Below are 56261 nucleotides of genomic sequence, written 5' to 3'. Positions count from 1 at the left end.
GCAGCAGCTCCGTCGAGGAGAGCGTGCCGAGCGGGTTGAGCGCGGCCGAGAGCACGAACAGGATCGGGAAGAGGCTGAACGCGACGGCCAGCACGCCCACCAGGTGGCGCCAGCCGACCTGGGCGAACCACCGGTTGCGCCGCCGGCCCGCGTTGCGGTTGACGGCCGGGGCGCCGGTCGCGCCGCCCGTGGCCGGGGTGCCGTGCAGCGAGGTCACGAGTACACCTCCTCCTGCTTACGGGTGCGCCGGAAGCTCACCGCCGACACCACCGCGACGATGGTGAAGATGAAGATCGACACCGCGGCCGCCAGGCCGAACTGAGCGCCCTGCGCGCCGAAGGCCAGCCGGTACGTGTACGTGATCAGCAGGTCCGTCGCCCCCGCGGTCGGGTTGTCCGCCGGGAAGGGACCGCCCTCGGTGGTCAGGTAGATCGCGTTGAAGTTGTTGAAGTTGTACGCGAACGACGCGATCAGCAGCGGGGAGAGCGCGACCAGCAGCAGCGGCAGGGTGACCGACCGGAACGACTGCCACGGCGACGCGCCGTCGACCGACGACGCCTCGGTCAGCTCCTTCGGGATGGCCTGGAGCGCGCCCGTGGCGACCAGGAACATGTACGGGTAGCCGAGCCAGAGCTGCACCAGGATCACCGCGATCCGGGCCGACCACTCCTGGCCGAACCAGTCCACCCCGAGCCCGAACAGGTTGTTGATCAGGCCGAAGTCGGTGTTGAACATGTCCCGCCAGACCAGCAGCATCGCGAAGGACGGCATGGCGTACGGCAGGATCAGCAGGATTCGGTAGAAGTTGGTGCCCCGCATCCGGGGCGAGTGCAGGGCCAGGGCGATGAACATGCCCAGGATGAACGTGCCGCCGGTGGAGCCGATGGCGAAGGCGAAGTTCCACAGCAGCGTGCCGAAGAACGGCCCGGAGATGGCCGGGTCGGTGAGCACCCGGGAGAAGTTCTCCAGCCCGACGGTGACCTTCCAGCCCTGGGCCAGTCGCTCGCCGTCGGCGGCCACGAAGGCGCCGGTCTCCTCGTCCGCCGTCCAGGTCTTGCCGCTCTCGATGTCCTTGATGCAGTCGCAGCCGGCGTCGTACGCCCGGATGGCCTTGCCCTCGTAGGCGCGGGACAGGCCGGCGGAGCGCAGCGCGCCCCCGGACGTCGGCACGACCAGGTCGGTGATCTCCTGGCTGCGGGCGCTGGCCTGACCGAAGTTGAGCACCGTGTAGCCGTCGGCGGCGGTGACCTTGCCGCCCGGGGCCACGGTGACGTCGGCCGGGTCGAGCTGACGCAGCCCGCCGGCGTCGCCGGCCGAGACGGTGCCGGTGCCCGGGTCGCTGACCAGGAAGACGAGCGGGCCGGTCGCGGGGTCGCCCTCGGTGGCGACGGAGAGGGCGTACTCGGTGGAGCCGGGCACCTGCTTGACCGACGCGGTCTGGATGGCGACGACGGCGTCGTCCTTGGTGCCGCGGTGGCCGTCGCCGAAGTTCGTGAAGGCGGTGCTCGCCGTGTACAGCACCGGGACGATCTGGAACGCGATCAGGAAGAGCGTGCCGGGGACCAGGTACTTCGCCGGGATGTGCCGGCGGGTCAGGTAGAGGTAGAAGAGTCCGACGGTGGTGGCGGCCAGCACGGCCAGCCCGATCCACTTCTCCGCCTCGACGAGCGGGAAGGCCGCCCAGACCGCGATCCCGGCGGTCAGGCCGAGCAGGACCACCTTGACGAGCAGACCGGTCGCGGTGATCGGCGCGTGGTGCCGCGCGGTGCGGGACTTGCCCGGGAGCCCGGGGCCGACGGGCTCCCGGCCCGGGGGCTGCGTGGCAGCCCCCGGGCCGGACAGCGACGTGCTCATTACTTGATCTGGCCGGAGATGGTCTTGCCGGCTGCGGTGATCGTCTTGGCCGGGTCGGCGCCGCCGATGATGGCGGCCTCGGCCTTGCCGAACGGGTCCCAGATGGTGGCCATGGCCGGGATCGCCGGGAGCACCTGGCCGTTCTTGCCGGCCTCCTGGAACTTGGCCAGGTCCGGGTCGGTGCCCTTGACCTGGTCGAGGGCGGCGGTCAGCGCCGGCGGGCGGGGCTCGGCGTTGTAGAGCGCCACGGCCAGCTCGGGGGTGGTGACGTGGTTGGCGACGAACTCCTGGGCCAGGGCCTTGTTCTTGCCCTTGGCGGCGACGTAGAACGCCTGGACGCCCACGAACGGCTGGGCCTCCTTGCCACCGGCGAAGCCGGGGACCGGGGAGATGTCGTACTTGATGTTGGCCTTCTTGGCGTCCGCGATGGCCCACGGGCCGGAGACCAGGTAGGCGCACTTCTTGCCGGTGAACGTGGCGATCGAGTTCTCGCCGGTGATCGAGCGCTTGAGCGCGCCGTCGCCCTTCTCACCGAGCTTGGCGATCTTCTTGAACGCCTCGATCGACTCCGGCTTGCCCACGCCCAGGTCCTTCGGGTCGTAGTCGCCGTTGGCGCCCGTGCCGAAGAGGTACCCGCCACCGGAGGTGTAGAGCGGGTAGATGTGGTAGGCGTCGCCGTTCTGGCCGGACTGGAGGCAGAGGATCTCGCTGGCCTTCTTCTCGGCCTTGAGCTTCTTGCCGGCGGCGACGAGGTCCTCGATGGTCTTCGGCGCCTCGGGGGCCAGCTCGGTATTGCGGATCAGCGCCAGGTTCTCCATGGCGTAGGGCACGCCGTAGAGCTGGCCGTTGAACGTGACGGCCTTGACGGCGGTCTCGTTGAAGCCGCTCTTATGCTCGGCGGCGAGCTGCACCGGGTCGATGGCGCCGTTCTGGACGAGGTTGCCGATCCAGTCGTGCGCGCCGACCACGACGTCCGGGCCGCTGCCCTGCTGCGAGGCGGTGACGAAGTTGGTCTGGAGGTCCTTGGAGACGGCCTGGACCTCGACCGTGACGCCGTTCTCCTGACCGAACTTCTCGGCGAACGGCTTGAGGGCGGCGGTGCGCTTGTCGTCGGCCCAGATCACCAGCTTGCCGCCGGCGGCGGCCTTGGTGGATTCCTTCGCGGCCGGCTCGTCGCTGCTGTCGCTGCCGCAGCCCGACGCGGCGAGCGCCAGGCCGAGGACGGCGACCACACCCGCGGTACGGATGCGCATCGGTACTCCTGTCGTCATGGCGGCACGCCGGGGGAAGGGCGGTCCCGCCAGTGGAAGCTCTGTAAGTTTCTTGCCAACCGGCGCTCGGCGTGCTGCGCCGCTGCTCTCGCGTGTTGCGGGGACGTTAGCAAGAGGTTGCAGAGAATGGAAGGGCTTGCAGAAGTGTACGCAAGAACTTGCCAGTGAGCTAAAGTGCGCCCATGCGCGCTCGACTGTCCGACATCGCCCAACAGGCCGAAGTCAGCGAGGCCACGGTGTCGCGGGTGCTCAACGACCGCCCGGGAGTGGCCCCCGAAACCCGGCAAGCCGTACTGACCGCCCTCGATGTGCTCGGTTACGAGCGCCCGGCCCGGCTCCGCAAGCGCAGCGCCGGCCTCGTGGGTCTGGTGGTCCCCGAGCTCGACAACCCGATCTTCCCGGCCTTCGCCCAGGTGATCGAGTCGACCCTGGCGCAGAGCGGCTTCACCCCCGTGCTGTGCACCCAGACCGCCGGCGGGGTCACCGAGGACGAGTACGTCGAGATGCTGCTGGACCGGCAGGTCTCCGGAATAGTCTTCGTCTCCGGCCTGCACGCCGACACCGCCGCCAACCACGACCGCTACCGGGCCCTGATCGCCCGCCCGCTGCCCGTCGTGATGATCAACGGCTACGCGCCCGGCATCCCCGCGCCCTTCGTCTCCTGTGACGACGGCGAGGCCACCGAGCTGGCCGTGGCCCACCTGGTGGCGCTCGGGCACCGCCGCATCGGCCTGATCACCGGCCCGGACCGGTTCGTGCCGGTGCAGCGCCGGGTGGCCGGCTTCCGGGCCGCGATGGGCCGGCTGGTCGGCGTCGACGAGGCCGGCCTCGACGAACTGGCCGAGCTCTCCCTGTTCGGTGTGGAGGGTGGCGAGGCCGCCGCCGCCCGGCTGCTGGACCGCGGCGTCACCGGCATCGTCTGCGGCTCCGACCTGATGGCGCTCGGCGCGATCCGGGCCGCCCGGCAGCGCGGCATGTCGGTCCCCGGCGAGCTGTCGGTGGTCGGCTACGACGACTCCCCGCTGATGGCCTTCACCGACCCGCCGCTGACCACCATGCGGCAGCCGGTGGCCGCGATGGCCGTCGCCGCCGTCCGGGCCCTGGTCGACGAGATCAACGGGCACGCCGCCCCGCACTCGGAGTACGTGTTCCGCCCGGAACTGGTGGTGCGGGGCTCCACCGCGGTCGCCCCCACCGACGCCGCGCGGCGGGCCCCGGGCGGCGCGACCCGGCAGCGCCCGGCCCCGCCCGCCCTCGCCGTACCGGCCTGACCGCCACGGCTCCCGCCTGACCGCCCTCTCCGACCCGGCCGCAGGCCCCGGAAGGGCTCACCGGGCGTGAGCCGGCGGAGTCGTGGCGTGATCATTGCCATTTCTTGCGCAAGGAATGCTTGACTCTTGCAGTCGCGGGCGGCATTCTGCTCAGACACCGCCCCCGCACCCGCACCGCGCCGGGTGCCGCCGTCCCGCGCCACAGAACGGGGAACGCCACCGATGACCGTCAGCAACCCCACGCCGCTGACCTCCGACGACGACTGGTGGCGCTCCGCGGTCGTCTACCAGGTCTACGTACGCAGCTTCGCCGACTCCAACGGCGACGGCGTCGGCGACCTCCAGGGCATCCGTGAGCGCCTGCCGTACCTGCGCGACCTCGGGGTGGACGCGCTCTGGCTGACCCCGTTCTACACCTCGCCGATGATCGACGGCGGGTACGACGTCGCCGACTACCGCGACGTCGACCCGATGTTCGGCACCCTCACCGACTTCGACGCGATGATCACCGACGCACACGCCCTCGGCCTGCGGATCATCGTCGACCTGGTGCCCAACCACACCTCCAGCGCGCACCCGTGGTTCCAGGCGGCGCTGGCCGCCGGCCCCGGCTCCCCCGAGCGCGCGCGCTACCTCTTCGCCGAGGGCACCGGCGAGCACGGCGAGCTGCCCCCCAACGACTGGGAGAGCATCTTCGGCGGCCCCGCCTGGACGCGGATCGACGACGGCCAGTGGTACCTGCACCTGTTCGACCCGGCCCAGCCGGACCTGAACTGGCGCCACCGGGAGGTACGCACCGAGTTCGAGGGCGTCCTGCGCTTCTGGCTCGACCGGGGCGTGGACGGCTTCCGGATCGACGTGGCGCACGGCATGATCAAGGCCGAGGGGCTGCCGGACGTCGGGTTCAGCTCGATGACCACCGGTCAGCGCCAGGCGGAGCTGCTCGGCAAGGGCCGGCTCCCCTACTTCGACCAGGACGAGGTGCACGACATCTACCGCGCCTGGCGGCCGATCCTGGACAGCTACCCGGGCGGCCGGATGGCGGTCGCCGAGGCGTGGGCCGAGACCCCGCAGCGCCTCGCCCGCTACATCGGCCCGGACGAGCTGCACCAGGCGTTCAGCTTCGACTTCCTCGACGCGACCTGGTCGGCCGACTCGTTCCGCAAGGTCATCGACACCGCGCTCGCCGAGTCGACGATCGTCGGCGCGCCCACCACCTGGGTGCTGTCCAACCACGACAAGCAGCGGCACGTCACCCGCTACGGCGACGGCGCCGAGGGGCTGCGCCGGGCGCGGGCCGCCACCCTGCTGATGCTCGCCCTGCCCGGCTGCGCCTACATCTACCAGGGCGAGGAACTGGGCCTGCCGGAGGTGCTCGACCTGCCGGACGAGCTGCGCCAGGACCCGGCGTTCCTGCGCACCGGCCAGAGCCGGGACGGTTGCCGCGTACCGATCCCGTGGAGCGGCGAGCTGGCCCCGTACGGCTTCGGGCCGCAGGGCAGCGAGCTGAGCTGGCTGCCGGCCCCCGCGACCTGGCGTGGCCTCTCGGTCGCCGCCCAGGCCGGCGTGCCCGGCTCGACGCTGGAGCTCTACCGCACCGCGCTGCGGATCCGCCGGGAACACCCGGCGCTGGCCGCCGACGCGGGCGGGGTCACCTGGTTGGAGGCCGGGCCGGGCATGCTCGCCTTCAGCCGCACCGCCGGCGACACCGTGCTGACCTGCGTGGTCAACATCAGCGGTGCGCCGGCCCTGATCGACGGGTACGGCGCGCCGATCGCCGCCAGCGAGCCGCTCACCGGGCAGGGCTCCGGCCATCTGCTCGGAGTCGACGCGGCGGCCTGGTTCGAACGGCGCTGAGCGGGTAACCCGTCATCGACCTGGTCGTCCGTTGTGCCCCGCGCCGACGGGCGACTGGGCTACCGACCCCTTGTGGTGGGGGGTGAGGTGGCGCCGGCGCCACCGGAGTCCGCTCCGGCGGCGCCGGCGTCCATCGGGGCACGTGTCGCCCCCGGCCCCTGCGGGTACGACGGGCCCATGGTGGTTCGCGTCGCGCAGTACACCCTCGACGTCGTCGATCTCGACCTGATGGCCGGCTTCTGGGCGGCGGCGCTCGGCTACGCCGTCGACGCCGGCGGCGACGGCAGCGCGAAGCTCCATCCCCCGGACGACCGGGTCGGGGCTCCCACCGTCTGGTTGCAGGGCTCCGGCACGCCCAAGCACGGGAAGAACCGGCTGCACCTGGACGTGGTCGCCGACGGCGATCCGGCGGACGAGGTGAGCCGGTTGATCGGGCTCGGCGCCCGGCCCACGGACGTGGGGCAGCGCGGCGACGAGGGGTTCACGGTGCTGGCCGACCCCGAGGGCAACGAGTTCTGCGTGCTGCACCGCTCGCCCCACCGCCGCTGACCCGCGCCGCCCGGGCGGCCCCGGCTCCGCCCGGACCGGCTCAGGCGCCGCCGGTGAGCTTGGCGGCGATGCGCCCGAAGCCCGCCCGCAGCTCGGCCTCGGTGGGCGGGGCGAGGGGCTCCGCCCGGTCGGCCTCCTCGGCCGCCGCCTCCAGTTCCTCGTCGATGGTGTCCTCGAAGTCGCCGTAGAGGTCGGCCTGGTCGAGCTGCGCCGCCTCGTCCTCGGCGGCGACCTGGGCCGCGGCGATCTCGCCCCGGATCTCCTCGGCCGAGACCGCGGGCAGCAGCGGCTCGACCACCGCCATCAGCTGCTCCTCGGCGACGATCGCCTCGGCCAGCGCGAGGGCGTGCGGCCGCTCGTAGGGGCCGCAGACCACCGGCTCCCACTCGTCGGCGTCGCCGAGCGGCCCGAAGGTGATGATCCACGGCAGGCCGAGCATCGGCGAGTCGTCCGGCAGGTCCAGTGTCACGAGTGCGCCCACGCGCCCATCATGGTCCGTCGCGCCGCGGCACCGGGAGGCATTCGCCCCTATTCACCGCCCCCGTGGCTGTCGGGATTCCGCCGCGCCGTCGGCGGTCAGGCGGCGGGAACGCCGACGGCGGCCTGCCAGCGGGCCGACCAGTCCCGTGTCGTCGGCGGCGGCCGGAGCGCGGACGCGCGTCAGCCCGGTCGCGTCGCGTCCAACGCCGCGCGGACCAGGGCCAGCGCCGCCGCGGGCGGCACGCCCAACCGGGCGGCCTCGGCGGCGTAGTCGGCCGCTACCTGCTGCAACCGGTCCGTCGCATCATCGCGCCCGGGTGCGACGAAAGTGCCGTGCCGGCCGCGGGTCTCCAGCAGGCCGGCCGCCTCCAGCTCCCGGTAGGCCCGGGCCACGGTGTTGACCGCCAGCCCGAGGTCGGCCGCGAACCGTCGGACGGTGGGCAGCCGGGTGCCCACCGCCAACCGGCCCGTCCCGATCAGCTCCGCGAGCTGCCCGCGCACCTGCTCGTACGGCGGCACCGCCGAGGCCTGGTCGACCGAGATCCGCACGCCCGCTCCGCCGCTCATCCGGCCCCGCCCGGGGTGCCGGGATCCGTGTCCACGTCCAGGTCGACCGGCGCCGGGCCCTCCGCCAGGTCCACCACCCGACCGCGCGGGCTGGTCGCGGCCAGCGCCGCGCCGAAGAGCACCAGCTGGTTGAGCAGGTAGAGGTAGAGCAGCAGGCCCACGGCGCCCGCCACCACCGTGTACGCCGGGTTCCGCTCGGTGCGCACCACGTAGAAGCGCCCGACGGTGTTCAGCAGCGTGATGCCGACCGCGACCAGCAGCACCACCGGGCGCAGCCGGGACCGGGTCATCCGCAGCCTCGGCACCGCCACCAGCAGCAGGGTGGCCAGCACCGCGTTGACCAGCACGCTGAGCACCGCGCTGACCGTGGTCAGGCCGACCGAGCCGGTGCTGCGCAGCAGGAAGCGCAGCAGCGACTCCAGGGCGTCCACCGCCGCCACCGAGACGCCGAGCAGCACGAAGATGACCAACAGCACGCCCAGGTCGACCAGGCGGCGGACCACCAGGTTGCCCGGTTGCTGGTTGAGCCCGTACATGAGCCGCTGGGAGGAGCGGATCGCCTCCACCCAGCCGATCCCGGTGAACGCCAGGATGATCAGGCCGACCACCCCGACCGTGCCGCTGCTGTCGGCGATCTGCACGGGGTCGAGGAACGGCAGGTTCTCCCGGAGGAAGTCCGCGGCGGCGGCGCTGACCTCGTCGTTGTCCTCCAGGATGGCCCCGAAGATCGAGTACCCGACCAGCGCCAGCGCGAAGACCGCGAAGAAGCCGTAGTAGGCGATCGCGGCGGCCAGCCGCCCGCCCAGCACGTCGTTGTAGAGCACGCCGGCCCGCCACAGGTGGTCGGCGGCGCCCCACCGGCGGCGCGCGGCACTGATCCGGCGGTCGATGCCCGCCTCGATGCGGCCCAGCACGTTCACGCCGTCATCCTCGCCGATCTCCCGCCCCCGCGCCGGCAACCGGCCGCCGGCCCGCACCGGGCGGCGACCACGCGGCGCGGGTCGGCGTCGGTCGTACGGCGTGGGTCGGCGTCGGCGCGGTGGACGCCGTGGTGCTCGTGGCGCACCCGGGCGACCGCTCAGCCGCCCAGCCGGAAGTCCCGGCGCGGCTGCCACCGGGTCTGCCCGCTGTGCGAGAAGAGGGTGAACGCCTCCACCTCGAACATGGCCGAGAAGTCGGCCAGGTCCTCGTACGCCCGGTCCAGCGCCTCCGGTGCGACGTCCTGCGCCACGGTGACGTGCGGGTGGTACGGGAAGCGCGTCTCGCGGTGCAGCTCGGGGGCGGCCCTGATCGCGGCGGCGAGCAGCTCGCACTCGCTGATCCCGGCGGCCACGGCCACGAAGACGACCTGGGTCACCGGCCGGAACGTGCCGGTGCCCCGCAGGTGCAGGGTGAACGGCAGGTGGGCGGCGGCGACCGCGCCGAGGTGCCGTTCCACCGCCGGCAGCGTCGCCACCGGGATCTCGGTCGGCCCGAGCAGGGTCACGTGGGCGGGCACGACCCGCGGGTCGCCGGCCTCGACGCGCCGCCGGGTGAGCATGCCGCCCCACGGCTCCGGGATGTCGACCGCGATGCCGATCTCGATGGTGTCACCGGCGTCCGGCGCCCCGTCCCTGCGATCCACGCTGTCCGTCATCCCTCCGGCCACCGGCTTGTCCGCCCTCACCCGTCGCGCCGGGGCGCTACTCGCCGCGCACCGGCGGGAAGAAGCCCACCCGCTCGTACACGGTGCGCAGCGTCGCGTCGGCGGTCGCGCGGGCCTTCTCCGCGCCGGCGACGAGCAGCTTGTCCAGCTGCGCCGGGTCGTCGAGGTAGGTCCGGGTGCGCTCCTGGATCGGGCCGACGAACTCCCGCACCACCTCGCCGAGGTCCTTCTTCAGGTCGCCGTAGCCCTTGCCGGCGTACGCGGCGACCAGGTCGTCGACGCTGCGCCCGCTCAGGGCCGAGTAGATGGTCAGCAGGTTGGAGATGCCGGGCTTGGTCTCGGTGTCGAAGACGATCTCCCGCCCCGTGTCCGTGACCGCGGAACGGATCTTCTTGGCCGAGCGGGCCGGATCCTCCAGGAGGTTGACGATGCCGGCCGGCGACGAGGACGACTTCGACATCTTCGCCGTCGGGTCCTGGAGGTCGGTGATCTTCGCGGTGTCCTTGACGATGTGCGGCGCGGGCACCGTGAGGGTCGGCCCGAACAGCGAGTTGAACCGCTGGGCAAGGTCGCGGGAGAGCTCCAGGTGCTGACGCTGGTCCTCGCCCACCGGCACGGCGTTGGCCTGGTAGAGCAGGATGTCGGCGGCCTGCAGGATCGGGTAGGTGAACAGGCCGACGCTCGCCCGCTCGCCGCCCTGCTTCTGCGACTTGTCCTTGAACTGCGTCATCCGGCTCGCCTCGCCGAACCCGGTGATGCAGCCCAGCACCCAGGCGAGCTGCGAGTGCTCGGGCACCTGCGACTGCACGAAGACCGTGCTGCGCTCGGCGTCGAGGCCGACGGCGAAGAGCTGGGCGGCCGCCATCCGGGAGCGCTGCACGAGCGTCTTCGGGTCGTGCCCCGCGGTGATCGCGTGCAGGTCGACCACGCAGTAGTAGGCGTCGTGCGTGTCCTGCAACGCCACCCAGTGCCGCACGGCGCCCAGGTAGTTGCCGAGGTGGAACGAGTCGGCCGTCGGCTGGATGCCGGAGAAGACGCGGGGGCGGGCGGGTACGTCGGACATGGCGGCAATTCTGTCAGCAAGACCCGGTGCGCGTCATGACGGGCCGGCGGGTCGGCTCCGCCCCGTCGGTGTCGGGGCGGCGACCTCGCGCCGTGGCTCCGGCAGGCGCCCGGCGGTGACCGTGAGCCGGGCCACCCGTCGCCCCTCCAGCGTGAGCACCCGCAGCAGCCATCCGCCGGACGGGTCGTCGGGTTCCGCGCGGCCGTCGCCGGCCGGGCCGGCGGTCACCGGCACCTCGTCGCCGGCGACCGGGAGCCGGCCCAGCGCGGCCATCACGAAGCCGCCGACGGTCTCGTACGGGCCGGGTGGCAGGCTCACGCCGGTGTGCTCGGCGAAGTCGGCGAGGTTGAGCCGGCCGTCCACCACGGCGGGCAGGCCCGCGTGCACCGGGTCGGGGGCGGTGTCGTACTCGTCGTGGATCTCCCCGATCAGCTCCTCGATCAGGTCCTCCAGGGTGACGATGCCGGCGGTGCCGCCGTACTCGTCGACCACCACGGCGAGGTGGTGGCGTTCCCGGCGCATCTCGCTGAGCGCGGCGAGCACCCGTTTGCTGCCGGGCAGCCGCTTCACCTCCCGGGTCAGCTCGCCGACGGTGGTCCGGGGGTCGAGGTCGGGGTGGAGCAGCACGTCGCGCAGGTGCACGAAGCCGACCACGTCGTCGTGGGTGCCGTCGATGACCGGGTAGCGGGTGTGCGTCTCGGCGCGGACCAGCCGCTCCGCCTCGGCGATGGTGAGCCGGGCGGAGAGGAAGACGACCTCGGTGCGCGGCATCATCACCTCGCGGACCAGGCTCGCGCCCGCGACCAGCACCTCGTCGATGATGCGGCGCTCGACCGGGTCGAGCAGGGTGTTGGCGGCGACCAGGTCGCGCAGCTCCGCCTCGCTGATCCGCTCCCGGCCGGCCGCCGGGCTGGCGCCGAGCAGGGCCGTCACCGCCCGGGTGGCGGCGTCCGCGGCGCGCACCACCATCCGGGCGACGGCCCGGGGCAGCGGCCCCGGCTCGCGGCGTGACCGGCTCCGGGCGCGTCGCCGCGGCCCGGGAGCACCCGCTTCCCGCATGACAGTGATGGTAGACAGCACCGGCCCGACAGGCTGTCCGTGTTCGGGTCTGTTCGAAGTTGGGGAATCATGATGGAATGGCAAGGTCGCCGACGGTGGGCGGTCCCCGCGCGACCGGCCGTAGGGTGATCACGACACGGGCCGCGACCGGGCGGCCAGGCAGGAGGAGACCGACGTGAAACTGCTCGTCACCGGCGGCGCCGGCTTCATCGGCAGCGTGGTGACCCGGATGCTGCTCGACGCCGGCCACGAGGTGGTGGTGCTCGACGACCTGCGCACCGGCCACCGGGAGGCGCTCGCCCCCGACGCGACGTACGTCGACGCGTCCGTCCACGACGCCGCGCGGGTGCTCACCCCCGGTGCGGGCTTCGACGGGGTGCTGCACTTCGCCGCGCTGATCGCCGCCGGCGAGTCGATGACCAGGCCCGAGCTCTACTGGCACGCCAACACGGTCAGCTCCATCGCCCTGATCGACGCCGTCCGGGCCGCCGGCGTGCCCCGCCTGGTCTTCTCCTCCACCGCCGCCGTCTACGGCAACCCCACCGAGCTGCCGATCCCGGAGACCGCGGTCAAGGCCCCCACCAACACGTACGGCGCCACCAAGCTCGCCGTCGACATGGCCCTCACCTCCGAGGCGATCGGGCACGGCCTGGCCGCCGTCTCGCTGCGCTACTTCAACGTCGCCGGCGCGTACCTCGACGGCGACGTCGCGCTCGGCGAGCGGCACGACCCCGAGACCCACCTGATCCCGATCGCGCTGGAGGTGGCCGCCGGCCGGCGGGAGAAGCTCCAGCTCTTCGGCGACGACTACCCGACCGTCGACGGCACCTGCGTGCGCGACTACATCCACGTCGCCGACCTGGCCCGCGCCCACCTGCTGGCGCTCGACGCCGCGACCGCCGGCCAGCACAGGATCTACAACCTGGGCAACGGCAACGGCTTCACCAACCGGCAGGTGGTCGACGTGGTCCGCGAGGTCACCGGGCACCCCGTGCCGGTCGAGGTGGCGCCGCGCCGCGAGGGCGATCCCGCCGAGCTGGTCGCGTCGTCCGCGCTCGCCCGCGAGGAGCTGGGCTGGGTGCCGCAGAAGCCGACCCTGCCCGACATCGTCACCGACGCCTGGGCCTTCTACCGCACGCACGTCGTGGGGCCGCGATGACCGACGACGTCGCGACCCGCGCCACCGCCGGCTTCCGTTCGGCGTACGGCGAGCCGCCCGCCGGCCACTGGGCGGCTCCCGGGCGGGCGAACCTCATCGGCGAGCACACCGACTACAACGACGGCTTCGTGCTCCCCTTCGCCCTGCCGCTGCGCACGGTGGTGGCAGCCGCCCCGCAACCCGGCGACACCTGGACGGTCTGCTCGGAGCTCACCGGCGAGACGGTCACCTTCGGCGCCGACGAGCTCGCCGGGCCCGGCCGCGTCGACGGCTGGGGGGCCTACGTGGCAGGGGTCGTCTGGGCGCTGCGGGAGGCGGGGCACGCGGTGCCCGGCGCGCGCCTGGCGATCGCCTCCGACGTGCCGCTGGGCGCCGGGCTCTCCTCCTCGGCGGCGCTGGAGGCCGCCGTGCTGGCCGCCCTGGTCGACCTGGGCGGGCTGGACCTGCCCGCTGAGCGGCGGCCCCGGCTGGCCCAACGCGCGGAGAACGACTACGTGGGCGCGCCGACCGGGATCATGGACCAGTCGGCGGTGATCCGGTGCCGCGCCGGGCACGCGCTGTTCCTGGACTGCCGCGACGAGTCCGTCGAGCAGGTCCCCTTCGACCTGGACGCCGCCGGCCTCGCCGTGCTGGTCGTCGACAGCCGGGCCCCGCACCGGCACGCCGACGGCGAGTACGCCGCCCGCCGGGCCTCCTGCGAGCGGGCGGCCGGGCTGCTCGGCGTCGCGGCGCTGCGGGACGTCCCGGCCGACGGGCTGGCCGACGCCCTCGCCCGACTCGACGAGGACGAGACCCGCCGCCGGGTACGGCACGTCGTCACCGAGAACCAGCGGGTGCTCGACACCGTCGCGCTGCTGCGCGCCGGGCGGGTACGCGAGATCGGCCCGCTGCTGACCGCCTCGCACGCCTCGATGCGGGACGACTTCGAGATCACCGTCCCGGAGATCGACACGGCCGTCGAGGCGGCCCTGACCGCCGGGGCGCTCGGTGCGCGGATGACCGGCGGCGGCTTCGGCGGCTGCGTCCTCGCTCTCGTCGACGCGGAGCGGGCCGAGGCGGTCGCCGCCGCCGTCACGGCCGCGTACGCCGAGCGGGGCTTCGCCGCGCCCGGCCACGTCACCGTCCTGCCCGGCGCGGGCGCGACCCAGCTGGACTGACCACGGTGGGCGGTCACCCGCCCACCGTGGGGGTCACTGCGCCTCGACGATCATCCCCGCGCCGACCGTACGGTTGGTGGCCTCGTCGATGATCACGAAGCCGCCGGTGGTGCGGTTGCGGCGGTACTCGTCCGCGAGCAGCGGGACGGTGGTCCGCAACCGCACCCGGCCGATCTCGTTGAGCCTGAGCCCGTCGGCGGACTCGTCGCGGTGCAGCGAGTTGACGTCCAGCCGGTAGTGCAGCCCGCGCACGATCGCCCGCGCCGAGCGGGTGGTGTGCTTGACGGCGTACCTGCCGCCGACCTGGAGCGGACGGGTCTCGTCCATCCAGCACACCATCGCCTCGATGTCCTGGGACACCGCCGGGGCGTTGTTCGGACGGCAGATCATGTCGCCCCGCGAGATGTCGATCTCGTCTTCCAGCCGTACGGTCACCGACATCGGCGGGAACGCCTCCGCGACCGGCCCGTCGGCGGTCTCCACGGCGGTGATCCGGCTGGTGAACCCGGACGGCAGCACCATCACCTCGTCGCCCGGCTTGAGCACGCCGGAGGCGACCTGGCCGGCGTAGCCCCGGTAGTCGGTGACGGTGGTCGACTGCGGGCGGATCACGTACTGCACCGGGAACCGGACGTCGACCAGGTTGCGGTCGCTGGCGATGTGCACCCGCTCCAGGTGGTGCAGCAGCGACGGGCCCTCGTACCAGGGCATGTTCTCCGACCGGGAGACGATGTTGTCGCCGCGCAGCGCCGAGATCGGCACCACCGTCAGGTCGGGCACGTCGAGCTTCGCGGCGAACGCGGTGAACTCGTCCGCGATCCGCTCGAAGACCTCCTGCGACCAGTCGACCAGGTCCATCTTGTTGACGCAGAGGACCAGGTGCGGCACCCGCAGCAGCGAGCAGAGGAACGCGTGCCGGCGGGACTGCTCGACCAGGCCCTTGCGGGCGTCCACCAGGATCAGCGCCAGGTCGGCCGTCGACGCCCCGGTGACCATGTTCCGGGTGTACTGGATGTGCCCCGGGGTGTCCGCGATGATGAACTTCCGCCGGGGGGTGGCGAAGTAGCGGTACGCCACGTCGATGGTGATGCCCTGCTCGCGCTCGGCCCGCAGGCCGTCGGTGAGCAGCGCCAGGTTGGTGTACTCGTCGCCCCGGGCGGCGCTGACCGCCTCGACGGCGGCGAGCTGGTCGGTGAAGAGCGACTTCGTGTCGTAGAGCAGCCGGCCGATCAGGGTCGACTTGCCGTCGTCGACGCTGCCGGCGGTGGCGAAGCGCAGCAGGTCCATCGGCCTGCCGGGCGTCTCGGTGGCCGCGGGCGCCACGGTCTCGGTGGTCATCAGAAGTAGCCCTCCCGCTTGCGGTCCTCCATGGCGGCCTCGCTGACCCGGTCGTCGCCCCGGGTCGCGCCGCGCTCGGTGATCCGGGTGGCGGCGACCTCCTCGATGACCTTCTCGACCGTGTCGGCGTCGGAACGGACCGCCGCCGTGCAGGACGCGTCGCCCACCGTCCGGTAGCGCACCCGTTCCTTGAACCGGTCCTCGCCCGCCCGGGGACGGAAGAACTCGTTGACCGCGTAGAGCATCCCGTCGCGCTCGACTACCTCGCGCTCGTGGGCATAGTAGATCGACGGCAGGGCGATGCGCTCGCGGGCGATGTAGTGCCAGACGTCCAGCTCGGTCCAGTTGGACAGCGGGAAGACCCGGATCGACTCGCCCGGGTGGTGGCGGCCGTTGTAGAGCGACCACAGCTCCGGGCGCTGGTTCTTCGGGTCCCACTGGCCGAACTCGTCGCGGAAGCTGAACACCCGCTCCTTGGCGCGGGCCTTCTCCTCGTCGCGGCGGGCGCCGCCGAAGAGCGCGTCGAACCGGTGCTTCTCCACCGCCTCCAGCAGCACCGGCGTCTGGATCCGGTTGCGCATCCCGTCGGCCGACTCCCGCACCAGCCCGCTGGCCAGCGCCTCCGGCACGCTCGCCACCACCAGTTGCAGCCCCAGCTCGGCGACCCGCTGGTCCCGGTACTCCAGGACCTCGGGGAAGTTGTGCCCGGTGTCCACGTGCATGACCGGGAACGGGATGTTGGCCGGGGCGAACGCCTTCTGGGCCAGCCGGAGCATCACGATCGAGTCCTTGCCGCCCGAGAAGAGCAGCACCGGCCGCTCCATCTCGGCGACCACCTCGCGCATCACGAAGATGCTCTCGGCCTCCAGCGCGTCGAGGTGCGACACCTGGTAGGCGGCGGGGGCGGTCATGACACGGGCTCGCTTCGCTCGAATCCGCTCATCGTATTCCAGACCTTTCCGGTCGGGCATGCCAAGAAGTGCCGATCAGGCTACCCGGAATGACGCTGCAACGCTGCAAGCAACCGACTGGCGAGATCCTTGCGGCAGACCAGCAGGTCCGGCAGGCGCGGATCCGCCTCGTTGTATCTCAGCGCAGAACCGTCGATCCGGGAAGCGTGCAGTCCGGTGGCCGTCGCCACAGCGACCGGCGCGGCCGAGTCCCACTCGTACTGGCCGCCCGCGTGGATGTAGGCGTCCACCTCGCCGGTGACCACCGCGGCGATCTTCGCCCCGGCCGAGCCCATCGGCACCAGGTGCGCCCCGACGTCCTCCGCCAGGTCGGTCAGGAACACCGGCGGCCGGCTGCGGCTCGCCGCCAGGCGGATCGTCCGCCCGCCGGGGGCCGCCGCCGCCTCCAGGGTCAGCGGCGGGTACGCCGGCGGATAGTCGGTGCCCAGCACCCGTTGCTGCGCCGGCAGCCCCACCGCGCCCGCCACCAGCCCGTGCGGCGTCGGCGCGTTGCGCGCCCAGAGCGCCACGTGCACCGCCCAGTCCGAACGGCCCTCCTCGGAGAACTCCCGGGTGCCGTCCAGCGGGTCGATGATCCACACCCGGTCGGCGGTCAGCCGGGACACCGCCTCGGCGTTCACCTCCGCCGCCCACGCCAGCCGCGAACCCTCGTCCTCCTCGGAGAGGACCGCGTCACCCGGCCGCCACTTCGCCAGCTCGGTGCGGATCAGGTCGTGCGAGACCTTGTCGCCCGCCGACTTCAACGCCCCCGCGTCGGCGAAGCCCATCTCGGAGCGCAGGGCCAGCAGCGCCTGACCGGCCCGCGCCGCCAGCCACCGGGCGAAAGCGCCGTCGATCATCGGAGGACTGCCCATGACTCCTGCTCCCGTCGCCTCGCCGTGCTCCACGCCCGGCACGCCGCCGCCGACGACGACCCGCCCCGGCGGTCGCGTCGCGCCGAAAGGCGAAGACTACCGGCCTCCGGCGCCCGACCTGGCGCTCACACCCCGTGGTAGAGGTTCTGCGTCGGCTCCACGCCCCTGGTGATCACCGACTCCACCACATCCGCGGCCCGGTCCACCAGGAACTCCAGCTCCTTGCGCTCGGCCGCGCCGAAATCCGACAGTACGTAGTCCGCCGGATCCTGCCGCCCCGGCGGCCGACCGATGCCGAACCGCACCCGGACGTACTCCTTCGTGCCCAGCGACTTCGACATCGACCGCAGGCCGTTGTGCCCGCCCTCGCCACCGCCGCACTTCACCCGCAGCTGGCCGTAGCCGATGTCCAGCTCGTCGTGCACCGCGACCACCCGGCCCGGCGGCACCTTGTGGAACTGGGCCAGGCCGGTCACCGGCCCGCCGGAGAGGTTCATGTACGTCAGCGGCTTGACCAGCACCAGCTTCGGCCCGCCGAACCCGAGCCGCCCCTCGGCGACCTCGGCCACCGCCCGCTTGTGCCGGCCGAACTTCGCACCGAGCCGGCCCGCCAGCAGGTCGGCCACCATGAAGCCGACGTTGTGCCGGTTGCCGGCGTACTCCCGACCCGGGTTGCCCAGGCCGACCACCAGCCACGGCCCCGTCTCGTCCGTCACGCCCCGCCCCTCCCGCTGCTCGCCGTCACCCGCCCGCCCGGCCACCGATACGCCGACAGGCGCCCCCGACCGCGCGGGGACGCCTGTCGCAACGATGCGGACCGGTCAGGCCTCGGTCTTCGCCTCGGCGGTCTCCTCGCCCTCCGCGGCCGGCGCCTCGGCGGCCTCGGCGGTCTCCTCGCCGACACCGGCCTCGGCCTCCTCGGCGGCCTCCTCGACCTCGGGGAGGGTGGCCTCGAGCTGCTCGGCGGTCGGCGCGGCCGTCACCGAGGCGACGGTCTGCTCCGAGTCGGCGGCCAGTTCGACGCCGGCCGGCAGCTCCACGTCGCCGGCGGTGACCTGGGTGCCGGCCTCCATGCCCTCGATCGAGGCCTCCAGGTGGTCCGGCACCTTGGTGGCGTCGGCGGTGACCGACAGGGTGTCGTGGTCGTGCACGATCAGGGTGTCCTTCGCGGCCTCACCGGTCAGCTGGACCGGGACCTCGACGGTGACCTTCTCGCCCCGGCGGACCAGCAGCAGGTCCACGTGCTCGAAGGTGTCCTTGATCGGGTCACGCTGGATCGCCTTCGGCAGCGCCAGCACCTGGGTGCCGTCGCTGACCTCGATCGCGAAGAGCTGGTTGGCGCCACCCTTGCGGATCGCGGCGGCGAACTCACGGGACGGCAGCGCGATGTGCTTGGGCTTCTCGCCGTGGCCGTAAAGCACGGCGGGCACCTTGCCGGCCCGGCGGGTACGACGGGCACCACCCTTGCCGAACTCGGTGCGGGGCTCGGCGCTGATCTTTACCTCGGACACGGGGAAACTCCTGATGCTTTCGCTGCGGCGGCTTGTCGTCTGGCGGTGCTGGGGCGAGGGGCTCGCTGGGGCTCATGCGTCGAGAACGACTGCCCGGAGCACCGCGTCGATGACGGTGCCTCCGTGCGGCGCTTTTCAGCGGCCCGCCGGGCACCCTCGCCGTGGCAACCGCACCAGTCTACCCGAGCTGATTCCGCGCGCTCCGGCAGTCCCCTTATCACCGTTCCCGCAGGCCCGCAGGGCGATCCGGGCCCGCCCCGGCGACACCCGCCGCCGGCCGCCGCGCGCCACCGCCCGAGGGGCCGCCGGTGCGGCCTCCGCGCCCACGACCGGTCGGCGCGGCGACGCCGCCGCTGGGGCGGCCGACGCCGGACCGGGGGGCGGCGGCGCCGCCCGGCCCGGCGTCAGACGGTCAGCTCAGGCCGCCGAAGAGGGTGGTCACCGAGCCGTCGTCGAAGACCTCGCGGATCGCCCGCGCCAGCAGCGGCGCGATCGACAGCACGGTGATCTTGTCGAGCTGCTTCTCCGGCGGCAGCGGCAGCGTGTTGGTCACCACGACCTCGCTGATCGGGCTGTTCTTCAGCCGCTCGGTCGCCGGGTCGGAGAGCAGCGCGTGGGTCGAGGCGACGATGACGTCCGCCGCGCCGGACTCCCGGAGGATGTCCGCCGCCTTGCAGATCGTGCCGCCCGTGTCGATCATGTCGTCGACGATCAGGCAGACCCGCCCCTCGACCTCACCGACCACCCGGTTCGCCACGACCTGGTTCGGCTTCAGCGGGTCCCGGGTCTTGTGGATGAACGCCAGCGGGCAGCCACCCAACCGGTCCGTCCACCGCTCCGCCACCCGCACCCGGCCCGAGTCCGGCGCGACCACCGTCATCGGGCGGCCGGCGTACTTGTGCTCGACGTACTCGGCGAGGATGTCCATCGCGAAGAGGTGGTCGACGGGGCCGTCGAAGAAGCCCTGGATCTGCGCGGTGTGCAGGTCGACGGTGAGGATCCGGTTCGCCCCGGCCGTCTTCAGCAGGTCCGCCACCAGCCGGGCCGAGATCGGCTCCCGGCCGCGGTGCTTCTTGTCCTGCCGCGCGTACGGGTAGAACGGCAGCACCACGGTGATCCGCTTGGCCGAACCGCGCTTCAGCGCGTCGATCATGATGAGGGTCTCCATGACCCACGTGTTGACCCCGTGCGTGACGGACTGCACCACGAAGGCGTCCGAACCGCGCACCGAGTCCTTGAACCGTACGAAGATCTCACCGTTGGCGAACTCGTACGCGTCGGCCGGCGTCGGCGCGACGCCGAGCACCTCACCGATCTCCTTGGCCAACTCCGGAAAGCCACGTCCGGAAAAAAGCATCAGGCTCTTGCGGTTTTCGGCGACGATGCTGCCCATGGGCCCGTCTGCTCCCGTTGGTCGGTGGTACCCGGCGGTGGTGGTGGGCCGGGGACTATTCGGTTGCAGTATCCCCCGCGCCCGAGGCCGACCCGACCGGCTCGGCATCCCCGTGGATTGCCTCACCTTCACTTGCCCGGGATCCCGGCGCCGACGCATCCTCATCGGCCGCCCGGGCCCGGGCCGCCGCCTCCGCCGAGGCCGTACCGGCCCGCTTGCGGGCCACCCAGCCGTCGATGCTGCGCTGCGGCGCACGGGTCACCCCGAGCGCGCCCGGCGGCACGTCCTGCGTGATCGCGCTGCCCGCCGCCACGTACGCCCCGGCGCCCACCTCGACGGGCGCGATGAGGCTGGTGTCGCAGCCGATGAACGCGGCCTCGCCGACCGTGGTGCGGTGCTTGTTCACCCCGTCGTAGTTCACGAAGATCGTCGCCGCGCCGATGTTCGCCTTCGCGCCGATCGTCGCGTCCCCCACGTACGACAGGTGCGGCACCTTCGCGCCCGCACCCACCTCCGAGTTCTTCACCTCGACGAACGTGCCGACCTTGGCCTTCTCGGCCAGCCGGGCGTCCGGCCGCAGGTACGCGTACGGCCCGACGCTGGCGCCCGGACCGACCTCCGCGCCCACCGCGTGGCTGCGCAGCACCGTGGCGCCCGGGCCGACGACCGTGTCGATCAGCGTCACGTCCGGCCCGACCACGGCGCCCGTGCCGACCACCGTGCCGCCGCGCAGCTGGGTGTTCTGGTCGACCACGGCGTCCCGGTCCAGCGCGACCGTCACGTCGATCCAGGTGGTGTCCGGGTCGAGCAGGCTGACCCCGGTACGCATCCACGCCTCGTTGACCCGGTCGCGCAGCAGGCGGCGCAGGGCGGCCAGCTCGACCCGGTCGTTGCAGCCCAGCGTCTCCACGTGGTCCGCCGCCACGTGCACCGCCACCGGCTCGCCGGCCGAGCCCAGCAGGGCGAAGACGTCGGTCAGGTACTCCTCGCCCTGGTCGTTGTCGGTCGACAGCTTGCCCAGCGCGTCGCGCAGCCGGGCGGCGTCGAACGCGTAGATGCCGGCGTTGATCTCCCGGATCGCCCGCTGCGCCCCGGTGGCGTCGCGCTCCTCGACGATCTGCTCGAGCCGTCCGTCGGCGTCGCGCACGATCCGGCCCAGGCCGGTCGGGTCGGGCACCTCGGCGGCGAGCACGGTCGCCGCCGCGCCCGCGCCCTCGTGCGCCTCCACGAGCGCGGCCACCGTCTCCGGGCGCAGCAGCGGCACGTCACCGTTGATGACGACCACGGTGCCGGTGGCCTCCGGCACGGCGTCCAGCGCGATCCGGACGGCGTGCCCGGTGCCGAGCTGCTCGGCCTGGAGCACCGGGGTGGCGTCGGGGGCGATCTCGGCGAGGTGCGCGCGGACCTGGTCGGCGCCGTGGCCCACCACGACCACGGTGCGGTCCGCGGCCAGCGGCGCGGCGGCGGCGAGCACGTGGCCGACGAGGGTACGGCCGAGCAGCGGGTGCAGCACCTTGGGCAGCGCCGACTTCATCCGCTTGCCCTCACCGGCGGCGAGCACGACAACGGTGCGGAGGTGGGGCTGGGACACGACAAGGGCTCCCGTCGGGACGGCGAAAAGTCTCGCGGCCATGCTAACCAGACATCGTCCGCGACGAGCGGAAGCTCCCGGGAGAGGACTCGAACCCCTACAATCAGGACCAAAACCTGACGTCCTGCCATTAGACGACCCGGGACGGTCTAAAACGGGCAAACTCAACAGCTTGCCGGACCCCTACACCTTAGCGCCCCTCGCCCGTGACGCCATCGCTCATTCCCTTCATGATCCCTTCGACCTTCCAGTAGAGGCGGCTCGACCGCGGGACGTAGACCGTGAGGCAGCCCCGATAGTCCGCGCCGACGTTCTGCCGCTTCGTCGCGGGCCGGTGCCGTTTGAGCGATGAACGCTGAAACTCCGCCGCCGGCACCCTCACCAGGTCGGCCCACCATCGCACCGCCGCCGCCTCATCCGCGCTCTCGTGGATGCTGACCCGGAACCGAAGCCCGGTTCGGGCGACCCCGAGCGCCTCGACGAATCGGAGGAACAGCAGCACCAGCGTCGGGTCGCTGTTGATGAACTTCAACCGGCAGTCATTCGGACGCCAAGGCTTCGCCTTGCCGCCTTCGCACCAATAGATCGCCGCGCCCACGAGGACCAGTTCCCGATAGCGCAGGTCTTTCACCCACGCCGCGACCTTCGCGACCGTCTCGGCCCGAGCGGCGTCGCGAGCAGCGCGATACTCGCCCCACTGGGCATCCGTCATCACCTTGGAGTGCGCCCGCCGACGAGCCCGGACCTCCTCGGAGTCGAGGTCTATCGGCAGGTGCCGCACCCACTGATAGGCGGTGGAGCGAGCCACACCGACCCGCTTTGCGATCTCCGGGACGGTGCAGCCCCGGCGTCGGAGGCGAAGCGCATCCTCATGCAGGTGCGGGGTCGGTCCACGATAGCCACGGACCGTCGGCGGATACGGATCGTCAGCCGGCGAATCGGTCATGAGCAGCAGCTTAGAACGGACGTACGACACTCCAGACATTCATCCCCGACGCTGTCCCGTGCGCACGCCGGAAACCTAAGTTACGGTGACGTAGGCGTAGCTTCGTGATCATCGCGTCCCTCTGCGAGGTGCCATGTCCGCCACGTCCCTCGACCCGACCGCCGGCCCGAAGCCCCTCACCCAGGGCACCCAGTCGCGGGGCATCCTCATCGCCCTCTGGGCGTTCGTGGTGATCCCCTTCCTGGCCCTCCTCGCCGCCGTACCGGTCGCCTGGGGTGGGTGGCTGAGCTGGACCGACGTGGCCGTCGCCGGGTTCTGGTACGTGCTCTCCGGGCTGGGCATCACGGTCGGCTACCACCGGTACTTCACGCACGGGTCGTTCAAGGCGAAGCGCTGGCTGCGGATCGCGCTGGCGGTGTCCGGCTCACTCGCGGTGCAGGGCGAGATCATCCAGTGGGTGGCCGACCACCGGCGCCACCACGCCTTCTCCGACCTGGAGGGCGACCCGCACTCGCCGTGGCGGTTCGGGGAGAGCGTCCGTGGTCTGACGAAGGGCCTGTTCCACGCGCACGTCGGCTGGCTCTTCGGCCGCGAGCTGTCCAACCGGAAGCGCTTCGCCCCGGACCTGCTCGCCGACCGGGACATCAACCGGGTGGACCGGCTGTTTCCGCTGCTGGTGGTGGTCTCGGTGCTGGGCCCCGCGCTGATGGGCGGCCTGCTCACCTGGTCGTGGCGGGGAGCGCTGTCCGCGCTCTTCTGGGCCGGCCTGGTGCGCATCGCGCTCCTGCACCACGTGACCTGGTCCATCAACTCCGTCTGCCACGTCTACGGGGAGCGGCCGTTCGCGATGCGCCAGGGCGACCGCGCGTCGAACTTCTGGCCGCTGGCGATCGTGTCGTTCGGCGAGAGCTGGCACAACCTGCACCACGCCGATCCGACCAGCGCCCGGCACGGCGTACTGCGCGGCCAGGTGGACATCTCGGCCCGGGTGATCTGGCTGTTCGAGAAGCTCGGCGCGGCGTGGGACGTGCGCTGGCCGAAGCCCGAGCGCATCGCGGCGAAGCTCGTGGAACCGGCCGCCGGGCGGTAGAGCGGGCGATGGGCGCGGAGATCGCCTGGCAGGATGGCCGGGTGACCGAGCGAAGCGGGTGCGACGCCGGGTGGCCCGGCGGCACGGGGGCGGGGCCCGCCGCGGATACGGTCGCAGGGGGCGGCGGCGCCACCCGACCGACGACCGGCGAGGGGGCGACGTGACCCAGCACGGCGGCGGCACCATCGGACGACAGGGCGTCACCGAGCGCCGGCGGAGTGACGAGAACATGGCGGATGTCCCTGGCAGCGACGGCACGACCGGCCGGCGGCGGGCGGTTCCCGCCGCGGCCTCCAAACCCTCCTCACGCGTACGCATGTCGGCGGCCCAGCGCCGGGAGCAGCTGATCTCGACCGCCCGGCAGATCTTCGCCGAGCGCGGCTTCGACGCCACCTCCATCGAGGAGGTGGCGGCCCGCGCGAAGGTCTCCAAGCCGGTGGTCTACGAGCACTTCGGCGGCAAGGAGGGGCTCTACGCGGTGGTGGTGGACCGGGAGGTCCGCGCCCTGCTGGACCGGATCACCACGGCCCTGACCGCCGGGCACCCGCGCGAGTTGCTGGAGCAGGCGGCGCTGGCCCTGCTGACGTACATCGAGGAGGAGACCAGCGGCTTCCGGGTGCTGGTGCGGGAGTCGCCGGTGCTGTCGGCGGCGGGCAACTTCAGCAGCGTGATGAACGACGTGGCGCACCAGGTGGAGCACATCCTGGGCGCCGAGTTCTCCAGCCGGGGCTACGACCCGAAGCTGGCCGAGCTCTACTCGCAGGCGCTGGTGGGGATGGTGGCGCTGACCGGCCGCTGGTGGCTGGAGGTGCGCAAGCCGCGCAAGGAGACGGTGGCGGCGCACCTGGTCAACCTGGCCTGGAGCGGGCTGTCGCACCTGGAGGCGAAGCCGAGCCTGATCACCGTGCGGGGCCGCTGACCCTGACGTCGGTCAGCGGCCGTGGGCCTCGGAGACCGGGTGGTGCCGGAGCCGCCGTTCCTCCTCGGCGTGCTCGTCGGTGCCGACCTTGTCGTACAGGCCGGTGCCGAGCAGGAGCAGACCGAAGAGCATCGACACGATGACCGTGGACATCGAGAAGTTGAGGAAGTTGGCCTCGGTCTGGAGCACGGCCATCATGAGGATGCTGGTGACCAGGAAGACGACCCCGGCGGTCAGGTTCATGTAGTGGCCGAGGTTGCCGCGTCGTGACGCCCCGATGATGAGCACGATCCCGAAGGCGACGGAGGCCAGCGAGAAGGCCAGGTTGGTGCGGAGCCCGAGGGCCCAGTTGTCGCCCCGGTCGAAGAGCGGGTCGCCCGCCGTCAGGGCGACGCCCCAGACCCCGAAGACCAGGATGTAGAGCCCCACCAGGCCGGCGAGGACCCGGTAGACCGGCCGCGCCGGGTGGTTCACGGGAAAGTGCGGCATGACCCCTCCACCAATCAGGACATTCACCCTGATTGTCCCTCGGAGGAGGTCATCCGTCCGCCGAACCGCCCGACAACAGGCGGAACGACGAAGATCCCACCCCACCGGGCCGCGACGGCCGGGACGGAGCGGGACCACGTCGGTTTTCGCCGGAGCCCGACCCGCGCAGGGATCGAGCCTGGCCGCCCGGAGCGGGTCGGGCTCCGGCGAAAATCCACCAAACCACTCAGAGCACGAGGCGGGCCTTCTGCCAGGCCTCCTGCTCCTCCTCCGAGCCGACCTTGCCGTACATGCCGACCATCAGCAGGACCAGGCTGACCACCATCAGCGCGATGACGGTGAAGATGCTGAAGTTGAAGATGTTGGCCTCGGTCTGGATGAAGGCGAGGCCGGCGAGGCTGATCACCATGAGGGCGTACGCCAGCCACTGGTTGATCATGACGTCGATGTTGCGGCCGATCGCGGTGCCGGCCAGCACCGCGGCCCCCAGCAGGGCGCTGAGCAGCGAGAAACCGAGGTTCGTGCCCTGGCCGAGGACCTGGGTGTCATCCTGGGCGAGGGCCTCGTTGCCGGCGCTCGCGATGATGCCGAGCACGCCGAAGGCCACCAGGTACAGACCGGTCAGCCCGCCGATCGCCCGGTAGACCGGCCGCGCGGGGTGGTTGACGGGGGTGTGGGCCATGTCTGAGTCTCCAACGCCGTTCGGGTGAGGGGTCGCCGACGATTGTCCCGCACCCCGAGGTGTGACGCCGCACACGGGGGCCTCCCCGTGCGGCACCGCGACCAGGGGCGGCTCAGATCGCCGGGATCTCGTCGGCCAGGGCCAGCCAGGATTCCTCGGTCCGCTCCCGCTCGGCCCGCAGCTCCTTGAGCTGGGCGTCGAGTTCGGCGACCTTGGCGTAGTCGGTGGCGTGCGTGGCGAGCTGGTCGAGCAGCGTCGCCTCCTTCTGCTCCAGCTTGGCGACCTGCCGTTCCAGCCGGGCCAGTTCCTTGCGGGCCTGCCGCGCCTCGGCGGCGGACATGCCGGCCGCGGCGGGGGTGTCGGCGCCGGCCCCGGGGGCCGTCTCCGCCATCGCGGGCCCGGGCTGGCCGGCGGCCCGGGCGAGGTACTCGTCGACGCCGCCGGGCAGGTGCACCAGCCGGCCGTCGCCGAACATCCCGTACGCGACGTCGGTGACCCGCTCGATGAGGTACCGGTCGTGACTGGCCACGATGACGGTGCCGGGCCAGGAGTCGAGCAGGTCCTCCAGCGCGGCGAGGGTGTCGGTGTCCAGGTCGTTGGTGGGCTCGTCGAACAGCAGCACGTTCGGCTCCCCGGCGAGCAGCCGGAGCATCTGCAACCGGCGACGCTCGCCGCCGGAGAGGTCGCTGACCGGCGTCCAGAGCCGCCGGTCGTCGAAGCCGAACACCTCGGCGAGCTGGGCGGCGGAGACCTCCCGGTCGCCGAGCTGCACCCGCCGGGCGACCTCCTCCACCGCTTCGAGCACGCGCAGGTGACCGGGCAGTTCGGCCAGCTCCTGGGAGAGGAAGGCCGGCCGGACGGTCGAGCCGGTGGCGAAGCGCCCGCCGTCGGGTCGGGTGATGCCGGCCAGCATCCGCAGCAGGGTGGTCTTGCCCGCCCCGTTGCGGCCGAGGACGGCGATCCGGTCGCCGGGGCCGACCTGCCAGGTGACGTCGCGCAGGATCTCCTTCGGGCCGGCGTGCAGGGTGACGTGCTCGAGGTCGTACACCTGCTTGCCGAGCCGGGCGGTGGCGAGCCGTTGCAGCGACATGGTGTCGCGCGCCGGCGGGACGTCGGCGATGAGCGCGTTGGCGGCGTCGATGCGGAAGCGCGGCTTGGAGGTGCGGGCGGGCGGCCCGCGCCGCAGCCAGGCGATCTCCTTGCGGAGCAGGTTCTGCCGGCGGGCCTCGGTGGCCGCGGCGACCCGCTCCCGCTCGACCCGGGCGAGGGTCCAGGCGGCGAAGCCGCCCTCGTACGCCCGGACGGTCTGGTCGGCGACCTCCCACGTGGTGGTGCAGACGGCGTCGAGGAACCACCGGTCGTGGGTGACCACGACCAGGGCGCCCTTGCGGCCGACGAGGTACCTCGCCAGCCAGTCGACGCCGCCGACGTCGAGGTGGTTGGTGGGCTCGTCGAGGATGAGCAGGTCGGACTCGCGGACCAGCAGCGCGGCCAGCGCGACCCGCCGCCGCTCGCCGCCGGACATCGGGCCGACGGGCTGGTCGAGGCCGAGGTGGGGCATGCCGAGGCCGTCGAGGATGGCCCGGACCCCGGCGTCGCCGGCCCACTCGTGCTCGGCGCCCATGCTCTCGCCGAGCCAGGCGGTGCCGAGCACCACGTCCCGGACGGTGGCGTCGGGGGCGAGCTGGAGGCTCTGCGGCAGCCAGGCGACCCGCAGGTCGCGGCGGTGGGTGACCCGCCCGTCGTCCGGTTCCTCGATCCGGGTGAGCAGCCGCAGCAGGGTGGACTTGCCGGCGCCGTTGAGGCCGACCACGCCGATCCGGTCGGCGTCGTCCAGGCCGAGCGAGACGTCGGTGAGCAGCGGCCCGGCGGCGCCGTAGCCCTTGGACACCCGGTCCAGGTTGACGATGTTGGCCACGACCTCACCTCCCATGATCAAGGCGTCCCGGTGCCGGCCGGCACCTGGGACGCCTGAGCCTCCCAGCGTACGCGGACCGCCCCGCCGGCCGCCGGGCGCGGGCTCCCGCGATCCCGCACCCGGCGCCCCGGGATGGGCGGTACCCGGGGCCGGGCGCGCGGGGTCGGGGAAGGGTGGGCTGGTCAGACGATCCGCGCGCCGGGCACCGGCCCGTGGGCGGTACGCGCCTCGCGGCACACGTCGGCGGACGTCAGCTCCGCGGCGATGCGCTCGGCGTCGGCGGCGTCCGCGGCGAGGAAGACGCAGGTCGGCCCCGAACCGGAGACGATGCCGGCCAGCGCGCCGGCCGCCTCGCCGGCCTTCAGCGTCTCCGCCAGCGACGGGCGCATGGCCAGGGCGGCGTCCTGGAGGTCGTTGCCGAGGGCCGCGGCGAGCACCCGCGGGTCCCGCTGGCGCAGCGCGGCGAAGAGCGCGTCGGTGCTGCCCAGCGGCGCACCGGCGGTGCCGGCCTCGCGCAGCCGGTCCAGTTCCCGGTAGGCGGCCGGGGTGGAGATGCCGCCGTCGGCAACGGCCACGACCCAGTGCCAGGTGGTGGGGCGGGCCAGCACGGGGCTGACGGACTCGCCCCGGCCGGTGCCGAGCGCGGTGCCACCCTGGATCAGGAACGGCACGTCGGAGCCGAGGTCGGCGGCGATCCGGGCCAGCTCGTCGCGGGACAGCCCGGTCCCCCAGAGCGTGTCGCAGGCGACCAGCGCCGCAGCCGCGTCGGCGCTGCCCCCGGCCAGCCCACCGGCCAGCGGGATCTGCTTGCGCAGGTGCAGCCGGGCGTGCGGCGGCACCCCGGCGTAGCCGGCGAGGGCGTGGGCCGCCCGGATGGCCAGGTTGGTGTCGTCCAGGGCCAGCTCGCCGGTGCCCTCGCCCTCCATGGTGAGGGTGAGCGTGTCGCCCCGACGGGCGGTCAGCTCGTCGTGGATGGAGATCGCGTGGTAGACGGTGTTCAGCTCGTGGTAACCGTCGCGGCGCAGCGGTCCCACCCCGAGATGCAGGTTGACCTTGGCGGGCACCCGGACCCGCACCGGTCCGCTGGCGCCGCGCCGCCGCTGCTCGTCCTCGTCGTCCGGTCCCCAGGCCTCGGTCACGGGCGTCAGCCTACTGGGCGGCGGGTGGGGCGGCCGGGGCCGACGCGGCGATGGCGGCGAACTGCGCGACGGTGAGCGACTCCCCGCGCGCCCCGGGGTCGACGCCGGCCGCGGTGAGCGCCTCGGCCGCCCGGTCCGCGCCGCCGGCCCAGCCGGCCAGCGCCGCGCGCAGGGTCTTGCGGCGCTGCGCGAAGGCCGCGTCCACCACGGCGAAGACCCGCTCCCGGGGTACGTCGGCGCGGGGCGGCTCGCGGCGGGCGAAGGCGACCAGCCCGGAGTCGACGTTCGGCACGGGCCAGAAGACGTTCGGCGGGACCTTCCCGGCGGCGCGGGCCGAGGCGTACCAGGCGAGCTTGACCGACGGCACCCCGTACACCTTGGAGCCGGGGCCGGCGACGAGCCGGTCGGCGACCTCCTTCTGCACCATCACCAGCCCGTGGCGCAGGCTGGGCAGCTCGGCGAGCAGGTGCAGCACCACCGGCACGGCCACGTTGTAGGGCAGGTTCGCCACCAGCGCGGTCGGCGGCGGGTCGGCCAGCTCGGCGGCGCGCACGCGCAGCGCGTCGGCGTGGTGCACGCTCAGCCGCGCGGCGTCGGGCCCGGCGTGCCGGGCGGCGGTGTCGGGCAGCGCGCCGGCCAGCGTCGCGTCGAGTTCCACGGCGTGCACGTGCGCGGCGGCCGGAAGCAGGGCGAGGGTGAGGGAGCCGAGGCCGGGGCCGACCTCCAGCGCCACGTCGTCCGGGGCCAGCCCGGCGGCGGTGACGATGCGCCGGACGGTGTTCGGGTCGTGCACGAAGTTCTGGCCGAGCCTCTTGGTGGGGGTGACGCCCAGCCGGGCGGCCAGTTCCCGGATCTCCGCCGGGCCGAGAAGACCGGTCACGCCCCGTAGCCTATGCGGGCCGCTCCCGGGGCGCGCGGGCCAGGGCCCCTCCCGGTCACCACGGGCCGAAGACGCGCTCGCCGGTGGCGGAGATCGCGGCGCAGAGCTCGTCCAGGTCCGCGCCGGTCGTCCCGGCCAGCGACCGTACGGTCAGCGGGATCAGGTACGAGGCGTTCGGCCGGCCCCGGTGCGGCATGGGGGTCAGGTAGGGCGCGTCGGTCTCCACGAGGATCTGCTCGACCGGGGTCAGCGCGGCGGCCTCCCGCAGCGCGGCGGCGCTGCCGAAGGTGACCGTGCCGGCGAAGCTGAGCAGGTAGCCCCGGCGGACGCACTCGCGGGCGAAGTCGGCGTCGCCGGAGAAGCAGTGCAGCACCACGGTGTCCGGCGCGCCCTCGTCGTCGAGGATCCGCAGCACGTCGGCGTGCGCGTCCCGGTCGTGGACGACCAGGGCCTTGCCGTACCGCTTGGCGATGGCGATGTGGGCCCGGAAGCTCTCCTCCTGGACGGCACGCCCCTCCTCGCCGGTACGGAAGAAGTCCATCCCGGTCTCGCCGATGCCACGCACCCGGTCCCGGGCGGCGAGCGCCTCGATCTCGCGCAGCGCCTCGTCCAGGTCGGGCAGGCGGGGTGCCTCGTTCGGGTGCAGCGCCACCGTCGCCAGCACGGCCGGGTGGCTGTCGGCGACGTCGGCCCCCCAGCGGGAGGAAGCGACGTCCACCCCGACCTGCACCAGCCGGTCGACGCCCACCGAGGCGGCGACGGCGACGGCCACGGCGACCGGGTCCCCGACGGGCACGACGCCCGGGTCCCCGTCCGCCCCCGGCTGCGGGGGCACGCCGGCCTCGCTGACGGTGATGTCGAGGTGGGTGTGGCTGTCCAGCACGGGGCGGGGCAGCGGCTCGGGCACGGGCGGGAACTCCCCGGCCCGGCGGGCGGCACGCTGCTTGCGGGTTTCGGTGGGCTCGCTCATCGCGGCCAGCATCACACACCGCCGGTGGCCCGCGTCGTGGGGACGCCACCGCCTGTTCACCAGGGCGGCACATCGCGCGCCTAGCGTCGTCGGCGTGACCAGCACCCCTCAGGCCGGCGGGAACGGCCCGCGCGTGACGTACGGGGGCGTGGTGTACCCGGCGGAGGAGATCGCCCGGGGCGCGGCGTACGAACTGTTCAGTGCCGAGGAGACGCCCGGCTTCGACTGGGCGCCCCGGCCCGGCGTCCCGCTGCCGTGGCGCAGGTTCGCGCACGCCACCGAGGTCACCGTCGTGCATCCCGCCGCCGAGCCGGGCGACGAGGCGGAGTCCCCGCTGCTGGTGCCGCTGCACCGGGAGCGGGGCTGGGCGTACGTGCAGCAGCTCAGCCAGCAGCCGGCCGCGGCCGGTGACCCGACGCTGGCGGCGGTGCGCGCCTCGGCGGTGCTGCGGCGGGGCACCCGGATGGTGAAGGTGCTCTCCGCGCCGCAGCTCGCCGGGTACGTGCGCGGGTGGCTCCCGCACGGCTTCTGCTACCGGGAGCACGACGTGGCGCACCTGCGTACGCCCGCGGCGACGGCCGTGCTGCGCACCGACGGCACGGACGGTCCCGACGGGGCGGACGTGACGTACGCGCTGCGCTGGCGGGCCGCCGACCCGGCCGACTACGACGTGCCGGTCGGCGGGGCGCACCGGGGGCTGACGGCGCTGGCGCACCGGGACCGGCTGGGCGGGGCGGTGCTCGGCACGGGCTTCGTGCCCAGCAGCGCCCAGCTCGTCCCGGAGTTCGTCACCCGGGACTTCGCGGACCTGCCGATGCCGGCGAACGCCACCCTGCTCGCCTACCCGGCCGACGGCGTGGAGGTGGTGCTCTACAGCTACCAGGCCGAGCAGCGCGGCTGGCTGCGGATGGTCGGCCCGCAGTGGCGGCACCTGCTGGCGGCGGTGCCGGGGCTCTCCCCGGACCAGGAGTACGTGCCGACCGGCGAGGCGCCCCGCTCCACCCGGCTGGTCGGCGGCTACGCCGGCGGCGAGTACGAGGCGGTGGCCGACCTGCCGGGCGGGTTCCGGGTGCTGGCGATGACCCGGGCCGCCCGGTACCCGGTGGAGTCGGCGGCCCGCCGGCTGCGGCTGGTCGACTGGCGGGGCGTGCCCTGCCTGGTGCTGCGGGAGGAGTCCGGGTGGCTGCGCCTGCGCCTGTGTCGGCCCGGTCCGGACGCGGTGGCGGAGACCGGGGCGCAGTGCCAGGAGCGGGGCGTCTACGAGACGTGGGCGCCCGCGGCCGAGGTCACCGACGACCGGGTGGTGGACCTGCCGTACGCGCTCTGAGCAGGGCCCGGCGCCCGCCTCCGGCGGCATAACCGGGGGCGGGGTGGGAAAGCGCGGGCGTCCGACCGTCACGTGACCAGGAGACGCGCATGCCTTTCATCACCGTGGGGACGGAGAACTCCGCCCCCGTCGACCTCTACTACGAGGACCACGGCTCCGGTCAGCCGATCGTGCTGATCCACGGCTTCCCGTTCAGCGGGTCGACCTGGGAGAAGCAGGCCGGGCCGTTGCAGGCCGCCGGATACCGGACGATCACGTACGACCGGCGGGGTTTCGGCAACTCCGCCCAGCCGGCGACCGGGTACGACTACGACACGTTCGCCGCCGACCTCGACGTGCTGATGACCGAGCTGGACCTGCGGAACGCGATCCTGGTCGGCCACTCGATGGGCACCGGCGAGGTGACCCGCTACCTGGGCGTGTACGGCTCGCAGCGGGTCGACCGGGCGGTGCTGCTGGCCCCGCTCGCGCCGTTCCTGCTGAAGACCTCGGACAACCCGGAGGGCGTCGACAAGAGCCTCTTCCAGGGCTTCCAGCAGGCCATCATCGACGACCGGTTCGCCTATCTGACCACCTTCTGCGAGGCGTTCTTCAACTACCAGGAGAACAAGGGCAAGCTGGTCAGCGAGGAGGCGTTCCGGGCGCACTGGGAGATCGGCGCCCGGGCCTCGGCGAAGGGCACCCACGACAGCGTGGACGCCTGGCAGACCGACTTCCGGGGCGACGTGTCCCGCATCGACGTGCCGGTGCTGATCGTGCAGGGCGACTCCGACGCGGTGCTGCCGTACCCGAAGACGGGTCAGCGGCTGCAGCCGATGCTGCCCGGCAGCCAGCTGGTCACCCTGAAGGGCGCGCCGCACGGCACCCCGTGGACGAACGCGGCCGAGGTGAACCGCAGCATCATGGACTTCATCGGGGCGCCGGCGATGGCCCGGGCCTGACGCGCCACCGGCACCAGACCGGTCGGGACGGCCGGCACCGCGACGGCGACGGGCGCGTCCCCAGCGGGGGTCGCGCCCGTCGGCACGCGGCGGCCGTCAGCCGGCCAGGCGGGCGAGTTCCTCGTCGACGATCGACGGGTCGAGCTTGCGGAAGACCGGCTTCGGCGCGGCCAGCGGCCGACCGGCCTCCAGCGGCACGGACTCCCAGCGCGCCCCGACGGTGTAGTCGCCGGTCAGCACCGGGTACGCGGGCCCGCCGTCGAGGTCCTCGACCTCCTCGATGACCGGCATCGGGGCGTGCACGCCGGTGCCGCCGAGCAGCTCGTGCACCTTCTGCGCGGAGTGCGGCAGGAACGGGGTGAGCAGCGTGTTGGCGTCGCTGACCACCTGGAGGGCGACGTGCAGGACGGTGCCCATCCGCGGCTTGTCGTCCTCGCCCTTGAGCTTCCACGGCGCCTGCTCGGAGAGGTACCGGTTGGCCTCGGCGACCACCCTCATCGCCTCGCCGATGGCCTGCTTCTGGCGGTGCCGGGCGATCAGGTCGCCGACGGTGCCGAAGCCGGCCCGGGCGACCGCGAGCAGCGCCTCGTCGGCCTCGGTGAGGCCGGCCGGGTCGACGGGCGGGATCGCGCCGAAGTTCTTGGCCGCCATGGAGACGGACCGGTTGACCAGGTTGCCCCAGCCGGCCACCAGCTCGTCGTTGTTGCGGCGCAGGAACTCGGCCCAGGTGAAGTCGGTGTCGTTGCTCTCCGGGCCGGCGGCGGCGATGAAGTAGCGCAGCGCGTCGGCGTCGTAGCGCTCCAGGAAGTCCCGGACGTAGATGACGACCCGGCGGGAGGAGGAGAACTTCTTCCCCTCCATGGTCAGGTATTCGCTGGAGACCACCTCGGTGGGCAGGTTGAGCCGGCCCAGGCTGCCCGGCTCGCCGTCCCGGCTGCCCTCGCCGGAGTAGCCGGAGAGCAGCGCCGGCCAGATCACCGAGTGGAAGACGATGTTGTCCTTGCCCATGAAGTAGTAGCCGCGGGCGTCCTTGCCCTCGGCGTCGGCGGACCACCACCTGCGCCACGCCTCGGGGTCGCCGGAGCGGCGGGCCCACTCGATCGAGGCGGAGAGGTAGCCGATCACCGCGTCGAACCAGACGTAGATGCGCTTGTCGGGGCGGTCCCGCCAGCCGTCGAGCGGGATCGGCACGCCCCACTCCAGGTCGCGGGTGATGGCCCGGGGCTGGAGGTCGTCGAGCAGGTTCTTCGAGAAGCGCAGCACGTTGGGCCGCCAGCCCTCGCGGGTGTCGAGCCACTGCCGCAGCACGTCGGCGAGGGCGGGCAGGTCGAGGAAGAAGTGCTCGGTCTCGACGAACTTCGGGGTCTCCCCGTTGATCCGCGACTTCGGGTCGATCAGGTCGATCGGGTCGAGCTGGTTGCCGCAGTTGTCGCACTGGTCGCCGCGCGCGCTGTCGTAGCCGCAGATCGGGCAGGTGCCCTCGATGTAGCGGTCCGGCAGCGTCCGGCCCGTGGACGGGGAGATCGCCCCCATCGTGGTCTTCGGGACGATGTAGCCGTTGCGGTGCATCCCCTCGAACAACTCCTGCACCACCGCATAGTGGTTGCGGGTGGTGGTGCGGGTGAACAGGTCGTAGGAGAGCCCGAGGCCGTGCAGGTCCTCCACGATCACCCGGTTGTAGCGGTCGGCCAGCTCGCGCGGGGTGACCCCGTCGGCGTCCGCCTGCACCTGGATGGGGGTGCCGTGCTCGTCGGTGCCCGACACCATGAGCACGTCGTGCCCGGCCATCCGCATGTACCGGCTGAAGACGTCGGAGGGAACGCCGAAACCGGAGACGTGGCCGATGTGGCGCGGGCCGTTGGCGTACGGCCAGGCGACCGCCGCGAGAACGTGACTCATGACCAGCAAGCCTAGTGACCCGCTCACGGTGACCGCGAATCAATAGGGCACCCGGGTCGGCGGCCCGGCCGGACCGGGTCCGCCGTTTGCCCGATTTGTCGCCGACACGCGGCCTGAGCTGCCGGTCGAGGCCCCGGTCGCGGGGTGCAATGAACGCCGTGACTGGCAGACGAGCGGCCCGGGATCGTGACGACCGTCCCTCCGGCGCGACGGACGGCGGCGCGGGGAGGGCGCCACGCGGCACCCGCGCGCCGCACCCCCGGGTGGTCCCGGCCGCCGCGCCGCCGGAGTCGCCCCCGGAACCGCCCGCCGAGGCCGCCGGGCCGGTGGCGGCCCCGCCGTCCCCCGCGCCCGCCGTCGAGGTGGAGCCCACGACCGGGGCGCCCGTCGACGCCCTGCCGCGCCGGGTCCCCGTGCGGCAGCCGAACCGCTGGCCCCGCCGGGGTCGCTCCCCCGCCGGCACGCCCGACCGGGACGACGCCGGGCGTACGCCGGACGGCGGAGGTACGCCGGACGGCGGAGGTACGCCGGACGGCGGAGGTACGCCGGACGGTCGGGTCACGCCCGACGGCGAGGGCGGCGGGGGTGCGCCCGACGGTGGCGACGGCGCGTACTGGCCGCCGATCGAGCTGGTGCACTGGGACGGCACGCCGATCCGGGAGGAGCCGCCGCACGAGCGGCAGCGCTCGGCCCGGGACGACGCGGCGCGGCGGCGGGCCCACCGCACCCCGCGCCCGCCCGATCCGCTGCCGGGGCTGGCCGCGCTGCTGGCGCTGAGCCTGGTGGCGGCGTTCTTCGCCTGGGTCAGCGCGGGCCCGTTCTGGCTGGCGGTGGGGCACGCCACCCGGGGCACGGTGGTGATCGCCGACTGCACCGGAGGCGGCCTCACGCAACGCTGCCGGGGCAACTTCGCCCCCGCCGACGAGACGTGGACCGCGTACGGCGTGCGGGTGAGCGGGGTGGCCGCGGAGCGCGCCGCGACCGGCACGATCCTGCCGGCCCGGATGACCGGCCCGGACGGCGGCACCGCGTACGCGGACACCGGCCCGGCCGCGCACCTGCGCTGGCTGCTCGGCCTGCTGGCGGTGCTGGGCTGCGCCGCCGGGATCGCCCGGTGGACGGGCTCGACCCGCCTCGCCGCCCCCCGCGCCCGCCGCTGGGCGGTCGCCGGCGCGCTGGCCGGCCCGTTGCTGATCACCGCCGGCTTCCTCGTCGCCGCCTGGTGAACCCCACGGGTGCTGTCGGGCGGCCCGGCCGGACCGCCGTCGGGCGCCCGGCCAGGCCGCCGGGACGTGCCCGGCCACGCCGCCGTCGGGTGCCCGGCCAGGCCGTCGGGTGCCCGGCCGGCCGCTGGGGGGTGCCCGGCCAGGCCGCGTCGATTTCCGCTCGGGGGGTCAGGCGTGCACGACGGCGTAGACGTCGCGGCGGCGCAGGGCGTACTCCGTGGCGACCTCGGTGATCGCGTCCCGGCGGGACAGCCCGGCGGCCTCGCGGGCGGCGACAGCGGCCCGTAGCGTGTCGTCGTCGGGCCGCTCGGGGGCCGACTCGGGCGCGCCGGCCACGACGAGGGTGATCTCGCCACGCGGCTCCCCCTCGGTCGCCCAGTCGGCCAGCTCGCCGAGCGGGCGGCGGACGATCTCCTCGTACGTCTTGGTCAGCTCGCGGCAGAGCGCGGCGGGCCGGTCGGCGCCGAACGCGGCGGCCAGGTCGGCGAGCGCGGCGGCGATCCGGTGCGGCGCCTCGAAGAAGACCAGCGTCCGCTCCTCGGCGGCGAGGGCCCGCAGTCGGGAGCGGCGGGCGCCGCCGGTGCGCGGCAGGAAGCCCTCGAAGCAGAACCGGTCGCAGGGCAGGCCGGACAGGGCCAGGGCGGTGGTGACCGCGCTCGGGCCGGGCGCGGCGGTGACCGGCACGCCGGCGTCCAGGGCGGCGGTGACGAGCCGGTAGCCCGGGTCGGAGACGCTCGGCATGCCGCCGTCGGTGACGAGGGCGACCAGGTAGCCGGCGGTCAGCACGTCGACCAGCTCGGGGGTGCGTCGCTCCTCGTTGCCCTCGAAGTAGGAGACGATCCGGCCGCCGACGGTGACGTCGAGGTCCCGGGCCAGCCGGACGAGCCGGCGGGTGTCCTCGGCGGCCACCACGTCCGCGGCGGCGAGCACCTCGCGGAACCGGGCGGAGGCGTCGGCGGGGTTGCCGAGCGGCGCGCCGAGCAGGACCAGGCGCCCGGTTTCGGACTTTTCACCCACGGGATGCAACTCCTTCATCGACGGCTTGCCCGGTATCGGAGACGACGGGCGCCACCGGGCACCTTCGCAGCCTACGATCGCCGGGTGACGAGTGCGTCGACAGCACAGAGCGCGGACCAGGCGGGGCAGGACCTCACGGACGGGAGCCCGCCGGAGGGTGCGTCCCCGGCTGCCGGCGGGATCCCCGGCGTGGTCCGGCGGCGGCTGGCCACCGTCGAGGCCCGGCTGGACGGGCGCTCCTGGCTCGCCACCGGCGTGATCGTCGCCATCGCGGCGATCCTGCGCTTCGTCGGCCTGAGCCACCCGCCGGGCAAGATCTTCGACGAGACCTACTACGCCCGGGACGCCTGGGGGCTGGTCGACAAGGGCGTCGAGTGGAACTACAAGGACGGCGGCCCGTCGTACGTGGTCCACCCGCCGCTGGGCAAGTGGCTGATCGGGCTCGGCGAGTGGGCCTTCGGCTACTCCGACACCGAGCACGGCATCTCCGTGCCGGGGCACCTGACGACGACCGCGCCGGAGTTCGGCTGGCGGTTCGCGGCGGCGGTGGTCGGCACCCTGTCGGTGCTGCTGCTGGTCCGCATCGGCCGGCGGATGTTCCACTCGACCGCGCTGGGCTGCGCCGCCGGCCTGCTGCTCGCGCTGGACGGCTTCCACCTGGTGCTGTCCCGCACCGCGCTGCTCGACATCTTCCTGCTGTTCTTCGTGCTGGCCACCTTCGGCGCCCTGGTGCTCGACCGGGACGCCCGGCGCCGCCGGTGGGCCCGGGCACTGGAGTCGGGCCTGGACCCGGGCCGGCCGGGACGGGCCGGGCGGCCGGCGGGCGGCTGGCGGAACTGGCCGTGGTGGCGGCTCGCCGCCGGGGTCCTGTTCGGCTGCGCGTGCGCGGTCAAGTGGAGCGCGCTCTACTTCCTGCCCGTCTTCGCGCTGCTGGTGGTCCTGTGGGAGGTCGGGCTCCGCCGCTCCGCCGGCGCACGCCGGCCGTGGCGGGACACCCTCCTCGACGAGGTGCCGTGGCTGGTGCTCGCCGGGGTGCTGATGGTGCTCACCTACGTCGGCACCTGGTCCGGCTGGCTGCTTAGCGACGAGGGCTACTACCGGCTCGCCGAGCGCTACCCGAACGCCCCGCTGAGCGACACCCCGGTGTTCGGCGCGCTGAACAACCTGATCGAGTACCACAAGGCCGCGTACGGCTTCCACACCGGACTCGACGATTCGCACAAGTACCAGTCGTGGCCGTGGCAGTGGCTGCTGCTGGGCCGGCCGGTCGCCTTCTACTGGTCCGGCAACGGGTCCTGCGGGGCGCCGAGCTGCGCCTCGGAGATCCTGCTGCTCGGCACCCCTCTGCTCTGGTGGTCGTTCCTGCCCGCCCTGGCGGCGCTGGCCTGGCTGGGCCTGGCCCGGCGGGACTGGCGGGCGGGGGCGATCCTGCTCGTCGTGGCGGCCGGCCTGCTGCCCTGGTTCTGGTTCGCGCTCGACGGCCGGACGATGTTCTCCTTCTACACCGCGCCGGCCCTGCCGTTCCTGGTGCTGGCGGTGGTCTACGTGCTCGGCGCGATCATCACGCCGGCCGGTCCACCGGGCGCCGTAGCCGCGCAGCCGGGGGCCGTCGCCGCGCAGCCGGGCGACGCCGGGGCTGTCGCCGGGGGCCGGGAGTCGGACGAGGCCCGGGACCGCAGGCTGGTCGGCGGGGTGATCGCCGGGGCGTACGTCCTGCTGGTCGCGCTCTGCTTCGCGTACTTCCATCCGATCTTCGTCGGGAAGGTGCTGCCGTACGCCGAGTGGTCGGCGCGGATGTGGCTGGACGGCCGCTGGATCTGACGGACGGCACGGCACCCGCCGCGCGCCCCGGGCGGCGCGGCGGGTGCACGGAGAACGGGCCCGCACGCGATGGCGTGCGGGCCCGTTCGACGTAGATGCGCGCCCCGATCGCCTGCCACGGGGGAAGCGGGCGATTGGGGCGCGCATCAAGAGCTTAACCACGACGTACCACTGGCACAACGGGTCGACTTCGGTCAGATTTCCGACCTACGCGACACGGCACGGATGGTTTACATCCGACATCTTACGGTCCGTCATCTTGCGCAAACGGTACGGATCGGCAGCCCCTGTGGGGCCGGCATCTGCCACATTTTGCAGCGATCGGGATTCCCACCAACGGGAGTGTTCCCGTAACGTATCGATCGATTTGGTTCTCCAGTCACCCTGGGTCCGGTCCGTCGGCACCCGGGCCGGTTGCACTGTCAGCCACCCCCGATCGATCGGACGGAGTTCGCGATGACCCGTACCCTCCGCTGGGCCGGCGGCCTGCTGGCCACCGTCACCGCCGCCACCCTCGGCCTGTCCGCCCCCGCCCACGCGGCCACCGTCTCGGTACCGTTGCGCACCCTCGTCGCCGACCTGCCGGTGGCCACCGAGAGCCGCACCGGCTACTCGCGGGACCTGTTCCCGCACTGGACCGACGCGGACTCCGACGGCTGCAACACCCGCTACGAGGTGCTGATCGCCGAGGCCACCACCCGCCCCACGGTGGGCTCCGGCTGCCAGCTGACCGGCGGGCGCTGGCGCTCCTACTACGACGCGGCCTACTGGACCAACCCGTCCGACCTGGACATCGACCACCTGGTCCCGCTGGCCGAGGCGTGGGACTCGGGCGCCCGCAACTGGACCACGACGCGGCGGCAGGCGTTCGCCAACGACCTCGGCGACGTCAGGTCGCTGGTCGCGGTGACCGACAACGTCAACCAGGCCAAGGGCGACCAGGACCCGACGACCTGGATGCCGACCAACGAGAAGTGCCGCTACGTCGGCGAGTGGGTGGCGGTCAAGACCCGCTGGCGGTTGAGCGTCGACAGCGCCGAGAAGAGCGCGCTGACCAGCCGGGCGAGTTCCTGCACGAACATCACGATCACCGTGACGCACGCGTACTGACCGCCGGGCACCCCCGGGGGCGGCCGGCCGGTCGCCCCCGGGGGTGCGGTCAGAACGCCCGGGGGCTGCGGGGCAGCCAACCGATGAACCGGTCCTGGAGGGACGTGCCGGACGACGGCGGCAGATCCTGTGCGGCGGCCGCGAGGCAGGACCCCAGGTACACGCTGAGCATGGCCCGGTCGAGCCGGTACTCCTCCAGCAGACGGGACCGCTTTTCCGCGCACGGCCAGTCGGCGCCGCACGTGCCGCACGTCCAGCCGGGAGCCAGTGGAGCATGCCCGTCCGCCCCGGACGCCGAGGACTCCGCACCATCGGTCATCGCTCTCCCTCTCCGGTTCACGTGGCGACCCGCCCCCGTCAGGCCGGTCGACAGTGGACCGGCCTCGCCCACCGGCGACGCACTGTCAGCGCCGCGGGACGCTGCGGCGTTACGCCTTGCGGTACGTTCACCACCATGGCCCTCGCGACGCCGACCGTGGAGCGGGTGCCGGCCGGGCGGTCCGGTCGCCAACCGCCGCACCGGCCGCCGGCCGACGGGCTCGACGCCGGGCGGGCGCGCGGGCGGTCGTACCTGTCGGGAGGCGGCGATGCGTGACCTGCTGCCACCGGCCGTGGCGGTGGCCGTGGCCGGGGCGTCGGACTGGGCCGGCGAACTGCTGCCGGCCGAGCGGGCCTGCCTGGGCGAACGCGCGGTGGAGAGCCGTCGCCGCGACTACACCGCCGGGCGGGTCTGCGCCCGCCGGGCGATGGCTGCCCTCGGCGTACCGCCGGTCGCGGTGCCGTCGGCCGCCGACCGGTCGCCGGTCTGGCCGGCCGGTGTGGTCGGCGCCATCACCCACACCCACGGCTACTGCGCGGCGGTCGCGGCCCGCGCCGGCGAGATCCGGTCGGTCGGCATCGACGCCGAGGGGCACCGGGAGCTCAACGCGGGCGTACGCCGGCTGATCTGCCTGCCCGAGGAGGACGAGCGGTGCGCCCGCCTGCCGGCGGGGACCTCCTGGCCGGCGGTGGTGTTCAGCGTCAAGGAGACGGTCTACAAGGTGTGGCACCCGGTCGTCGGCACGTGGCTGGGCTTCCACGACGCCCTGGTGGAGCTCGATCCGGACGCCGGCACGTTCACCGCCCGCATCGCGTCGGCGCCGCGCGACGCAGCCCCGGTACCCGATCCGCCCGCGCTGGTCACCGGCCGGTTCAGCGTCGACGAGTCCCTGGTCCGCACCGCCGCGGTGCTGCTGCCCGGTTGACCCGGGCAGGGAATCCGAACAGGGGACGGCGCGGCGCTGCCGGAGACGCGAAGATGGTCCGTTGTCCGCGCACGGTAGCGTCAGCCGCGTTTGCCGTCGTCGTCAGGTGCCTAGGAGTACGGTGAGTCACCCCCCGCCCCCATACGGGCCTCAGGATCCGAACCAGCCGAACCCGGAGCAGCAGCCGCCGCAGCCACCGGCACCGATGCCGCAGTTCCCCGCCGACCAGGGCGGCTACCCGCCGCAGCCGCCGACCTCCGGCGCCCCGCAGACCACGGGCGACCCGTGGGCCCCCCTGCCGCCCGTGCCGCCGCAGCAGCCGGCCGGCGACCCGTGGGCCGCGCCGCAGCCGCCGGTCTCCGGCGCGCCGCACCCCCCGGTGTCGGGCGCGCCGCAGCCCCCGGTGTCGGGCGCGCCCGGCGAGCCGTGGGCGCAGCCGCCGGTCTCCGGCGTACCGCAGCCCCCGGTCTCCGGGATGCCGCAGCCGCCGGTCTCCGGGGTGCCGGGTGAGCCGTGGGCCGCCCCGCACCAGCCGACCTCGGGCACGCCGTACCCGCCGCCCGGCTATCCGGCCGGTGGGCCCGGCTACCCGCCGCCCGGTGGGCCCGGTTACCCGGGCGGCGCGCCCGGTTACCCGCTCGGCGCGCCGCATCCGGTCGCGCCGCCGAAGAAGAACAAGACCGTCCTGATCGTCGTGGCCGTGGTGGCCGTGCTGGCCCTGCTCTGCTGCGTCGGCGGTGTCGTCGCGCTCGTCGCAGGCGCCAACAAGGCGGCGAACGACCTGGAGAAGGCCGCCACCCCGCGCATCACGCTGCAGCCGGACGGTCCGTCCCCGTCGGCGAAGGACGGCGAGACCTTCAACATGAAGCCCGGCGCCACCCTGGTGGTCTCCGACGACGAGGGGACCATCGAGATCACGGTCACCCGGTTCACCACGGAGACCAAGGGCTGCCGGTCGTACGCCCCGGCCCCCGACAAGGGCATGTACCTGATCGCCCACGTCACCGCGACCGTGACCAAGGGCAAGAGCTCCATCAACCCGTTCTACTTCAACTGGGTGGCCGCCAACGGCACCACGGCCAACGGCCTGGCGAGCGCGCTCTCCGGCTGCGGCGACACGTTGGGCTCCGGCAACAACCTGCGCGAGGGCAGCAAGCGGGCGGGCACGGTGGTGTTCAACGTGGCCGACAAGAACGGCGCGCTGGAGTATCAGCACAAGTTCGAGACCAGCGGCTCCTGGAAGCCGTGATCCACAGCTCGTGACGGGAGGCCGGTCCCTCGGGGACCGGCTTCCCGCGCTCTTCCCGACCGCCCGCCGCCCGCCGCTGCGCCACCCCGCCGGCCCCTCGCATCGCGGCCGGCTCCCGTCAGCGGCCCTGCTCCAGCAGGTCGGCGACCGTGATCAGCGGGGTCACCAGCGACGGCAGCAGGGCCGGGTCCTCCAGCCGGCCGCGGCGGTAGGTGATCAGCTCCGCCCCCCGCACGCTCCAGTTCGGCACCGCCCCCGCCAGGTGCGCGGCGATCAGGGTCGGCCCGACCAGCGCCTGCTGCCCCGGGGCCGCCGCGGCCACCCGCCACTGCCGGTCGAACTCCTCGTGCCCGGTGGCGTAGGTGTCGCTGCCGAACAGCGCGCGACCCAGCTTCGAGAACGCGTGGCGCGGTCCGACCGCGAGCGCCGGGAACGGCCGCCGCAACCACACCGAGCTGACGACGTACGTGTGGGTCTGCGAGGTGGTCGTCTGGTTGCCGTCGGCGCCGGTCGAGCTGTGCGTCTCGGTGTACGCGTACTCGGCCACGCAGACGGGGCGGCCGTGCAGCGTCCCGGTCAACGCGAACCGCACACCCCGCCGGCTGCGGCCCGGCACCCGGTCGGTCCAGGTGATCTCGGGCCGCTCGGTGAAGGTCCAGCCGTACCGGGCGGCCCACTGTCGCCAGTGCTCCCGCCGCTCCCGCTCGCGCCGGTGGGCCGCCACCACCAACGCGACGATGCCCGCCACGAGGAGGACGGCGACGGCCGCGCAGCCACCCATCCAGAACACACTCGCCATCCGCTCCACGGGCGGCAGCGTAGTGACCGGCCGCACGCGCGCCGGTTCACGGACGGCCGCGGTCGCGGATCCGGCTGCCGGCCGCGGTACGGGGTTCGCTCGACGCCGCGCCTCGCGTTCGTCACCCGGTGTCGTCGGGACCCCTGTCGACCCACTGGCCCCACCCCAGACATCGACGAATCGATTGATCCTCATCTGGCGCGCTGTTTAGCTCCCACCGGCACCGTCGACGACGAGGCTGAACTTCTGCCGTCTACCAGGAGGAGACCCACAGTGAACAGAGTGAGGACGGTCCTGCGCCGGATCGGCGCGACCGCGAGCGCCCTGCTGGTGGTCGCCGGGGCCACGGTCGTCGGGGCCACTCCGGCCTCCGCCGCGAACTACTACTACGAGCTGCCGTACCCGGCGGGCGAGTCCTACCTGGTGACCCAGGGGCCGGAGGGCACCTACTCGCACGTCGGCCCGTACAACGAGTACGCCTGGGACTTCGGGCTGCCGGCGAACTACGAGGTCTCCGCCTCGCAGGGCGGCACCATCATCATGTCGAACTGGTCGCCGTACTGGCAGAACGGCATCGAGGTGATCATCCGGCACTCGAACGGCCAGTGCACCCACTACGCGCACCTGAACCGGGCGATCTACAACGCCGGCACCTGGGTGCCGCAGGGCCGGGTCATCGGCTGGTCGGGCAACACCGGCGCGTCCACCGGCCCGCACCTGCACTTCCAGGTCATCAACTGCAACACCCGGGTGGGCATCCCCGCCACCCTCCAGGGCTGGACGCCGTACACCGGCTCCTGGCCGGTGAGCGTGAACTACTACGCGTAACCTCCGCCGGCCGCGCTCACGCGGAGGTGCGTCAATGGGAACCGTGCATCACCACTATCCGTGATCGATAATCCCATTCGCTGCTGGAAGCGCTTCCAGCGAGCGTCGGCGGCGGCCGGTCCAGGGCCGAAGGCGTCGCGGTCGGGGTGTCGGCACATGCCGGCGCCCCGGCCCACAGGGGATCACCTATGACGGAGGAAAGTCGGATGGCGGCACGGACGAACGACGCGGTCGAGCTGAGCGTGGTCATACCCACCTACCAGGACGCGCAGTGCCTGGCGCTGACGCTGCGGTCGCTGACCCGGCAGACGGTGAGCCCCGGGCGCTTCGAGGTGGTCGTCATCCGCGACGGCGGTTCCCCCGCCGGATACGCCGACGCCGTCGAGGCGGCCGCCGGACTCGACCTCCGCCTGCTGGAGTTCCCGAGGCGGCGGGGGCGCTCCGCGGCCCGCAACGAGGCGGTACGGCACACCCGGGCGCCGCTGCTGTTGTTCCTCGACGCCGACTCGTACGCCTCCCCGCAGTTGCTGGAGCGCCACCTGGCCCACCACGCGGTCGCCGGCCGGCCCGCCGTGCTGATGGGCCGGCGCGACGAGCTGAGCCTGGAGCACGTCGAGGCCGCCCTCGACGACCGCGAGATGACCGACGTCCCCCGCCGCCGCGCGGACCGCGCCGGGGACCTGCGCTTCCCGCACGGCCAGCCGCCGGGGCCGGACTGGCTGCGGGCGGGCTGGGCGCTCGCCTACACCCACAACATCTCGCTCGCCCGCGACCTGTTCGACCGGACCGGCGGGTTCGACGAACGCGCCGGGCTGCGCTGGGGCCTGGAGGACATCGAGCTGTTCTACCGGGTGCACCGGCACCTCGGCGTGACCGGGTTGAACTTCGCCTTCGACGACGAGGCCCGCGCCTTCCACCTCCCGCACCACCGCAACACCGACCGCAACTTCGCCGACTTCGCGGCCAACCGGAGCCTGCTGACGGGGCAGTACCACGTCATCGAGTGGGAGTTCTACGGCCTGCTGGACGTGTACGACTCGCTGGAGCGCATCGTGTACTACCGCTCCGCGGCCACCGACTGCGCGCGGCGCGCGACGTGCCGGATCGGGCCGGCGTTCGACCGGCTCGCCGACCGCCTGCCCGGCCCCCGCGTGCTGTGGGTGGGCACCGGCAGCGACCAGGTCGACCTGCCGACCGGGGCGCTGACCTTCGACTACGCCGTCCCGCCGGGACCGACGAACTACCATCTGGTCGGCATGGACCCGCCCATCCCGCCGGGCAGCCTCGACGCGGTGGTCAGCGTCGACTTCTGGCGGTACCTGCGCTGGGACGACCTCTGCCGGTTCGTCAACACCTCCGGACGGCTCGCCCGCGAGGTGCACCTCGTCGGCACGAGCGACGCCGGATCGGCGCCGCTCACCCCCGGGCCGGCGGTGCTGGACTACCTGCGCCGCACCCTCAGCGCCGCATTCACCGCCAGGTTGACCCACGTCGACGGGCTCGGTGAGGTGCTGACCCTGCGGTCCCTGACGCCAGCGGCGCGGAAGGGCCCGGCGCGCGTGTGACGTTGCCCGGCGACCGCAGGCGGCGACCGGTACGCGGATCAGGCGGGCGGCTGGAGCAGGGCCGCGCTGCCCCGGTGGTGGCTCGTCATCGAGCGCCGGAGCGGGAGCTGCGGAAGGTGCGGCGGTAGGTGTCCGGGGGTACGCCGATGGTGCGGTTGAAGTGCCGGCGCAGCGTCGTGGCGGTGCCCATGCCGGTAGCCGTCGCGATGGCGTCGATGCTGTCGCCGGTGGTCTCCAGCAGCTCCTGGGCGTGCCGGATCCGCTGGGTCACCAGCCATCGCAGCGGGGTGGTGCCGGCCACCGACCTGAAGTGGCGGACCAGGTTGCGCGAGCTCATGTTCGCCTGACGGGCCAGGTCCTCCACCGTCAACGCGTGGTCGAGCCGTTCGATCGCCCAGGAGAACAGCTCGGCGAGCGGGTGGTCGTCCTGGGCGGGCACCGGGGCGGTGACGTACTGGGCCTGGCCGCCGGCCCGGTGCGGGGGCACGACCAGGCGACGGGCGAGCGTGTTGGCGACCGCCGAGCCGTGGTCGAGGCGGACCAGGTGCAGGCACAGATCCATCGCGGCGGCCTTGCCGGCGGAGGTGAGCACGCTGCCGTTGTCCACGTAGAGCACGTCCGGATCGACGTGCACCCGGGGGTAGCGGGCCGCCAGGACCTCGGTGTGCGCCCAGTGCGTGGTCGCCCGTCGGCCGTCCAGCAGGCCGGCGGCGGCGAGCACGAACGCGCCCGTGCACAGGGAGGCCACCCGCGCGCCTGCCTCGTGGGCCGCGCGCACCGCGTCGACCAGATCGACGGGCGGTTCCTCGTCGACGTCGACCCACCCGGGGACGATCACCGTGTCGGCGTGCACGAGCTGGTCGAGGCCGCAGTCGGGCTCCAGCCGGAACCGGCCGACCCGCACCACGCCGGTTCCGCAGACGGTGACGCCGTACCAGGGGTCTGCCATGCCGGTCAGGTCGGCACCGAAGACCTCGTACGCCAGGGACAGCTCGAAGTGCAGCATCCCGTCCGTGACGGCCAGGGCGACGGTGTTCATGTCCGAAACTGTACGGGACGTGGCGTTCCAGACACTCGTCCCGGTGAACCGCCGCCGCCAGGATGTACTCAGTTGATCATTCGGGCATGGAGCGGGGAGAACTGATGGGATCGGGTCGGACGGTGGCGGTCTTCGGCGCCTACGGGCACACCGGGCGCTTCGTGGTGGCGGAGTTGTGCGCTCGCGGGTACATTCCGTTGCTCTGCGGACGCGACGCGGACAAACTGCGGGCGCTCGCGGCGTCCTTTCCGGGGCTCGGCACCCGGCCGGCCTCGGTCGACGATCCGGCCGCACTCGACCGTGCGCTGGCGGGCGCGGCCGCGGTGGTCAACTGTGCCGGGCCCTTCGCCGTGACCGCCGCGCCCGTGATCGAGGCGGCGCTGCGCGCCGGGATTGCGTACGTGGACGTGGCGGCGGAGGTGGAGGCCAACCTCGACACCTTCACGCACTTCGCGGATCGCGCCCGCGCTGCGGGGACGGTGGTGGTCCCCGCGATGGCCTTCTTCGGCGGCCTCGGCGACCTGCTGGTCACCGCGGCGATGGGCGACTGGACGGCGGCCGACGAGGCGCACGTCGCGTACGGCTTGAGCGGTTGGCACCCCACCGCCGGGACCCGCGCGGCGGGCACGGTCTCCCGGCGGCGCAGGGACGGCCAGCGCGTCCGCTACCGCGACGGGCGGCTGGAGTACCGCGACGACGCCCCGCCGACCCTGACGTGGCCCTTCCCCGAGCCGATGGAGACCCGGGCCGTGATCGGCGAGTTCACCATGGCCGACGTCGTCACCGTCCCCAGCCACCTGGCCATCCCCGAGGTGTGCACCTACATGACGGTCGAGGCGGCCGGCGAGCTGGCGGCTCCGGAGACACCGGCGCCGGCCGCCGTCGACGATCGCGGGCGGTCCGCGCAGACCTTCCTCGTCGACGTCGTCGTGCGCTCCGGCGGCGCGGAACGGCGCGCGGTGGCGGGCGGCCGGGACATCTATGCCGTCAGTGCGCCGCTCGCGGTGGAAGCGGTGCACCGCATCCTCACGGGACGGACCAGCACGGTCGGTGTCGCCTCCGCCGGCGCCGTCTTCGACGCGCCCGACTTCCTCCGGGCCCTGTCCGCGCACATCTCGCTCGACCTGCGGCAGTCCTCCACGGCCCCCGATGACATCATCGATCCATGCCCGTGATCGAAGTGGTACGCGGTGACATCACCCGCGAGGACGTCGACGCCATCGTCAACGCCGCGAACGAGTCGCTGCTGGGCGGCGGTGGCGTCGACGGGGCGATCCACCGGGCGGCGGGACCGCGCCTGGCGCAGGCGGGCGCCGCCCTCGCGCCGTGCCACCCGGGCGAGGCCGTCGCCACCCCCGCATTCGATCTTGACCCACCCGTACGCCACGTCATCCACACGGTCGGTCCGGTGTGGGAGGGCGGCGGCCACGGCGAAGCCGAGATCCTTGCCTCGTGCTACCGGCGCAGCCTCCAGGTCGCCGACGAGATCGGCGCCCGCCGCGTCGCCTTCCCCGCCATCGGCACCGGCGTCTACGGGTACCCGTCCGACCAGGCGGCGACGATCGCGGTCGCGACGATCAGGGCGACATCCACCGCCGTCGAGCACGTCCGCCTGGTCGCGTTCGACGACGTCACGTACCGGCTCCTGGCGGCGGCGTCGGAGAGCTGAGCCGGCCGTACGGCCCGAACCGTCCTCTGTGTACGGGTCGCCTGATCGACCTGCCTGTGCCATGATCTCCGGTCAATCGGTGCGGGTCGGTTCGATCAGGAGACACCATGCGGTTGGTCAGGCTCTGTGTCGCCATGCTCGGCGTGTTCGTCCTCGCCCTCACCTCGGCGGCCCCGGCCTCGGCGGCCACCACGGCGACGTACGACCTCTGGGTCTGGAACGTCGCGGGCTGGGCCATGCACCGGGCCTCGACCACCGACGGCCTCATTCCGGCCCTGACCGGCTCGATCCGCAGCCGGGGCGCCGACTTCGTCGGCCTCAACGAGCTCTGCTTCCAGCAGTACCAGGCGATCGTCGCCGAGCTGAGGGCCGCCGGTTGGCCGCAGGACTCCACCAACTTCGCCCGCTTCGAGCCGTCCCGCGACACGGTCTGCAACGGGCAGGCGTTCGGCAACGCCATCTTCAGCAAGGCGCCGCTCGGCACGGCGAACCGCTACACGCTGCCCTCGGACGGCAGCGCGGAGCGGCGGACCCTGCTCTGCGCGCCGGTCTCCGCCCGGCCGCACCTGCGGTTCTGCGCCACGCACATCACGCCGTCGAACACGGTCATCAACGGCACGGCGATCAACGTGCAGCAACTGAACTCGGTACGCAGCCGGCTGGAGACCTTCGCGGCGAACGGTGACACGGTGCTCATGGCCGGGGACTTCAACGCCCAGCCCCACTACGGCCGACTGGACAACTGGTACGCGCCGAGTCTCAACGTGGCAAACAACGCCGGCAACACCGGCTTCTACCGGGAGCTGGACGACCTGGACTCCCGCTGCGTCGGCTACGGCGAGACCACCGTCGCGGACGGCAGCACCGGCGGGCCGTGCGGCCTCGGCAACAAGATCGATTTGATCTTCGTACGGGAGAACCGGCTCGCCGGCAGCTACACCGCCGACTCGCTGGCCATCCCGACCACCTGCACGATCGGCGCCTGCTCGGATCACCGCGTGGTGATCGGCACGGTGACGGTCAGCGTCAACTGACCGGCGGGGGGCGGCGTAGGCAGTCCCGGGGCCCCGGAATACGAACTGGCGCCTTTCCTTCGCAGACGTCTTCCGGCGGACACAGCTCACACTCGTGCCCTCCCGACGTTCATTCACCGCCCGTTTGGCTGCCCTTCAGCTTCTCGGTGAACACCGCCGGGACCGGCCGACCGTGTACGGCTTACCGGCCACCAGCCATCCGGTGTTCGGCCGGGCAGGGCAGGACGGAAGCCAAGACCGCAGCATCGTGGCCTGGTCGGGCTGGTTCCAAGGTCACGGGCCCGGTTGACGTCGGACTCGGACTGCTGGGCCGTTGACCGACACCGCGAAGCGCGCGCTCCCCCCGACACCGACACGGCCGGGGACATCGACTGGCCGGCTCCCGGCTCCAGAATGGAGTGATGACAGCCGACATGGCCCCACGGCGACATCCGCTCCTGCCCGTCCTCGCCGGTTCCCGAGCCGTCCTCGTCGGCCGGGACACCCCCGACCCCGACGCCGACCACGGCTACGGCCACGGCTACGAGTCGGCGGTGGAGGCGACCAGGGCGTTGGCCCGTACCCTCGTCTCCCCGAACATCGGTACGCCCTTCCTCGAAGCGCACACCGAACAACTCGTGCGCGGGGAGTCTCCTGACGCGGTGATCGACGCCGTGCGCCGGGCCGCCGCGACGGCAACGGACACGTTGCTGTTCTCCTACGCCGCGACTGGCCCGGAACACTGGGAGACCCCCGAGGGCGCGGAGAAGTGGACCGAGGATCCGGGCAGCCGTCGGTCCGTGCTCAGCAGGGTCGCGGACCTGATGCGGGACAGCGCGGCCACCCGACTCGTCGTCCTGCTGGACTGCGGTTCCGCGCAGGTCGCCGCGCGGCACTTCACCCGGCCGGACCCGCCGGCCGGTCACCGGCACGGCGCACAGTTGTCGCTGTTGGGCGCTGGCCGGGTGATGCTGTTCGGGAGCGAGATCGACCCATTCACGAGCACCCTCACCAGAGCGCTCCAGGCAGGGGTCGACGGCGGTCCCGAGGCCCTGGATCTGGTGGCGCTCGGCAACGCGGTGCAGGCCAAGTTCACCGAGCTGCGGTACCAGGTCGAGAACGAGTACATCCCGGGAGCGAAACCGTTGCTCCTCCACGGCGGCTCCGAGGTGGCACTCGGCATCAATCGGGCCTTTCCGCCCGATGACCGCGACATCGCCCTGCGATACCCGCCTCGCTATCCCGGTGCCTTCTTCGCCCACCCCGACGCCGTGAGTGAATCCGAGGGCTACTGACCCGACGACGCGGGACCGGGCGCTCCACCACGTCGGATCGCTGCGGGGCGGGGGACAGTGGCCCGCCGGGGCGCATGACCTGCCGCTGCGGCAGTCGAACTGTTTCCTTTCCGCATCCGGTCGTTCGCGCTGGCCGTTGCATGTCTGCCCTCGAACGCTGTCGAGCTAGCGCCATGGCGCAACTCCGCCAGGCGCGAGCATAGGCCGCTGCCGGCGCACGCTGCGACGATGCGACGCAACGCCTCGCGTACCAGTGGAAGGAATCCACCCCCACCATGCCTGTCCTGTCGCGACGACGGCGCGCCGTCATATTGTCGGCAACCGCCGCGCTCGCCCTCACGACGCTTGCCGTACCCGGCACGTCCGCCGCCGCACCCGGGTCGTCCGCCGCCGCACCCAGCCGGCCGCTGCTCGGCACCGAGCGCACCGCGAACGGCACCCTGGTCACGCTGATCACCGGCGATCGCGCGGTGCTGACCACCGACCCCAACGGCAAGCCGGGGGCCACCCTGCTGCCGGGCCCCGGCGTCAACGCCCACGGCTACACCACCCGGGCGTTCCGCGACGACCTCTACGTCATCCCGGCCGCCGCCATGCCGCTCATCGCCGCTGGCCGGCTCGACGAGGAACTGTTCAACGTCACCGGGCTGGTCCGCCAGGGCTACGCCGACCAGTCCACCGCCACCCTGCCGGTCCTCGCGACGTACGGCGGCGCCCTGCGCCGCACCCGCCAGGCACCCGCGGCACCCGCCGGCGCCACCGTCACCGCGTCGCTGCCGGTCGCCGACGCGGTTGCGCTCGACGTGGCCAAGGAGAAGGCCGCCGAGCTGTGGCGCGACCTGACCGACGGGAAAGGCCCGGCCATCGGCAAGCTCTGGCTTGACGGCCGGGTGACCGCAGCCATGGCCGAGACCACGGCGCAGATCAACGCGCCGCAGGCCTGGAAGGCCGGCCTGGACGGCGCGGGCACCACCGTCGCGGTCCTCGACAGCGGCTACGACGCCAACCACCCGGACCTCGCCGGGCAGGTCGTCGGCGAGAAGAACTTCACCGACGACTCCGGCGGCGCCGTCGATCTCAACGGGCACGGCACCCATGTCGCCTCCACCGTAGCCGGCACCGGCGCCGCGTCCGGCGGTGCCGAGAAGGGCGTCGCTCCCGGCGCCGACCTGCTCATCGGCAAGGTCCTCAACCGCGAGGGCCACGGCCAGGAGTCCTGGATCATCGCTGGCATGCAGTGGGCCGTCGACAGCGGCGCCGACGTGGTGAACATGAGCCTCGGTGGCAGTGTCGGCACCGACTGCACCGACCCGATCGGTGTCGCCGCCCAGCAGCTGACCCAGCAGTCGCACACCCTGTTCGTGCTCGCCGCCGGCAACTCCGGCCCGGCCGCCCGCACGCTTGGCTCGCCCGCCTGCGCGGACGGCGCGCTGACCGTCGCCGCCGTCGACGCCGACGGTGCCACCGCCGGGTTCTCCAGCCGCGGCCCGGTCACCGGCTCGCACAAGGTCAAGCCCGAGATCGCGGCGCCCGGCGTCGACGTGCTCGCCGCCGCCATGGGCAGCCCTGGCGGCAACCCGTACGTCCGGATGTCCGGCACCTCGATGGCCGCCCCGCACGTGGCCGGCGTCGCCGCGCTGCTGGCCCAGCGGCACCCGGGCTGGAGCGCACAGCAGCGCAAGGCCGTCCTGGTGTCGTCCGTCCAGCCGGGCGGGCAGGACAGCGTGTACGCCCAGGGCGCCGGCGTGGTGGACGCGTACCGCGCGGTCAACGCCACCGTGTACGGCCCCGGCACCGTCGACGCCGGCTCCTACGCCTGGCCGCATCGCCACCAGAAGCCGACCACCACCATGGTCACGCTGACCAACACCGGCGACAGCGCGGTCACCTTCGCACTGTCGATCCAGGGTGCCACCGGCGAGGACGGCCAGCCGCTGGCCAAGCGCACGCTGAACGTCGGCGTGGACCAGGTCACCGTACCCGCCCGCGGCACCGCCGAGGTTCCGGTCGTGCTCGACCCTGCGGTGCGCCAGAGCGACGCCGGCTACGGCACCATCGGTGGCCGCCTGGTCGCCCGCGCCGCCGACGGCAGCACCGTCACCACCGCGGTCGGCGCCTGGCTGGAGCCGCACACGGTGACCGTCAAGCTTGACCTGATCGATCGGCGCGGCCAGGCACCGACCGCCGGTTCCTTCGTGGACGTCGTCGACATCGACCGGCTCACCGCCCAGCGGTTCACCACCTTCGACACCGCCCCGCATCTGCGCCTGCGGGAGGGGCGCTACTCGATCGGCGCGCTGATCGCCAGCCTCGACGAGGGCACCACCGGTGAGCAGGGCCTGGTCAAGTCGATCGCCTTCATGGGCGACCCGGACCTGGTCATCGACAACAGCGCCACCGACATGACGATCACCTACGACGCGCGTACCGCGGTACGCCAGCGCGTCGAGGGTGAGCGCCCGCTGGAGGCGCAGAGCACCACGCTGCAGTACGGCCGCTGGTGGGGTACCGCCTACCTGGCCGCCTCGTACAGCGGCGGCAAGTCCGTCGACGAGGTGTACGTCGGGCAGACCGCACCGGTGCGCTCCGGCGCGTTCGAGCTGGACACCTTCTACCGCATGTACGCCCCCGAGCTCAGCCTGCGCAGCTCCACCAGGACCGCGCTGGCGCCCGAGTACCTCGTCGGCAACATGCTGCGGGGTACGGCCTCGGTGAAGCTCGACGGATCCGGCTCGGCGCCGCTGGTCGCGGCCGGGGCGGGCAGCAGCGCCGAGATCGCGGCCGCCGGGGTCGCCGGCAAGGTCGTGCTGGTCCACAACGCCGCCGATCCGGCGGCGGTGCTGACCACGGCGGCAGCCGCCGGTGCCAAGGCGGTGCTGTTCGGCCGCGACACTCCGGGCCGATGGCTCGCGGCGTTGACGGCCACCATTCCCGGCCTGACCCTGAGCGGGGCCGAGACCACAGCGCTGCGTGCCGACCTGGCGGCCGGCCCGGTGACGCTGTCCTGGGACGCCGTCGCCGCCAGCCCGTACGTCTACCACCTGGCACTCGTCGCCGAAGGCAAGACCCAACCGCAGAAGCCGCTGCGCGTGCGTGACCGGGACCTCGGCCGGGTCGACGAGCAGATCAGCTCGCTGCGGAGCGACCGGGCGATCTACGACTACCTGCGGGCGTTCCGGCCGGACTTCCCGACCGTGGCCACCATGGCGTCGGAGGCGTTCACCGCGCCCATCCAGCGCACCGTGTACTACACCGCGAACCAGCAGTGGCAGCACATGGTCGGCGGCGCGGCGGTGTTCGACGAAACCATGTTCGACCTCCCGCGCACCTACTCCGCGGGTTCCCAGCGGGCCGAGCGGTGGTACGGCGGACCGGTCCGCTCGGCCGCCACGCGCCGCGCCGACGGCTCTCCCGAGCGCATCGCCGAGCGCCAGGGCAACCTGATCGGCGTTGCCATGATCCCGTTCGGTGACACCGAACCGGACCACTTCAGCGCGGGCGGCGGGTTCGGTGACACCGGCGCGGCGATCCTGACGCGAAACGGCGTGGAGATCGACGCGTCGGCCTGGCCGTCGGGCGTGTTCACCGTGCCGGCCGGGGATGCCGACTACCAGTTGCGGGTGCTGACCATGCGGTTCAACCCGCGCCCGCCCTACCACCCGAACTGGGACCTGTTCCACCGCACCGACACCACGTTCCGGTTCCGCTCGCAACAGCCGGCCGACGACGCGCTGCACCCGCTGCCGATCGTCGTGCCGACGTACGACATCGCGCTGGACAGCCGCAACCTCGCGCCCGCCGACGCCGCGTTCGCCGTGCACTTCGACGGGGTGGGCCAGCGCGACTACGACGCGAGCGACATCGTCGCGGCGAAGCTGTGGGTGTCCTTCGACGACGGTGCCACCTGGGCGCAGGCCCCGGTGGCGGCAGCCGGGACGGGCTTCGTCGGCACCGTGGACCAGTCGGCTGCGGCTGGGCGCAACGTGTCGCTGAAGGTGGATCTGACCGACGCGCACGGCAACGGCGTCGAACAGACCATCATCCGGGCGTACGGCGTGCGCTGACGCGCCGGTCTGGCGGGGCCCGGGACGGTCATCGTCCCGGGCCCCGCTCGTGTTTTCGTCCGCTACCGCCAGCTGGGAGACGGCCTGAGCCTTGCTGGAACGCATTGATGACGGCCTTTCGGCCATCGAAACCTTCTGACATCATCCATCGACAATGTCGAACATCATGACCGTGGAGGACAGGATGCGTTCCCGCCTGACGAGTTTCCTCAGCGTCGCCCTGCTGGCGACCGCCGCGTTCCTGGTTCCGGCGTCGCCCGCCGCCGCCGCCCCGTCGTTCCGGACGCCATTCCCGTGCCACCAGACGTGGTCTGGTGAGACCCGCACCACGCACAGCCCGCAGTACGCGATCGACTTCAACCGGGCCGACGACCACGGCGACCCGGTCAAGGCCAGCGCCCCGGGCACCGTGGACGTGGTCGCCAACCTCGGCGACACCAGCTACGGAAGATACGTGCGGATCAACCACGGCGGCGGGTACACCACCTACTACGCCCACCTCAGCGGGTTCAACGTCTCGGTCGGCCAGTCCGTCGGCTACGCCACCACCATCGGGTACGTGGGCAACAGCGGCGGCTCCAGCGGCTCGCACCTGCACTACGAGCAGCGGCTGAACGGCAGCGACATCATGGTGCGGTTCAGCGGCAACCTGGCCCTCTACTTCGGGACGCAGAACTACACGCGTACCGCCGGCTGCTGATCCAAAGCGGGTGGTCCGATGATCGAAGGCGGGTTCCCGGTCGACCGAGAACCCGCCTTCGACCTGCCCCGGACCCCCTCGATGCGAGCTGGCGGCGAGCCGGTCGGATCGACTGTCGTGCGAGGTCGTCCGGCCTCCCGAGGCTCGTCCTGGTCCCGCGTCGGCTCGGTTGCCGTACTCCGCCGCTACACAAGATCGAAAAAAGGCCGTCTCCGACTGGCGGAAACGGCCTGAACTGGTGGAGTTGAGGGGATTCGAACCCCTGACCCCCTCGATGCGAACGAGGTGCGCTACCGGACTGCGCCACAACCCCTCCGCCGGCGGACCGGCATCGGTCCCACCCGGCTTTCACCGGGCGGGCCGGCGCCAAGGTTAACAGGTTCACCGCCCCCGCCGCGAATCCACCCCCCGCGCGCCGAGATCTTGGCACGGAACGGCCCCTCCAGGGGCCGTCAGCCACCAAGATCTCAAAGAACGCCGGGCCGGCGGCCGGCGGCCGGCGGGCGCGAAAATCGATGGACATCGCGGGCGCCGGTGAGCAGCGTGGGGCGCATGCGACAGGAAGACGTCTGGAACGACGACACCGCCCGCCGCTACGACACCCCCGGCACCGGCATGTTCGCCCCCGAGGTGCTGGGGCCGACCGTCGGCCGCCTCGCCGAACTGGCCGGCGGCGGGGCGGCACTCGAATTCGCCGTCGGCACCGGTCGGGTGGCCGTTCCGCTCGCCGCGCGCGGGGTGCCGGTCAGCGGCATCGAACTGTCCCGCCCGATGGTGGAGCAGCTCCGGACGAAGGTGGACGAAACTACCATTCCGGTGGTGGTCGGCGACA

At 73.1% G+C, this 56261-nt stretch carries 51 protein-coding genes and 2 tRNA genes (2 of these 53 cut by a window edge); 23 read left to right on the top strand and 30 right to left on the bottom strand.

From position 1 onward, the window contains the following. The 3 genes in view from ACLQ22_RS01400 to ACLQ22_RS01390 are tightly spaced (each overlapping or abutting the next) and all read right to left on the bottom strand, a layout consistent with a single transcriptional unit that may run on beyond the window. Window positions 1–217, bottom strand: partial view of a sugar ABC transporter permease gene (locus ACLQ22_RS01400; RefSeq protein WP_425690695.1) — the start only. It extends 707 nt beyond the left edge of the window; the window shows 217 of its 924 coding nt (coding positions 1–217); the start codon lies at window positions 215–217; the stop codon falls past the left edge of the window. Further along, complete coding sequence (locus ACLQ22_RS01395) at window positions 214–1854, bottom strand: ABC transporter permease subunit (RefSeq protein ID WP_425690694.1); 1641 nt, start codon at window positions 1852–1854, stop codon at window positions 214–216. The genes ACLQ22_RS01400 and ACLQ22_RS01395 overlap by 4 nt, the downstream gene beginning before the upstream one ends. Further along, window positions 1854–3107: a sugar ABC transporter substrate-binding protein gene (locus tag ACLQ22_RS01390; RefSeq protein ID WP_425690693.1), complete on the bottom strand. Its 1254-nt coding sequence runs from the start codon at window positions 3105–3107 to the stop codon at window positions 1854–1856. Before ACLQ22_RS01390 ends, ACLQ22_RS01395 begins: the two co-directional genes overlap by 1 nt. 200 nt (window positions 3108–3307) lie before the next feature. Between ACLQ22_RS01390 and ACLQ22_RS01385 the strand changes: the two genes are divergently transcribed. From ACLQ22_RS01385 to ACLQ22_RS01375, 3 genes are all read left to right on the top strand, one after another. Further along, a complete protein-coding gene (locus tag ACLQ22_RS01385; protein WP_425690692.1) occupies window positions 3308–4396 on the top strand; it encodes a LacI family DNA-binding transcriptional regulator in 1089 nt (362 codons plus the stop codon). Window positions 4397–4618: 222 nt separating this feature from the next. Beyond that, window positions 4619–6253 carry a glycoside hydrolase family 13 protein gene (locus tag ACLQ22_RS01380; protein WP_425690691.1) on the top strand — a complete coding sequence of 545 codons (1635 nt, stop codon included), beginning with the start codon at window positions 4619–4621 and terminating at the stop codon, window positions 6251–6253. A gap of 177 nt (window positions 6254–6430) precedes the next feature. Continuing rightward, window positions 6431–6802, top strand: a complete 372-nt coding sequence (locus tag ACLQ22_RS01375) for a VOC family protein (protein ID WP_425690690.1) — start codon at window positions 6431–6433, stop codon at window positions 6800–6802. A 40-nt stretch (window positions 6803–6842) separates the two neighbouring features. Here ACLQ22_RS01375 and ACLQ22_RS01370 read toward each other — a convergent pair whose 3' ends face one another. From ACLQ22_RS01370 to ACLQ22_RS01345, 6 genes are all read right to left on the bottom strand, one after another. Then, window positions 6843–7283 (bottom strand): hypothetical protein, encoded by a 441-nt coding sequence (locus tag ACLQ22_RS01370; protein ID WP_311413717.1) that lies wholly within the window; start codon window positions 7281–7283, stop codon window positions 6843–6845. 179 nt (window positions 7284–7462) lie between these two features. Continuing rightward, on the bottom strand, window positions 7463–7849 hold the full coding sequence (locus tag ACLQ22_RS01365) for a GntR family transcriptional regulator (RefSeq protein ID WP_425690689.1): 387 nt from the start codon (window positions 7847–7849) through the stop codon (window positions 7463–7465). Beyond that, entirely contained in the window at window positions 7846–8769 is a 924-nt protein-coding gene (locus ACLQ22_RS01360) for a YihY/virulence factor BrkB family protein (protein WP_425690688.1), read from the bottom strand. The genes ACLQ22_RS01365 and ACLQ22_RS01360 overlap by 4 nt, the downstream gene beginning before the upstream one ends. A 158-nt stretch (window positions 8770–8927) precedes the next feature. After that, window positions 8928–9485 carry a 2'-5' RNA ligase family protein gene (locus ACLQ22_RS01355; protein WP_121396680.1) on the bottom strand — a complete coding sequence of 186 codons (558 nt, stop codon included), beginning with the start codon at window positions 9483–9485 and terminating at the stop codon, window positions 8928–8930. Window positions 9486–9531: 46 nt separating this feature from the next. Continuing rightward, a complete protein-coding gene (gene trpS, locus ACLQ22_RS01350) occupies window positions 9532–10557 on the bottom strand; it encodes a tryptophan--tRNA ligase (protein WP_425690687.1) in 1026 nt (341 codons plus the stop codon). 33 nt (window positions 10558–10590) lie between these two features. Next, window positions 10591–11526, bottom strand: coding sequence for a hemolysin family protein (locus tag ACLQ22_RS01345; RefSeq protein WP_425691054.1), 936 nt, complete (start codon window positions 11524–11526; stop codon window positions 10591–10593). A gap of 265 nt (window positions 11527–11791) precedes the next feature. On the opposite strand from ACLQ22_RS01345, the gene galE reads away from it, so the two are divergent. Further along, a complete protein-coding gene (gene galE / locus ACLQ22_RS01340) occupies window positions 11792–12775 on the top strand; it encodes a UDP-glucose 4-epimerase GalE (protein WP_425690686.1) in 984 nt (327 codons plus the stop codon). Next, window positions 12772–13932, top strand: a complete 1161-nt coding sequence (gene galK / locus ACLQ22_RS01335) for a galactokinase (RefSeq protein ID WP_425690685.1) — start codon at window positions 12772–12774, stop codon at window positions 13930–13932. The genes galE and galK overlap by 4 nt, the downstream gene beginning before the upstream one ends. A 33-nt stretch (window positions 13933–13965) precedes the next feature. Here the strand turns inward: galK and ACLQ22_RS01330 are convergent, their stop codons facing one another. The 9 genes from ACLQ22_RS01330 to ACLQ22_RS01290 form a co-directional block, all read right to left on the bottom strand. Beyond that, window positions 13966–15270: a sulfate adenylyltransferase subunit 1 gene (locus tag ACLQ22_RS01330; RefSeq protein WP_425690684.1), complete on the bottom strand. Its 1305-nt coding sequence runs from the start codon at window positions 15268–15270 to the stop codon at window positions 13966–13968. Further along, entirely contained in the window at window positions 15270–16181 is a 912-nt protein-coding gene (cysD, locus tag ACLQ22_RS01325) for a sulfate adenylyltransferase subunit CysD (protein ID WP_425690683.1), read from the bottom strand. Before cysD ends, ACLQ22_RS01330 begins: the two co-directional genes overlap by 1 nt. 80 nt (window positions 16182–16261) lie before the next feature. Next, the gene (locus ACLQ22_RS01320) at window positions 16262–17095 is read right to left on the bottom strand and encodes an inositol monophosphatase family protein (protein ID WP_121396687.1); all 834 of its coding nucleotides are present in this window, start codon (window positions 17093–17095) and stop codon (window positions 16262–16264) included. Window positions 17096–17220: 125 nt separating this feature from the next. Beyond that, a complete protein-coding gene (gene pth / locus ACLQ22_RS01315) occupies window positions 17221–17811 on the bottom strand; it encodes an aminoacyl-tRNA hydrolase (protein ID WP_416607065.1) in 591 nt (196 codons plus the stop codon). Window positions 17812–17916: 105 nt separating this feature from the next. Beyond that, entirely contained in the window at window positions 17917–18606 is a 690-nt protein-coding gene (locus ACLQ22_RS01310) for a 50S ribosomal protein L25/general stress protein Ctc (RefSeq protein WP_425690682.1), read from the bottom strand. A gap of 412 nt (window positions 18607–19018) precedes the next feature. Beyond that, entirely contained in the window at window positions 19019–19999 is a 981-nt protein-coding gene (locus ACLQ22_RS01305; protein WP_121396689.1) for a ribose-phosphate diphosphokinase, read from the bottom strand. Between the two features lie 55 nt (window positions 20000–20054). Then, window positions 20055–21632, bottom strand: coding sequence for a bifunctional UDP-N-acetylglucosamine diphosphorylase/glucosamine-1-phosphate N-acetyltransferase GlmU (glmU, locus tag ACLQ22_RS01300; protein ID WP_425690681.1), 1578 nt, complete (start codon window positions 21630–21632; stop codon window positions 20055–20057). A 32-nt stretch (window positions 21633–21664) separates the two neighbouring features. Further along, window positions 21665–21735 (bottom strand) — tRNA-Gln (locus ACLQ22_RS01295). Window positions 21736–21780: 45 nt separating this feature from the next. Continuing rightward, on the bottom strand, window positions 21781–22536 hold the full coding sequence (locus ACLQ22_RS01290) for a helix-turn-helix domain-containing protein (RefSeq protein WP_425690680.1): 756 nt from the start codon (window positions 22534–22536) through the stop codon (window positions 21781–21783). Between the two features lie 133 nt (window positions 22537–22669). Here ACLQ22_RS01290 and ACLQ22_RS01285 point away from each other — a divergent pair, with 133 nt between their 5' ends. Together ACLQ22_RS01285 and ACLQ22_RS01280 are read left to right on the top strand one after the other, a co-directional pair. After that, window positions 22670–23626, top strand: a complete 957-nt coding sequence (locus tag ACLQ22_RS01285) for an acyl-CoA desaturase (RefSeq protein ID WP_425690679.1) — start codon at window positions 22670–22672, stop codon at window positions 23624–23626. Between the two features lie 229 nt (window positions 23627–23855). Beyond that, window positions 23856–24545, top strand: a complete 690-nt coding sequence (locus tag ACLQ22_RS01280; protein ID WP_425691053.1) for a TetR family transcriptional regulator — start codon at window positions 23856–23858, stop codon at window positions 24543–24545. Between the two features lie 12 nt (window positions 24546–24557). On the opposite strand, the gene ACLQ22_RS01275 is transcribed toward ACLQ22_RS01280, so the two are convergent. The 6 genes from ACLQ22_RS01275 to ACLQ22_RS01250 all read right to left on the bottom strand — a co-directional run bounded on the left by ACLQ22_RS01275 (window position 24558) and on the right by ACLQ22_RS01250 (window position 30635). Continuing rightward, the gene (locus ACLQ22_RS01275) at window positions 24558–25034 is read right to left on the bottom strand and encodes a DUF4383 domain-containing protein (RefSeq protein ID WP_425690678.1); all 477 of its coding nucleotides are present in this window, start codon (window positions 25032–25034) and stop codon (window positions 24558–24560) included. Between the two features lie 226 nt (window positions 25035–25260). Continuing rightward, on the bottom strand, window positions 25261–25716 hold the full coding sequence (locus tag ACLQ22_RS01270) for a DUF4383 domain-containing protein (RefSeq protein ID WP_121396694.1): 456 nt from the start codon (window positions 25714–25716) through the stop codon (window positions 25261–25263). Between the two features lie 112 nt (window positions 25717–25828). Beyond that, window positions 25829–27634: an ABC-F family ATP-binding cassette domain-containing protein gene (locus ACLQ22_RS01265; protein ID WP_425690677.1), complete on the bottom strand. Its 1806-nt coding sequence runs from the start codon at window positions 27632–27634 to the stop codon at window positions 25829–25831. 182 nt (window positions 27635–27816) lie between these two features. Beyond that, complete coding sequence (locus ACLQ22_RS01260; protein WP_425690676.1) at window positions 27817–28773, bottom strand: 4-(cytidine 5'-diphospho)-2-C-methyl-D-erythritol kinase; 957 nt, start codon at window positions 28771–28773, stop codon at window positions 27817–27819. A gap of 10 nt (window positions 28774–28783) precedes the next feature. Further along, complete coding sequence (rsmA, locus tag ACLQ22_RS01255) at window positions 28784–29653, bottom strand: 16S rRNA (adenine(1518)-N(6)/adenine(1519)-N(6))-dimethyltransferase RsmA (RefSeq protein WP_425690675.1); 870 nt, start codon at window positions 29651–29653, stop codon at window positions 28784–28786. A gap of 55 nt (window positions 29654–29708) precedes the next feature. Beyond that, the gene (locus ACLQ22_RS01250) at window positions 29709–30635 is read right to left on the bottom strand and encodes a TatD family hydrolase (protein ID WP_425690674.1); all 927 of its coding nucleotides are present in this window, start codon (window positions 30633–30635) and stop codon (window positions 29709–29711) included. Window positions 30636–30717: 82 nt separating this feature from the next. Between ACLQ22_RS01250 and ACLQ22_RS01245 the strand changes: the two genes are divergently transcribed. Continuing rightward, window positions 30718–31950, top strand: coding sequence for a hypothetical protein (locus tag ACLQ22_RS01245; RefSeq protein ID WP_425690673.1), 1233 nt, complete (start codon window positions 30718–30720; stop codon window positions 31948–31950). A gap of 89 nt (window positions 31951–32039) precedes the next feature. Next, window positions 32040–32891 carry an alpha/beta fold hydrolase gene (locus ACLQ22_RS01240; RefSeq protein WP_425690672.1) on the top strand — a complete coding sequence of 284 codons (852 nt, stop codon included), beginning with the start codon at window positions 32040–32042 and terminating at the stop codon, window positions 32889–32891. A gap of 96 nt (window positions 32892–32987) precedes the next feature. Here ACLQ22_RS01240 and metG read toward each other — a convergent pair whose 3' ends face one another. After that, window positions 32988–34790: a methionine--tRNA ligase gene (gene metG / locus ACLQ22_RS01235; RefSeq protein ID WP_425690671.1), complete on the bottom strand. Its 1803-nt coding sequence runs from the start codon at window positions 34788–34790 to the stop codon at window positions 32988–32990. A gap of 158 nt (window positions 34791–34948) precedes the next feature. Here metG and ACLQ22_RS01230 point away from each other — a divergent pair, with 158 nt between their 5' ends. Beyond that, window positions 34949–36016 carry a hypothetical protein gene (locus ACLQ22_RS01230; RefSeq protein WP_425690670.1) on the top strand — a complete coding sequence of 356 codons (1068 nt, stop codon included), beginning with the start codon at window positions 34949–34951 and terminating at the stop codon, window positions 36014–36016. A gap of 168 nt (window positions 36017–36184) precedes the next feature. Here the strand turns inward: ACLQ22_RS01230 and rsmI are convergent, their stop codons facing one another. Then, window positions 36185–37051, bottom strand: coding sequence for a 16S rRNA (cytidine(1402)-2'-O)-methyltransferase (rsmI, locus tag ACLQ22_RS01225; protein ID WP_425690669.1), 867 nt, complete (start codon window positions 37049–37051; stop codon window positions 36185–36187). 66 nt (window positions 37052–37117) lie between these two features. On the opposite strand from rsmI, the gene ACLQ22_RS01220 reads away from it, so the two are divergent. Beyond that, window positions 37118–38854, top strand: a complete 1737-nt coding sequence (locus tag ACLQ22_RS01220) for a dolichyl-phosphate-mannose--protein mannosyltransferase (protein WP_425690668.1) — start codon at window positions 37118–37120, stop codon at window positions 38852–38854. Between the two features lie 456 nt (window positions 38855–39310). After that, the gene (locus tag ACLQ22_RS01215; protein WP_425690667.1) at window positions 39311–39964 is read left to right on the top strand and encodes an HNH endonuclease family protein; all 654 of its coding nucleotides are present in this window, start codon (window positions 39311–39313) and stop codon (window positions 39962–39964) included. A gap of 49 nt (window positions 39965–40013) precedes the next feature. Here the strand turns inward: ACLQ22_RS01215 and ACLQ22_RS01210 are convergent, their stop codons facing one another. Beyond that, complete coding sequence (locus ACLQ22_RS01210; protein ID WP_425690666.1) at window positions 40014–40283, bottom strand: hypothetical protein; 270 nt, start codon at window positions 40281–40283, stop codon at window positions 40014–40016. A 268-nt stretch (window positions 40284–40551) separates the two neighbouring features. Here ACLQ22_RS01210 and ACLQ22_RS01205 point away from each other — a divergent pair, with 268 nt between their 5' ends. Beyond that, a complete protein-coding gene (locus ACLQ22_RS01205; protein ID WP_425690665.1) occupies window positions 40552–41208 on the top strand; it encodes a 4'-phosphopantetheinyl transferase family protein in 657 nt (218 codons plus the stop codon). Window positions 41209–41413: 205 nt separating this feature from the next. Further along, on the top strand, window positions 41414–42457 hold the full coding sequence (locus ACLQ22_RS01200) for a hypothetical protein (RefSeq protein WP_425690664.1): 1044 nt from the start codon (window positions 41414–41416) through the stop codon (window positions 42455–42457). A gap of 118 nt (window positions 42458–42575) precedes the next feature. Here ACLQ22_RS01200 and ACLQ22_RS01195 read toward each other — a convergent pair whose 3' ends face one another. Then, a complete protein-coding gene (locus tag ACLQ22_RS01195; RefSeq protein WP_425690663.1) occupies window positions 42576–43265 on the bottom strand; it encodes a hypothetical protein in 690 nt (229 codons plus the stop codon). A 264-nt stretch (window positions 43266–43529) separates the two neighbouring features. Here ACLQ22_RS01195 and ACLQ22_RS01190 point away from each other — a divergent pair, with 264 nt between their 5' ends. Together ACLQ22_RS01190 and ACLQ22_RS01185 are read left to right on the top strand one after the other, a co-directional pair. Continuing rightward, window positions 43530–44084, top strand: coding sequence for a M23 family metallopeptidase (locus tag ACLQ22_RS01190; protein ID WP_425690662.1), 555 nt, complete (start codon window positions 43530–43532; stop codon window positions 44082–44084). A gap of 206 nt (window positions 44085–44290) precedes the next feature. Then, window positions 44291–45649 (top strand): glycosyltransferase family 2 protein, encoded by a 1359-nt coding sequence (locus ACLQ22_RS01185; RefSeq protein ID WP_425690661.1) that lies wholly within the window; start codon window positions 44291–44293, stop codon window positions 45647–45649. An 85-nt stretch (window positions 45650–45734) separates the two neighbouring features. On the opposite strand, the gene ACLQ22_RS01180 is transcribed toward ACLQ22_RS01185, so the two are convergent. Next, complete coding sequence (locus tag ACLQ22_RS01180; protein ID WP_425690660.1) at window positions 45735–46688, bottom strand: helix-turn-helix domain-containing protein; 954 nt, start codon at window positions 46686–46688, stop codon at window positions 45735–45737. Between the two features lie 86 nt (window positions 46689–46774). On the opposite strand from ACLQ22_RS01180, the gene ACLQ22_RS01175 reads away from it, so the two are divergent. The 6 genes from ACLQ22_RS01175 (at window position 46775) to ACLQ22_RS01150 (ending at window position 55429) form a co-directional block, all read left to right on the top strand. Beyond that, a complete protein-coding gene (locus tag ACLQ22_RS01175; RefSeq protein ID WP_425690659.1) occupies window positions 46775–47863 on the top strand; it encodes a saccharopine dehydrogenase family protein in 1089 nt (362 codons plus the stop codon). Further along, window positions 47854–48357 (top strand): O-acetyl-ADP-ribose deacetylase, encoded by a 504-nt coding sequence (locus tag ACLQ22_RS01170; RefSeq protein WP_425690658.1) that lies wholly within the window; start codon window positions 47854–47856, stop codon window positions 48355–48357. Before ACLQ22_RS01175 ends, ACLQ22_RS01170 begins: the two co-directional genes overlap by 10 nt. Before the next feature lie 107 nt (window positions 48358–48464). After that, window positions 48465–49391: an endonuclease/exonuclease/phosphatase family protein gene (locus tag ACLQ22_RS01165; protein ID WP_425690657.1), complete on the top strand. Its 927-nt coding sequence runs from the start codon at window positions 48465–48467 to the stop codon at window positions 49389–49391. A 401-nt stretch (window positions 49392–49792) separates the two neighbouring features. Next, window positions 49793–50665, top strand: a complete 873-nt coding sequence (locus ACLQ22_RS01160; protein WP_425690656.1) for a hypothetical protein — start codon at window positions 49793–49795, stop codon at window positions 50663–50665. A 275-nt stretch (window positions 50666–50940) separates the two neighbouring features. After that, window positions 50941–54729 carry a S8 family peptidase gene (locus tag ACLQ22_RS01155; RefSeq protein WP_425690655.1) on the top strand — a complete coding sequence of 1263 codons (3789 nt, stop codon included), beginning with the start codon at window positions 50941–50943 and terminating at the stop codon, window positions 54727–54729. A gap of 154 nt (window positions 54730–54883) precedes the next feature. Continuing rightward, the gene (locus tag ACLQ22_RS01150; protein ID WP_425690654.1) at window positions 54884–55429 is read left to right on the top strand and encodes a M23 family metallopeptidase; all 546 of its coding nucleotides are present in this window, start codon (window positions 54884–54886) and stop codon (window positions 55427–55429) included. A gap of 236 nt (window positions 55430–55665) precedes the next feature. On the opposite strand, the gene ACLQ22_RS01145 is transcribed toward ACLQ22_RS01150, so the two are convergent. Beyond that, window positions 55666–55742, bottom strand: a tRNA-Ala gene (locus ACLQ22_RS01145). 239 nt (window positions 55743–55981) lie between these two features. Between ACLQ22_RS01145 and ACLQ22_RS01140 the strand changes: the two genes are divergently transcribed. Continuing rightward, window positions 55982–56261, top strand: partial view of a class I SAM-dependent methyltransferase gene (locus tag ACLQ22_RS01140; RefSeq protein ID WP_425690653.1) — the 5' portion only. The gene runs 464 nt beyond the window's last position; 280 of the gene's 744 nt are visible here — the first part of the coding sequence; the start codon lies at window positions 55982–55984; its stop codon lies beyond the right edge, outside the window.

This window comes from Micromonospora sp. DT178, assembly GCF_049841695.1.
GTDB lineage: Bacteria > Actinomycetota > Actinomycetes > Mycobacteriales > Micromonosporaceae > Micromonospora.
The sequence above is the reverse complement of the archived record's forward strand: the minus strand, read 5'-3'. Positions and strand labels throughout refer to the sequence as shown.

Bases quoted from the DNA above. Each gene is read 5' to 3' on its own strand.
- ACLQ22_RS01395 (WP_425690694.1), bottom strand. From the start codon at position 1,854: ATGAGCACGTCGCTGTCCGGCCCGGGGGCTGCCACGCAGCCCCCGGGC.
- ACLQ22_RS01390 (WP_425690693.1), bottom strand. From the start codon at position 3,107: ATGCGCATCCGTACCGCGGGTGTGGTCGCCGTCCTCGGCCTGGCGCTC.
- ACLQ22_RS01385 (WP_425690692.1), top strand. From the start codon at position 3,308: ATGCGCGCTCGACTGTCCGACATCGCCCAACAGGCCGAAGTCAGCGAG.
- ACLQ22_RS01380 (WP_425690691.1), top strand. From the start codon at position 4,619: ATGACCGTCAGCAACCCCACGCCGCTGACCTCCGACGACGACTGGTGG.
- ACLQ22_RS01375 (WP_425690690.1), top strand. From the start codon at position 6,431: ATGGTGGTTCGCGTCGCGCAGTACACCCTCGACGTCGTCGATCTCGAC.
- ACLQ22_RS01365 (WP_425690689.1), bottom strand. From the start codon at position 7,849: ATGAGCGGCGGAGCGGGCGTGCGGATCTCGGTCGACCAGGCCTCGGCG.
- ACLQ22_RS01355 (WP_121396680.1), bottom strand. From the start codon at position 9,485: ATGACGGACAGCGTGGATCGCAGGGACGGGGCGCCGGACGCCGGTGAC.
- trpS (WP_425690687.1), bottom strand. From the start codon at position 10,557: ATGTCCGACGTACCCGCCCGCCCCCGCGTCTTCTCCGGCATCCAGCCG.
- ACLQ22_RS01345 (WP_425691054.1), bottom strand. From the start codon at position 11,526: ATGGTGGTGCGCGCCGCGGACGCCGCCACCCGGGCGGTGACGGCCCTG.
- galK (WP_425690685.1), top strand. From the start codon at position 12,772: ATGACCGACGACGTCGCGACCCGCGCCACCGCCGGCTTCCGTTCGGCG.
- ACLQ22_RS01330 (WP_425690684.1), bottom strand. From the start codon at position 15,270: ATGACCACCGAGACCGTGGCGCCCGCGGCCACCGAGACGCCCGGCAGG.
- cysD (WP_425690683.1), bottom strand. From the start codon at position 16,181: ATGACCGCCCCCGCCGCCTACCAGGTGTCGCACCTCGACGCGCTGGAG.
- ACLQ22_RS01320 (WP_121396687.1), bottom strand. From the start codon at position 17,095: ATGGGCAGTCCTCCGATGATCGACGGCGCTTTCGCCCGGTGGCTGGCG.
- ACLQ22_RS01305 (WP_121396689.1), bottom strand. From the start codon at position 19,999: ATGGGCAGCATCGTCGCCGAAAACCGCAAGAGCCTGATGCTTTTTTCC.
- glmU (WP_425690681.1), bottom strand. From the start codon at position 21,632: ATGGCCGCGAGACTTTTCGCCGTCCCGACGGGAGCCCTTGTCGTGTCC.
- ACLQ22_RS01290 (WP_425690680.1), bottom strand. From the start codon at position 22,536: ATGACCGATTCGCCGGCTGACGATCCGTATCCGCCGACGGTCCGTGGC.
- ACLQ22_RS01285 (WP_425690679.1), top strand. From the start codon at position 22,670: ATGTCCGCCACGTCCCTCGACCCGACCGCCGGCCCGAAGCCCCTCACC.
- ACLQ22_RS01280 (WP_425691053.1), top strand. From the start codon at position 23,856: ATGGCGGATGTCCCTGGCAGCGACGGCACGACCGGCCGGCGGCGGGCG.
- ACLQ22_RS01275 (WP_425690678.1), bottom strand. From the start codon at position 25,034: ATGCCGCACTTTCCCGTGAACCACCCGGCGCGGCCGGTCTACCGGGTC.
- ACLQ22_RS01270 (WP_121396694.1), bottom strand. From the start codon at position 25,716: ATGGCCCACACCCCCGTCAACCACCCCGCGCGGCCGGTCTACCGGGCG.
- ACLQ22_RS01250 (WP_425690674.1), bottom strand. From the start codon at position 30,635: ATGCTGGCCGCGATGAGCGAGCCCACCGAAACCCGCAAGCAGCGTGCC.
- ACLQ22_RS01240 (WP_425690672.1), top strand. From the start codon at position 32,040: ATGCCTTTCATCACCGTGGGGACGGAGAACTCCGCCCCCGTCGACCTC.
- metG (WP_425690671.1), bottom strand. From the start codon at position 34,790: ATGAGTCACGTTCTCGCGGCGGTCGCCTGGCCGTACGCCAACGGCCCG.
- rsmI (WP_425690669.1), bottom strand. From the start codon at position 37,051: ATGAAGGAGTTGCATCCCGTGGGTGAAAAGTCCGAAACCGGGCGCCTG.
- ACLQ22_RS01215 (WP_425690667.1), top strand. From the start codon at position 39,311: ATGACCCGTACCCTCCGCTGGGCCGGCGGCCTGCTGGCCACCGTCACC.
- ACLQ22_RS01210 (WP_425690666.1), bottom strand. From the start codon at position 40,283: ATGACCGATGGTGCGGAGTCCTCGGCGTCCGGGGCGGACGGGCATGCT.
- ACLQ22_RS01205 (WP_425690665.1), top strand. From the start codon at position 40,552: ATGCGTGACCTGCTGCCACCGGCCGTGGCGGTGGCCGTGGCCGGGGCG.
- ACLQ22_RS01200 (WP_425690664.1), top strand. From the start codon at position 41,414: ATGCCGCAGTTCCCCGCCGACCAGGGCGGCTACCCGCCGCAGCCGCCG.
- ACLQ22_RS01185 (WP_425690661.1), top strand. From the start codon at position 44,291: ATGGCGGCACGGACGAACGACGCGGTCGAGCTGAGCGTGGTCATACCC.
- ACLQ22_RS01180 (WP_425690660.1), bottom strand. From the start codon at position 46,688: ATGAACACCGTCGCCCTGGCCGTCACGGACGGGATGCTGCACTTCGAG.
- ACLQ22_RS01175 (WP_425690659.1), top strand. From the start codon at position 46,775: ATGGAGCGGGGAGAACTGATGGGATCGGGTCGGACGGTGGCGGTCTTC.
- ACLQ22_RS01170 (WP_425690658.1), top strand. From the start codon at position 47,854: ATGCCCGTGATCGAAGTGGTACGCGGTGACATCACCCGCGAGGACGTC.
- ACLQ22_RS01165 (WP_425690657.1), top strand. From the start codon at position 48,465: ATGCGGTTGGTCAGGCTCTGTGTCGCCATGCTCGGCGTGTTCGTCCTC.
- ACLQ22_RS01160 (WP_425690656.1), top strand. From the start codon at position 49,793: ATGACAGCCGACATGGCCCCACGGCGACATCCGCTCCTGCCCGTCCTC.
- ACLQ22_RS01155 (WP_425690655.1), top strand. From the start codon at position 50,941: ATGCCTGTCCTGTCGCGACGACGGCGCGCCGTCATATTGTCGGCAACC.
- ACLQ22_RS01150 (WP_425690654.1), top strand. From the start codon at position 54,884: ATGTCGAACATCATGACCGTGGAGGACAGGATGCGTTCCCGCCTGACG.